63 protein-coding genes and 1 pseudogene are annotated in these 53,347 nt (G+C 29.2%); 45 read left to right on the plus strand and 19 right to left on the minus strand.

Annotated features, from left to right (window positions below):
- A partial coding sequence (locus L8X50_RS06485; RefSeq protein WP_259443331.1) for a flagellin occupies positions 1–310 on the plus strand: 310 nt, incomplete at its 5' end.
- 27 nt (positions 311–337) lie between these two features.
- Here L8X50_RS06485 and L8X50_RS06490 read toward each other — a convergent pair.
- The 3 genes from L8X50_RS06490 to pseI form a co-directional block, all read right to left on the minus strand.
- Positions 338–2,215: a motility associated factor glycosyltransferase family protein gene (locus tag L8X50_RS06490; RefSeq protein WP_263660713.1), complete on the minus strand. Its 1,878-nt coding sequence runs from the start codon at positions 2,213–2,215 to the stop codon at positions 338–340.
- A gap of 68 nt (positions 2,216–2,283) precedes the next feature.
- On the minus strand, positions 2,284–4,020 hold the full coding sequence (locus L8X50_RS06495; protein ID WP_263660714.1) for a motility associated factor glycosyltransferase family protein: 1,737 nt from the start codon (positions 4,018–4,020) through the stop codon (positions 2,284–2,286).
- 82 nt (positions 4,021–4,102) lie between these two features.
- Positions 4,103–5,137 carry a pseudaminic acid synthase gene (gene pseI / locus L8X50_RS06500; protein WP_263660715.1) on the minus strand — a complete coding sequence of 345 codons (1,035 nt, stop codon included), beginning with the start codon at positions 5,135–5,137 and terminating at the stop codon, positions 4,103–4,105.
- 119 nt (positions 5,138–5,256) lie between these two features.
- Here pseI and L8X50_RS06505 point away from each other — a divergent pair, with 119 nt between their 5' ends.
- From L8X50_RS06505 to L8X50_RS06515, 3 genes are read left to right on the plus strand one after another with little or no spacing between them, the layout of a single operon-like run.
- Positions 5,257–5,679: a chemotaxis protein CheX gene (locus L8X50_RS06505; protein ID WP_133319685.1), complete on the plus strand. Its 423-nt coding sequence runs from the start codon at positions 5,257–5,259 to the stop codon at positions 5,677–5,679.
- Complete coding sequence (fliN, locus tag L8X50_RS06510) at positions 5,676–5,972, plus strand: flagellar motor switch protein FliN (protein WP_133319684.1); 297 nt, start codon at positions 5,676–5,678, stop codon at positions 5,970–5,972. The genes L8X50_RS06505 and fliN overlap by 4 nt, the downstream gene beginning before the upstream one ends.
- Positions 5,969–6,727 carry a hypothetical protein gene (locus tag L8X50_RS06515; protein ID WP_263660716.1) on the plus strand — a complete coding sequence of 253 codons (759 nt, stop codon included), beginning with the start codon at positions 5,969–5,971 and terminating at the stop codon, positions 6,725–6,727. Before fliN ends, L8X50_RS06515 begins: the two co-directional genes overlap by 4 nt.
- Here the strand turns inward: L8X50_RS06515 and L8X50_RS06520 are convergent.
- The 5 genes from L8X50_RS06520 to plsY all read right to left on the minus strand — a co-directional run bounded on the left by L8X50_RS06520 (position 6,724) and on the right by plsY (position 10,250).
- Entirely contained in the window at positions 6,724–8,220 is a 1,497-nt protein-coding gene (locus L8X50_RS06520; RefSeq protein ID WP_263660717.1) for a Ppx/GppA phosphatase family protein, read from the minus strand. The genes L8X50_RS06515 and L8X50_RS06520 overlap by 4 nt on opposite strands.
- The gene (locus L8X50_RS06525; RefSeq protein WP_012660922.1) at positions 8,220–8,465 is read right to left on the minus strand and encodes a YfhL family 4Fe-4S dicluster ferredoxin; all 246 of its coding nucleotides are present in this window, start codon (positions 8,463–8,465) and stop codon (positions 8,220–8,222) included. The genes L8X50_RS06520 and L8X50_RS06525 overlap by 1 nt, the downstream gene beginning before the upstream one ends.
- 119 nt (positions 8,466–8,584) lie before the next feature.
- Positions 8,585–9,259 (minus strand): homeostatic response regulator transcription factor HsrA, encoded by a 675-nt coding sequence (hsrA, locus tag L8X50_RS06530; protein ID WP_133319681.1) that lies wholly within the window; start codon positions 9,257–9,259, stop codon positions 8,585–8,587.
- Positions 9,260–9,336: 77 nt separating this feature from the next.
- Positions 9,337–9,654, minus strand: coding sequence for a dihydroneopterin aldolase (locus L8X50_RS06535; RefSeq protein WP_133319680.1), 318 nt, complete (start codon positions 9,652–9,654; stop codon positions 9,337–9,339).
- Positions 9,639–10,250 carry a glycerol-3-phosphate 1-O-acyltransferase PlsY gene (plsY, locus tag L8X50_RS06540; protein ID WP_263659709.1) on the minus strand — a complete coding sequence of 204 codons (612 nt, stop codon included), beginning with the start codon at positions 10,248–10,250 and terminating at the stop codon, positions 9,639–9,641. Before plsY ends, L8X50_RS06535 begins: the two co-directional genes overlap by 16 nt.
- A 198-nt stretch (positions 10,251–10,448) precedes the next feature.
- Here plsY and L8X50_RS06545 point away from each other — a divergent pair, with 198 nt between their 5' ends.
- From L8X50_RS06545 to recO, 28 genes are all read left to right on the plus strand, one after another.
- Positions 10,449–11,483, plus strand: coding sequence for a cytochrome-c peroxidase (locus L8X50_RS06545; RefSeq protein WP_133319678.1), 1,035 nt, complete (start codon positions 10,449–10,451; stop codon positions 11,481–11,483).
- A 150-nt stretch (positions 11,484–11,633) separates the two neighbouring features.
- The gene (gene rplU, locus L8X50_RS06550) at positions 11,634–11,942 is read left to right on the plus strand and encodes a 50S ribosomal protein L21 (RefSeq protein WP_263659711.1); all 309 of its coding nucleotides are present in this window, start codon (positions 11,634–11,636) and stop codon (positions 11,940–11,942) included.
- A gap of 10 nt (positions 11,943–11,952) precedes the next feature.
- Entirely contained in the window at positions 11,953–12,207 is a 255-nt protein-coding gene (gene rpmA, locus L8X50_RS06555; RefSeq protein WP_039649045.1) for a 50S ribosomal protein L27, read from the plus strand.
- A gap of 95 nt (positions 12,208–12,302) precedes the next feature.
- Positions 12,303–13,346: a GTPase ObgE gene (gene obgE, locus L8X50_RS06560; RefSeq protein WP_263660718.1), complete on the plus strand. Its 1,044-nt coding sequence runs from the start codon at positions 12,303–12,305 to the stop codon at positions 13,344–13,346.
- Positions 13,346–13,813 carry a DUF6194 family protein gene (locus L8X50_RS06565; protein ID WP_133319675.1) on the plus strand — a complete coding sequence of 156 codons (468 nt, stop codon included), beginning with the start codon at positions 13,346–13,348 and terminating at the stop codon, positions 13,811–13,813. The genes obgE and L8X50_RS06565 overlap by 1 nt, the downstream gene beginning before the upstream one ends.
- Positions 13,810–14,721, plus strand: a complete 912-nt coding sequence (gene fmt / locus L8X50_RS06570) for a methionyl-tRNA formyltransferase (RefSeq protein ID WP_263660719.1) — start codon at positions 13,810–13,812, stop codon at positions 14,719–14,721. The genes L8X50_RS06565 and fmt overlap by 4 nt, the downstream gene beginning before the upstream one ends.
- Positions 14,702–15,337, plus strand: a complete 636-nt coding sequence (locus tag L8X50_RS06575) for a biotin--[acetyl-CoA-carboxylase] ligase (protein WP_263660720.1) — start codon at positions 14,702–14,704, stop codon at positions 15,335–15,337. The genes fmt and L8X50_RS06575 overlap by 20 nt, the downstream gene beginning before the upstream one ends.
- A complete protein-coding gene (locus tag L8X50_RS06580; protein WP_012660935.1) occupies positions 15,334–16,116 on the plus strand; it encodes a ParA family protein in 783 nt (260 codons plus the stop codon). Before L8X50_RS06575 ends, L8X50_RS06580 begins: the two co-directional genes overlap by 4 nt.
- Positions 16,117–16,119: 3 nt before the next feature.
- A complete protein-coding gene (locus L8X50_RS06585) occupies positions 16,120–16,971 on the plus strand; it encodes a ParB/RepB/Spo0J family partition protein (protein WP_263659714.1) in 852 nt (283 codons plus the stop codon).
- 63 nt (positions 16,972–17,034) lie between these two features.
- Complete coding sequence (locus L8X50_RS06590; RefSeq protein WP_133319671.1) at positions 17,035–17,460, plus strand: FoF1 ATP synthase subunit B'; 426 nt, start codon at positions 17,035–17,037, stop codon at positions 17,458–17,460.
- Positions 17,461–17,469: 9 nt separating this feature from the next.
- Positions 17,470–17,982, plus strand: coding sequence for a F0F1 ATP synthase subunit B (locus L8X50_RS06595; RefSeq protein ID WP_263659715.1), 513 nt, complete (start codon positions 17,470–17,472; stop codon positions 17,980–17,982).
- Positions 17,982–18,503 (plus strand): F0F1 ATP synthase subunit delta, encoded by a 522-nt coding sequence (locus L8X50_RS06600; RefSeq protein WP_133319669.1) that lies wholly within the window; start codon positions 17,982–17,984, stop codon positions 18,501–18,503. Before L8X50_RS06595 ends, L8X50_RS06600 begins: the two co-directional genes overlap by 1 nt.
- A 9-nt stretch (positions 18,504–18,512) precedes the next feature.
- Complete coding sequence (atpA, locus tag L8X50_RS06605) at positions 18,513–20,018, plus strand: F0F1 ATP synthase subunit alpha (RefSeq protein ID WP_263660721.1); 1,506 nt, start codon at positions 18,513–18,515, stop codon at positions 20,016–20,018.
- Between the two features lie 9 nt (positions 20,019–20,027).
- Complete coding sequence (atpG, locus tag L8X50_RS06610; protein ID WP_263660722.1) at positions 20,028–20,912, plus strand: ATP synthase F1 subunit gamma; 885 nt, start codon at positions 20,028–20,030, stop codon at positions 20,910–20,912.
- Between the two features lie 14 nt (positions 20,913–20,926).
- Positions 20,927–22,324: a F0F1 ATP synthase subunit beta gene (gene atpD / locus L8X50_RS06615; RefSeq protein ID WP_133319666.1), complete on the plus strand. Its 1,398-nt coding sequence runs from the start codon at positions 20,927–20,929 to the stop codon at positions 22,322–22,324.
- A 2-nt stretch (positions 22,325–22,326) separates the two neighbouring features.
- A complete protein-coding gene (atpC, locus tag L8X50_RS06620) occupies positions 22,327–22,719 on the plus strand; it encodes an ATP synthase F1 subunit epsilon (protein WP_133319665.1) in 393 nt (130 codons plus the stop codon).
- Complete coding sequence (locus L8X50_RS06625) at positions 22,719–23,279, plus strand: MotA/TolQ/ExbB proton channel family protein (RefSeq protein ID WP_263660723.1); 561 nt, start codon at positions 22,719–22,721, stop codon at positions 23,277–23,279. The genes atpC and L8X50_RS06625 overlap by 1 nt, the downstream gene beginning before the upstream one ends.
- Entirely contained in the window at positions 23,280–23,669 is a 390-nt protein-coding gene (locus L8X50_RS06630; protein ID WP_263660724.1) for an ExbD/TolR family protein, read from the plus strand. It begins immediately after the preceding gene.
- 3 nt (positions 23,670–23,672) lie between these two features.
- Positions 23,673–24,449 carry a TonB C-terminal domain-containing protein gene (locus tag L8X50_RS06635; protein WP_263660725.1) on the plus strand — a complete coding sequence of 259 codons (777 nt, stop codon included), beginning with the start codon at positions 23,673–23,675 and terminating at the stop codon, positions 24,447–24,449.
- Entirely contained in the window at positions 24,449–25,648 is a 1,200-nt protein-coding gene (tolB, locus tag L8X50_RS06640; RefSeq protein ID WP_220566503.1) for a Tol-Pal system protein TolB, read from the plus strand. Before L8X50_RS06635 ends, tolB begins: the two co-directional genes overlap by 1 nt.
- Positions 25,649–25,714: 66 nt before the next feature.
- Positions 25,715–26,200 carry a peptidoglycan-associated lipoprotein Pal gene (gene pal / locus L8X50_RS06645; protein WP_133319660.1) on the plus strand — a complete coding sequence of 162 codons (486 nt, stop codon included), beginning with the start codon at positions 25,715–25,717 and terminating at the stop codon, positions 26,198–26,200.
- Between the two features lie 11 nt (positions 26,201–26,211).
- Entirely contained in the window at positions 26,212–27,204 is a 993-nt protein-coding gene (locus L8X50_RS06650) for a tetratricopeptide repeat protein (protein ID WP_220566502.1), read from the plus strand.
- Between the two features lie 13 nt (positions 27,205–27,217).
- On the plus strand, positions 27,218–27,802 hold the full coding sequence (locus L8X50_RS06655; protein WP_263660726.1) for an FKBP-type peptidyl-prolyl cis-trans isomerase: 585 nt from the start codon (positions 27,218–27,220) through the stop codon (positions 27,800–27,802).
- On the plus strand, positions 27,802–28,722 hold the full coding sequence (gene fabD, locus L8X50_RS06660) for an ACP S-malonyltransferase (RefSeq protein WP_263660727.1): 921 nt from the start codon (positions 27,802–27,804) through the stop codon (positions 28,720–28,722). Before L8X50_RS06655 ends, fabD begins: the two co-directional genes overlap by 1 nt.
- On the plus strand, positions 28,719–29,405 hold the full coding sequence (locus tag L8X50_RS06665; RefSeq protein ID WP_133319656.1) for a 5'-methylthioadenosine/adenosylhomocysteine nucleosidase: 687 nt from the start codon (positions 28,719–28,721) through the stop codon (positions 29,403–29,405). Before fabD ends, L8X50_RS06665 begins: the two co-directional genes overlap by 4 nt.
- Positions 29,402–30,163: an ATP-binding protein gene (locus tag L8X50_RS06670; protein ID WP_263660728.1), complete on the plus strand. Its 762-nt coding sequence runs from the start codon at positions 29,402–29,404 to the stop codon at positions 30,161–30,163. Before L8X50_RS06665 ends, L8X50_RS06670 begins: the two co-directional genes overlap by 4 nt.
- The gene (locus tag L8X50_RS06675; protein WP_263660729.1) at positions 30,156–30,668 is read left to right on the plus strand and encodes a cysteine hydrolase family protein; all 513 of its coding nucleotides are present in this window, start codon (positions 30,156–30,158) and stop codon (positions 30,666–30,668) included. Before L8X50_RS06670 ends, L8X50_RS06675 begins: the two co-directional genes overlap by 8 nt.
- Positions 30,669–31,283, plus strand: a complete 615-nt coding sequence (gene recO / locus L8X50_RS06680) for a recombination protein RecO (protein ID WP_263660730.1) — start codon at positions 30,669–30,671, stop codon at positions 31,281–31,283.
- Here the strand turns inward: recO and L8X50_RS06685 are convergent.
- The 7 genes from L8X50_RS06685 to bamA form a co-directional block, all read right to left on the minus strand.
- A complete protein-coding gene (locus L8X50_RS06685; protein WP_133319652.1) occupies positions 31,267–31,587 on the minus strand; it encodes a hypothetical protein in 321 nt (106 codons plus the stop codon). The genes recO and L8X50_RS06685 overlap by 17 nt on opposite strands.
- A 61-nt stretch (positions 31,588–31,648) precedes the next feature.
- A complete protein-coding gene (locus L8X50_RS06690) occupies positions 31,649–32,575 on the minus strand; it encodes a tRNA dihydrouridine synthase (protein WP_263660731.1) in 927 nt (308 codons plus the stop codon).
- Positions 32,572–33,555, minus strand: a complete 984-nt coding sequence (locus L8X50_RS06695) for a hypothetical protein (protein WP_220566495.1) — start codon at positions 33,553–33,555, stop codon at positions 32,572–32,574. Before L8X50_RS06695 ends, L8X50_RS06690 begins: the two co-directional genes overlap by 4 nt.
- On the minus strand, positions 33,552–33,908 hold the full coding sequence (gene dksA / locus L8X50_RS06700) for an RNA polymerase-binding protein DksA (RefSeq protein ID WP_133319649.1): 357 nt from the start codon (positions 33,906–33,908) through the stop codon (positions 33,552–33,554). The genes L8X50_RS06695 and dksA overlap by 4 nt, the downstream gene beginning before the upstream one ends.
- A gap of 8 nt (positions 33,909–33,916) precedes the next feature.
- Positions 33,917–34,372, minus strand: a complete 456-nt coding sequence (locus L8X50_RS06705; RefSeq protein ID WP_263660732.1) for a 23S rRNA (pseudouridine(1915)-N(3))-methyltransferase RlmH — start codon at positions 34,370–34,372, stop codon at positions 33,917–33,919.
- Between the two features lie 2 nt (positions 34,373–34,374).
- Positions 34,375–35,217 (minus strand): acetyl-CoA carboxylase, carboxyltransferase subunit beta, encoded by an 843-nt coding sequence (gene accD / locus L8X50_RS06710; RefSeq protein WP_263660733.1) that lies wholly within the window; start codon positions 35,215–35,217, stop codon positions 34,375–34,377.
- Positions 35,218–35,267: 50 nt separating this feature from the next.
- Complete coding sequence (gene bamA / locus L8X50_RS06715) at positions 35,268–37,484, minus strand: outer membrane protein assembly factor BamA (RefSeq protein WP_263660734.1); 2,217 nt, start codon at positions 37,482–37,484, stop codon at positions 35,268–35,270.
- A gap of 77 nt (positions 37,485–37,561) precedes the next feature.
- Here bamA and L8X50_RS06720 point away from each other — a divergent pair, with 77 nt between their 5' ends.
- The 12 genes and pseudogenes from L8X50_RS06720 to L8X50_RS06775 all read left to right on the plus strand — a co-directional run.
- A complete protein-coding gene (locus tag L8X50_RS06720) occupies positions 37,562–38,389 on the plus strand; it encodes a prephenate dehydrogenase (RefSeq protein ID WP_133319645.1) in 828 nt (275 codons plus the stop codon).
- A 76-nt stretch (positions 38,390–38,465) separates the two neighbouring features.
- Positions 38,466–39,845, plus strand: a complete 1,380-nt coding sequence (locus L8X50_RS06725; protein ID WP_220566490.1) for a M23 family metallopeptidase — start codon at positions 38,466–38,468, stop codon at positions 39,843–39,845.
- 2 nt (positions 39,846–39,847) lie between these two features.
- Entirely contained in the window at positions 39,848–40,732 is an 885-nt protein-coding gene (lpxC, locus tag L8X50_RS06730) for a UDP-3-O-acyl-N-acetylglucosamine deacetylase (RefSeq protein WP_263660735.1), read from the plus strand.
- Positions 40,733–40,773: 41 nt separating this feature from the next.
- Entirely contained in the window at positions 40,774–41,181 is a 408-nt protein-coding gene (locus L8X50_RS06735; protein WP_263660747.1) for a tRNA threonylcarbamoyladenosine biosynthesis protein TsaB, read from the plus strand.
- A gap of 8 nt (positions 41,182–41,189) precedes the next feature.
- Complete coding sequence (gene thrB, locus L8X50_RS06740; protein WP_263659729.1) at positions 41,190–42,068, plus strand: homoserine kinase; 879 nt, start codon at positions 41,190–41,192, stop codon at positions 42,066–42,068.
- A 24-nt stretch (positions 42,069–42,092) separates the two neighbouring features.
- Positions 42,093–42,359, plus strand: a complete 267-nt coding sequence (locus tag L8X50_RS06745; protein WP_133319640.1) for a DUF448 domain-containing protein — start codon at positions 42,093–42,095, stop codon at positions 42,357–42,359.
- Positions 42,340–44,973, plus strand: a complete 2,634-nt coding sequence (gene infB, locus L8X50_RS06750) for a translation initiation factor IF-2 (protein WP_263660736.1) — start codon at positions 42,340–42,342, stop codon at positions 44,971–44,973. Before L8X50_RS06745 ends, infB begins: the two co-directional genes overlap by 20 nt.
- Positions 44,970–45,332 carry a 30S ribosome-binding factor RbfA gene (gene rbfA, locus L8X50_RS06755; protein ID WP_039617407.1) on the plus strand — a complete coding sequence of 121 codons (363 nt, stop codon included), beginning with the start codon at positions 44,970–44,972 and terminating at the stop codon, positions 45,330–45,332. Before infB ends, rbfA begins: the two co-directional genes overlap by 4 nt.
- The gene (gene rimP, locus L8X50_RS06760) at positions 45,322–45,744 is read left to right on the plus strand and encodes a ribosome maturation factor RimP (protein WP_263660737.1); all 423 of its coding nucleotides are present in this window, start codon (positions 45,322–45,324) and stop codon (positions 45,742–45,744) included. The genes rbfA and rimP overlap by 11 nt, the downstream gene beginning before the upstream one ends.
- Positions 45,745–45,816: 72 nt before the next feature.
- Entirely contained in the window at positions 45,817–46,104 is a 288-nt protein-coding gene (locus tag L8X50_RS06765; RefSeq protein WP_263660738.1) for a hypothetical protein, read from the plus strand.
- Positions 46,105–46,115: 11 nt separating this feature from the next.
- On the plus strand, positions 46,116–48,116 hold the full coding sequence (locus tag L8X50_RS06770; protein WP_263660739.1) for an McrB family protein: 2,001 nt from the start codon (positions 46,116–46,118) through the stop codon (positions 48,114–48,116).
- Positions 48,116–49,346, plus strand: a pseudogene (locus L8X50_RS06775) (McrC family protein); the annotation flags it as partial. The gene L8X50_RS06770 and the pseudogene L8X50_RS06775, both read left to right, overlap by 1 nt.
- Positions 49,347–49,440: 94 nt before the next feature.
- Here L8X50_RS06775 and L8X50_RS06780 read toward each other — a convergent pair.
- Together L8X50_RS06780 and L8X50_RS06785 are read right to left on the minus strand one after the other, a co-directional pair.
- The gene (locus L8X50_RS06780; protein ID WP_263660742.1) at positions 49,441–49,752 is read right to left on the minus strand and encodes a BspA family leucine-rich repeat surface protein; all 312 of its coding nucleotides are present in this window, start codon (positions 49,750–49,752) and stop codon (positions 49,441–49,443) included.
- Entirely contained in the window at positions 49,749–50,105 is a 357-nt protein-coding gene (locus L8X50_RS06785; protein WP_263660743.1) for a hypothetical protein, read from the minus strand. The genes L8X50_RS06780 and L8X50_RS06785 overlap by 4 nt, the downstream gene beginning before the upstream one ends.
- Before the next feature lie 103 nt (positions 50,106–50,208).
- Here L8X50_RS06785 and ribD point away from each other — a divergent pair, with 103 nt between their 5' ends.
- Positions 50,209–51,201 (plus strand): bifunctional diaminohydroxyphosphoribosylaminopyrimidine deaminase/5-amino-6-(5-phosphoribosylamino)uracil reductase RibD, encoded by a 993-nt coding sequence (gene ribD, locus L8X50_RS06790; RefSeq protein WP_263660744.1) that lies wholly within the window; start codon positions 50,209–50,211, stop codon positions 51,199–51,201.
- On the opposite strand, the gene sppA is transcribed toward ribD, so the two are convergent.
- Together sppA and L8X50_RS06800 are read right to left on the minus strand one after the other, a co-directional pair.
- Positions 51,198–52,091 carry a signal peptide peptidase SppA gene (sppA, locus tag L8X50_RS06795; RefSeq protein WP_263660745.1) on the minus strand — a complete coding sequence of 298 codons (894 nt, stop codon included), beginning with the start codon at positions 52,089–52,091 and terminating at the stop codon, positions 51,198–51,200. The two genes, ribD and sppA, sit on opposite strands and share 4 nt — an antisense overlap.
- A gap of 24 nt (positions 52,092–52,115) precedes the next feature.
- Positions 52,116–53,347: autotransporter outer membrane beta-barrel domain-containing protein (locus L8X50_RS06800; protein ID WP_263660746.1), on the minus strand; the 1,232-nt coding region annotated here is incomplete at its 5' end.

A 53,347-nucleotide genomic window follows, 5' to 3' on the forward strand; every position in this document is an offset into this window, starting at 1 on the left:
TGATCAAACTCCAGGTGTTACCACGCTTAAAGGTGCTATGGCTGTGATGGATATAGTAGAAACTGCTACAGCAAATCTAGATGCCATTAGAGCTGATATTGGTGCGGTGCAAAATCAAATCACAGCTACACTAAATAACATCAGTGTAACCCAAGTAAATATCAAATCAGCTGAATCAAACATCAGAGATGTAGACTTTGCAGCAGAAAGTGCAAATTTCTCTAAATACAACATCCTAGCTCAAAGTGGATCTTATGCTATGAGTCAGGCTAATGCTGTGCAACAAAATGTTTTAAAACTCTTACAATAAATCCAAATAATATAAGGCAGTTTCGCCTTATATTAAATTTCTTTTTTCTAAAATATCTTGCAAAGGTATGATGGCTATTTTTAAGGCTTTTTCTTGAACTAAAGCTAGTTCGCTGATTTCTTCTAGCCAAGATTTATGTGCTGTAATCCAAGCAACAAGTTTATTTTGTTTATCGCTATCATTGTGCATAGGATTAACATATATTTTTGAAAAAGAACTTTCTAAATGAAATAGTGATGGTCCTAAAATTTCTCTTAAAAAAATATATTTTTTACTTTCTAATTTTTCTTTTAATTTGTCTATTTTTAAATTTAATTCTTTGATAGTATAATGAGTTTTACTTTTTGAATTTAATTCTTTATGAAGTTTTTTGCATTCTTTTAAAAAATTTTGGCTAATTTTTATGTTTTGTTTGATTTGCTTATAAGCTTTTAGCATAAGTTCTTGGTTGTCTTTGCGTTTTGGTGGATTTAGTTTTGGAAAAGGTTTTTTTACTTCATCTTTTAAAAATTCTTCACAAATTTCTTTAAAAGGTTTTTCTATGGTTCCTTCTATACTTGCCCCACCTTCTGTGGCATTGTAAATTTTTGTATTTTTTTGTTCAGAAATTAAGTTTTCGAAGATATTTTTAAATAAAATCCATATTTCAGAACTATGGACATAACCTTTTCCACCATATGCTTTTATTTTATACTTATCTTTGTTTTTTTCAAATTCTCCTTCATGATAGGCACTATGGATAAATCCTTCACTATGAGTTTGTCCATCATCGCTATAAGCTAAATCTTGACCTATTAAGATGATATTTTCATGTCCTAGTAAAAGTGCTAGTTCATAATTTAAATGTGCCACGCTCATTCCACCGCTTACATAGCCAAAATCATGCAATCCTAAAGAATAAGCAAAAGGTAGTGATCTTGAAACTAAAATATATTTTCTTTTGTTTTTTTCTAAAAATTTTATACTATCTTTATATACCAATGAAGCTAAAATAAAAGTAATGTCTTTATCAAATTCTTTAAAATCATTGTCAAAGCATTTTGATACCACATCATCTCTTTCTAGCATACAAACATAATCAGGTTTTATACCTGCCTTTGCTAAGATAGGATAAGCACTATCAGCGCAAAATATAGTAGCTTTGTTAGCATATTTTTTAAGTAAAGGAAGTTGTTTTTTTAAAGAAGGTCCAGTAGCTACCAATATAGCATTTTTGCTTTTATTTGATCTTTTTTTCTTAAATTCACTAAAACTTGGATGTGTAAGCATTTTAGGTAAGTTTAGAACAAATTGCTCTATGCCTTGCATAGCATCAATTGGATCATTTCCTCTTCTTAAAGCAATATTTTTAATAGCTTGTATATTTAAAGTGCTAATTAGATTGATTTCTTTTTTTTGATCTTCATAAAATTTAGAATGAATGTGTAGATTGTAAGTTTTTAAAAATAAATTTAAAAAAGAGCACAATGTATCAGCTTTCGCATAGTTAAATTCCTTTGTATGGATTAAAATAAATCTACCTTCTAAAAGTTCTTTGGAAAAATCTATCATATTAAAAACTAAAAATATTAACTCAATATCTTTTTCGTATACAATAACTCTTTTATGTTCTTTATTTGCAAGCAAACTTTTGTAAAATATACCATTGCCTAATCCATAGAAAAAAAGTATAGGGTATCTTAAGTATTCTTTATTAAATAGCTCAATTTTTTCTTGTAGTTCTTTTAAAGGATTTATATATAAATTTTTTATATTTTTATAGCATATATTACAATTTAAAGGATCTTTATCAAAAACATAAATATAATCTTTAGCTTCTTTTATTCTACCTAATTTTCTTTTTAGTGTTTGATATTCACTTCCTTTTAAGGCTTTTAAATTTTTTTTAAAAATCTCTGTTTTCATTTTTATCCTTTTTGATTAAAAAAATAATATCGTCATTTTTTTTGTTTTTTATCAAAAAATTTGATGTGTTATTGTTTTAAATTTTCTTTTATAGTTTTATTATAATTTTCAAGATATAAAATAATCTCATCAAAAAAATCGATTTGTTGTTCTAAGAAAGATTTTGTATTTTTTTCTTTTTCAACTTTGTATTTTAAAACCTCACATTCATTTTGAAAGCATCTAGCTTGTAAAATATCTGAAAAAAATTCACTTTTTGGGAGCTTAAGCCTTAGTTTTTCTAATCTTTCTAAGTTTTTATCTTTAATAGCTTTTTTACATTCATTGATAAAAATTTCACTTTGTTTTATTTGTTTGTTGAGTTTTTCTTTGCATTGCTTTAGTTTTTTTTGTGGATTTTTTGCTTTTGTTAAAATAATATTTTTTTCAATTTTTTCTTTTAAAAACTCTTCACAAATTTCTTTAAAAGGTTTTTCTATGGTTCCTTCTATCCTTGCCCCGCCTTCTGTGGCATTATAAGTTTTGATTTTTAATATATCTCTAGCTAGAGCTATATCTTTTTCAAAACTTTTTAAAAACAAATACCATGTGAGTTGTGTTTTTACTTCTTTATTACCTCCATATGCACAGATTGTTTTATAAACAACTTCTTCATCTCCTTGATCACCATATAAATGTTCTTTTGGGTGAGACTTTCCATCATCACTATAAGCTAGATCTTGCCCTATTAAAATAATATTTTCAAATCTTAAAGCTCCAGCTAACTCATAAGCCATATTAGCAACACTCATGCCATTTCCCAAAAAACCATATTCATTTAAGCCAAGTTTGCTTTCAAAAAACAAAGGTCTTAAAACAAGCATATAATTTCTATTGTTTTTTTCTAAATATTCTATAGTTTTAGGATGAGTTAAAGAAGCTATGATAAATAAAATATTTTTATCAAATTCTCCAAAATCATTATTGAAAAATTCGCTAGTCATATCTTCTCTTTCTAGTGAAAAGACATAATCAGGCTTAATTCCCTCTTTAGCTAAGATAATATAAGAGCTATCAGCACTAAAAATCACAACATTTTCTTGGTATTTTTTTAAAAGCGGAAGTTGTTTCATCAAAGAAGGACCTGTTGAAACTATAATGGCATTTTTTGCTTTGGCTTTTCTATCTTTTATTAGATTTTTAAAAGGAGTATGAGTGATGATTTTTTCTAAATTTATAATATTATGTTTTATTCCTAGCAAAGCATCTTTTGGGTCATTTCCACGAGCAAGCATTAGTGTTTTTATGAGATTTAATAAAATTTGCATCACATTTTGAGCATTGAGTGTATAAAAATTAATATAAAAATCATTATAAAAATGAAAATTGAAAATTTTCAGCGTATGTTTGATTTGCGGATAATTAAATAAAACTTTAAGTTGAGCGGTGTTGATATTTGGTGTAAAAAACAAAATAAGTTTTTCTTTTCTAAGAAGTGTGGTAAAATCAATCATATGAAAAGCTAGATATAAAATTTCTAATTCTTCTTCAAAAATAACAATATGTTTTAAATTCTGATTTTTTAAAAGTTCTATAAAAAATTTTCCATCGCCAAAACCATAAAAAAATAATACTGGATATAATTGAAATTTATCATAATCAAAAGAATGATTTTCATCTAAAAAAACTTGATTTTGCAAATCAAAAATTTTATTTTCTATGATTTTAAATTTATGATTTTGAGTGATTTTTCTCAACTCATAAGCTAGTATTTGATCTACTTCAAAAAGAGCTTGGGTGTTTTTTAAAAATAATTCTTTATTCATTTAAAGTCCAAATTTTTATTTTATTATATCAAAACATATTTTTTACTATCATGATTTTTAAACAAAATATGTTTTTCCATGATTATTCCTTGAAATGTTTTTCTTCTAAAGCTTTAGCAAATTCTATATCACAACTTGCTTTTTTACCAAGCATGATAGGTAAAAATTTAGGATGCAAACCTAGGCTTGGTCTTACGCTTTTTATATTTTCTCGTGTGAAAATATCACCTTTTTTGATGTCTTTACTTGCGTATAAACTTCTTGCAAAATGGCGGTTTTTTAAAGTTTTTTCATCCATGCTAAATTCTTTGTTTCCTAAAGCTTGCTCGCTTAAACGCACCATAGAACACATTTGCTTAAACTCCTCAAAATCAAGACTAAATTTAGCATCAGCGCTATTTAAAGTTTTGTCTAATATAAAATGTTTTTCTATGATTCTTGCGCCAAGAGCTACGGCTAAAGTTGGTGCTAAAAATCCCTCGCTATGATCACTTAAACCAACAATAGTGTTAAATTTTTCTTGTAAAGTTTTTATGACATTTAAATTTAAATCACAAATTTGTGAAGGATAAGCCGAGGTGCATTTAAGCAAAATTAAATTCGGATTGTTTTCTTCTTTAAAAATTTTAACAATCATTTCAAGTTCTTCTTCATAGGCTATGCCTGTAGAAACTAAAGTAGGTTTGTTTTCTTTTGCTACATAACGCACAAAATCATAATCATTTGCTTCAAAGGAAGCGATTTTATAAGCTGGGGGATTAAATTGCCTTAAAAAATTTACATCTTCTTTAGAAAAAGGACTAGAAAAGCAAATTAAACCTTCATTTTTAGCACATTCAAAAAGTTTTTCATGCCACTCATAAGGAGTTTTAGCTTCTTCGTAGAGCTCATATAGTTTGCGTCCATGCCATAAACCACCTTCAATAATAAAATCTTTTTTGTCAGAATTTAGTGTTAAGCTATCTGGGGTATAGGTTTGAATTTTTATAGCATTAGCTCCTGCTTGTTTGGCTGCTTGTATAGTTTTTAAAGCTATTTCAAGACTATTTGCATGATTGGCTGAAAGTTCAGCGATGATGAAAACTTTTTCATTTATGTTAAAATTTTCTATAAACATCAAAAAACCTTTTTTAATTTAAATAAAAATTTACTATATTTTATATTTTAATTATTAATTGTGATTAAAGGTTTATTTAGTAAAATAAATTTATTATAAAGTTATCTAAGGAAAAAACTATGACTAAAACACTAGAATATTCGATTTATCACTTTTGTGAACACATTTTAAAACTTAAAATTACACCAACAAGCGTGATTAGAGGCGAGCTTTATGGGGCTTCTATACCTTTGTATTTTAAAGATGAAGAATATAGTTTTTATCTGTTTTTTCAAAAAAAGGCTCTTAATGAGATTGCGCAATTTTTATTGCATGAAGAGTTAAAAGAAGATGATCTAGCAGATTTAGTAAAAGAAGTAGCTAATCAAATTATAGGTTATGCCAAAAAATTACTTAACGACACTAATGGCAAAGATGAGTATCGTTTGGGTGTTCCTGAATATTTAGGACGTATTGATGGATTTTCAAAAATCAAACTCAAAGAAAAATTTACTTATGAAATGAAAAATGCTCGTTTTAGAATAGGTTATAAAAAATTATGATAGAAGATCATTTAGGATTGTTGCAATCTTATGAAGATATTTTAGATATTAGCGTTGATTTTGTTAGTGAGCTTGGTACTACTAATATGAGTGTAAGAGAGCTTTTAAAGCTAGAAGTTGGTTCTGTGATAGACCTTGAAAAGCCAGCGGGTGAAAGCGTGGAACTTTATTTAAATAGAAGAATTTTTGGCAAAGGTGAGGTAATGGTGTATGAGAAAAACCTTGCTATAAGGATTAATGAAATTTTAGATTCTAAATCAGTATTGCAGTATTTCAAAAAAGAATTGCAATGAAAATTATTTGGATTTTATTACTCGCTTTACCTCTTTTTGGGGCAAAAATTCTTGATTACAATATTTATCCAAGAGAAGATAGGGTGGATATTACTTTTTCATTTGATGTTCCTTATAAAGAAGGTATTAGTCAAAAGAAAAAAGATGGTATTATTATTTTTACTTTAAATGCTAAAAGTGCAAAAGAGGAAGATAGAGCATTAAATTCTGATATTATAAAAAAAATTAAAATTTTTTCAGAAGATAAAAAAACTTTTATAGCTTTAAGTGTAGGTAATAAAATACAAATTACCGCTGATGCGATTGGTGAATATGGTTTAAGATTGCGTGCTCAAAAAGAAGGTGTAAATTTAAGTACTAAAAAAAGCTTAGAGGAAAAAAACGAGGAAATAAAAATGCAAGAATATGATTTTACAAATTATATTTTAGTTGTAAGCGTTTTGATACTTTTGCTTGTTGGACTTTGGTTTTTAAAAATATATCTAAGACAAAAACACCCTTTAGATAGGAATTTTAATTTAATCTTTCAAAGACCACTTGATAGACACAATCAACTTGTAGTTTTTGAGTATGGTTTGAAGCGTTATACTATGATTATAGGAAATTCTAATGTGGTATTAGAAACGAATGAAGCTTTGATAAAAAATGAAGAACAAAACAAAGCGCCTCAAAAGCCAAAAGAAAAAGATTTTAACTCTTATTTTGAAGAAAATAAACAAAGATTGCAAAATTTACTTTTAAAACAAAATAATTAATTTTGCTGATTAAAAGCTAAAATGATAAGTTTTGGCTTTGAAATTTTTTTGATTTCTTCTTTTGAAAAATAAATTTGTTTTTTAGTCGAGTATATATACAAAGTATGATTTTCTAGCGTGAAATCAAGATTCTCATCAGTGTCTTTTGCAAGTTTTTTTGATAAAGCTAAAATAAAATTAAGCCAAGCTAATATGTGATTATTTGGTAGTAAATCTTTTATATTTTCTATCGCAAATGGATTGATTTTTTTTCCATTGGCTTTTAAAATAGTAGAAATTAATAAAATTTCTTTATGTGAAAAACCAAAATGCAGGCTATTTAGAGCTATATAAGCACTATGTTCATTGGCAAAATAAAAATTAATTCTCTCGCCTATATGCGATAATTTTGCAGCATTTATAAGATCTTTTTTAAAAGCAAGATTAATTTTATGGATGGGCAAAAGAGTATCAAATAATTTATTTGCAAAATAAGCACTTTTATCATTATAATCTATACTAAAACGATCTTGTATAGATTTTAAGCTTGGATTGAAATTCGGAGGAAATTTAGCATTAAATTTTGAAAAATCCGTTGTTTCGTTTTTTATTTTAGTATATTTTTGAAAAAGATTAGATAAAAATACACCTTCTCTAACACCCACTGCAGAGGTGATGATATTTTTAGCTTTTAAATTTTTTGCTAGTGCTAAAAATATCACACATCCTTCTTTTATAGTATCAAAACGATCTTTTTTTATGTTAAAATCATTTAAATTTTTAGCATTTTGAATTTTTTCTATGTGATTTTTTTCTTTTTCAAAACTATAACTAAAATTATGAATCATTTTTAACGGGTAAGAGTTTTTTTTCATTATAGAATTTGACAATGCCCTTAAACTTCCACCTATGGCAATGATATTTTCATTTTGAAAATGCTTTGGAACTTGTTTTAGTGCTTCTTGTATAAATTGGTCTAGTGCATTAAATTTTTTTGTATCGTAAAAAATTTCTTTTAATCTTACTGTGCCAAGATCAAGTGAAATACAATCTACAATCTTACCTTCTTTGATTAAACAAAGCTCAGTCGATCCTCCACCTATATCTATAGTGGTGGCATTTTGAATATCTGATAGTAAATTTAGCGCAGCAAGCCCACCTAAAAATGACTCTGTTTTTCCATTAATACATTTTATATTTAAACCTACATTTTTTGCTATTCTAGCTATGAAATCTTTAGCATTGGGCGCATCTCTTAATGCAGAAGTTCCAACAGCAATAATTTTTCTACATTTTTCTTTTAAAGCTTTTTCCTTAAAATAAGTCAAAGCTTTTTCGGCTTTAAGCATGGCTTCTTCTTGAAGAATTTTATTATTATTGTAAGCATTTTCTCCAAGTCTTACTTTCTTTTTGTGCTCACTACAAATGAAAAAACCATATCTTGAGGTTTTTTCAAAAACTACCATACGAACGGAATTAGAGCCAAGGTCAATTACTGCTGTTTTTTTAGCCATTAAATATCTTTATTTTTATGTTTTAAACGAAGCTCATCAATGCTTTCTACATTATCAGGATCAGGTATGATACAATCTACTGGACAAGCTACTATACAAGCTGGTTCTGAAAATTCATTCACACATTCAGTACAAAGATCAGGATCTATGACATAAATTGGATCATTATCATAGATTGCTTCATCGGGACATTCTTCCCTACATGCATCACAGGATATGCATTCTCTAGTGATTAAAAGTGACATATTTTTTTCCTTTTTATAAGTAATAAAGCAAACTTATACTATATAAAAACTTATAGGTAATTTAAAATGAAAGAAAAAACAAAATCTACTTTTTAGAATGATTAAATCATTCTAAAATTTTAGTTAGTTTTTTTAGGAAAACAAAAACGATACCCTCTACGACGCACGGTTTCTATGGTAGAGATGTTAAGCGGTTTATCCATTTTTTGTCTTATTTGATTGATTGCAACCTCTATAACATTTGGAGTTACAAGTTCAGGTTCTTCCCAAATAGCATCTAAAAGTTGTTCTTTTGACACAATCTGATCTGAATGTCTAGCTAAATGAGTTAAAACTTCAAAAGGTTTTCCTTTTAATTCTATATCTTTTCCTTGATAAGTGATTTTTTCTTCATCAGGATCAATCACTAAATCATCGATTTTGATCACATTTGTTCCGCCAAATCTAAGTCTAGCTTCAATTCTCGCCATTAAAATTTCAAAATCTAAAGGTTTTTTTATATAATCATCTGCTCCAGCTTTCAAAGCTTTGATTTCATTTTCTTTATCTGCTTTTGCGCATATTGTAACTATAGCAGTTCTTGGAGATTTTTGCTTAATGGCATTAATTAAATCACTTGCATCATTATTGCCAATAGTCCAATTTGATAATACTAAATCATAGTGTCTAATACCTATAAAATACTCAGCGTCTTTAAAATTTTCTGAAGTATCACTTTGATAGCCAAACTCATTTAAGGTATTTGATAGAGTTTTATTAAGTGATGCTTCATCTTCTACAACTAAAATACGCATTTTATTCCTTTGAAGATAGTTTTAGTGCAAAAGTATAACACAAATTAAGCAAATGTTCAAAATTCTTTAAAAAAATTTTAATATTTTTTACTCAGACTAGCTCCAACGCATGCATTTTTGATAATATCAGGTTTGTAACAAGTGATATTTATAAATTTAAGCTTTTTATTATGTTTTTTAATATCCTTGCATATGTATTTTAAAGATTTTTCTATAGTTTTAAATTTTTTCTTTTTATAAATTTTTTCTATTCTAATACAAAGTTTTGCATAATCTAAAAATTTTTTACTTTTAGCTTCTAGTTCTATAATAACTTTTTGTTCTTGAATTCTTTCAAAATCCAAAAGCCCTATAATACATTTAAATTCTAAACTGACTTTTATATGACTTTGCATTCTTGTTTTCCAATAAGCCTTAAAATATTTGGTATATGTTTATAAATTACTATAAATGCAATAACAAAAATTGGTGCATGGGTGTTGATCACAGGCATGTCATAATGAAAAATAAATGAAGTAGCTATTAAAACAATTAAAGCTCCTAATGAAGCTAAGCTTGAAATTTTAAATACCTTTCCTATGATAAACCAAGCTAAAACCGCAGATATTATTTCAAAAGGTAAAAATACTGCTAAAACCCCAGCCCCTGTAGCCACTCCTTTACCACCTTCAAATTTTAAATAAGGAGAAAAGCAGTGCCCAAATACTGCTAAAACAGCCATAGTCCATAAGATATTTTCATCATAGCCCATAAATTTTGCCACTAATATAGGTATGATTCCTTTTAATGCGTCTAAAATAGCGGTTGCAATAGCAAGTATTTTAGCTAGTTTAGGATCGCTTTCTTTTACTACCCTTAAAACATTTGTAGCGCCTATACTTTTACTACCCATATTTTTAATGTTTGTTTTAGCAAAGATTTGAGCTAGTAAAAGCCCAAATGGTATAGCGCCTATGAGATAAGCTAAAAGATAGATTATTAAATTTTCCATTTACTTTTCCCTAAGATTTTTGTAAAACTCTGTAATAATAGCAAAAAACCCTGAAATAAATATTTAAGAGATATTTTATCCTATAATAATTTTTATTGTTAAATATAAATTTTTTATATTATTTAAAGAAAATTATAGATATATTTTCAATAAGTTTATTTTAAATAGGCTTTATTTTATCTTATTTAGGAGTAGATAATGAAAAAAATTTCATTATTAGTTGCATCATCATTATTAGTTGCATCAACTGCTTTTGCTAACGATAAAGCTTTGCTTGATGAAGCAAAAGCTGCAGGTTTGGCACCTTTACCAAAAGATCAGACAGGTGTTGAAAAACTATTAAAAGAAATGGGTATTAAAGCTAGTAAATTCTCTAAAGAGAAAGCTAACCTTGGTAAAAAGCTGTATTTTGAGCCAAGACTTTCTAAAAGTGGTTTGATTTCTTGTAATACCTGTCATAATTTAGGTATGGGTGGTACTGATGGTATAGCGGCTGCTGTAGGACATAAATGGACAGCTAATCCTCATCATTTAAATTCGCCAACAGTTTATAACTCAGTTTTAAATTCAACTCAATTTTGGGATGGTAGAGCAGGAACTTTAGCAGATCAAGCAAAAGGACCAATTGAAGCAGAACCTGAAATGGCAACTCCTGCTAAATTAGCAGTAGAAAAAATAGCTTCTATGCCAGAATATGTAAAAGAATTTAAAAAAGTTTATGGTAGCAGTGGAGTAACTTTTGATAATATTGCAGATGCTATTGCTACATTTGAAAGAACACTTTTAACTCCATCTAAATTTGATAAATTCTTAGAAGGTGATACAAAAGCATTAAATAAAAAAGAAAAAGAAGGTTTGAAAACTTTCATCGATAAAGGCTGTACAGCTTGTCATACAGGAGTAAATTTAGGTGGTAGTATGCAGGCTTTCCAAGTAGCAGCTAAATATAAATTTGCAAATGTAGGAGATTTTAAAGGTGATGCAAATGGCTTAGTTAAAACTCCAACCTTAAGAAATATTGCTGAAACTGCTCCGTATTTTCACAATGGTGCTATTTGGTCTTTACAAGAAGCAATCAAAGAAATGGGCAGTGTGCAACTTGGCATAGAAATTTCTGATAAAGAAGCAGCTTCTATAGAAACTTTCTTACATGCCTTAACAGGTAAAAAACCAAGCATTACTTACCCTCAACTTCCAAAAGCAACTGAAAAAACTCCAAAACCAGAGCTTTAATTTAAATCTTAAGACGCTTTTTGCGTCTTAAGCTTACTTTATATAAAATCAAGATATAATTACTGCTTTTAGCCATTAAAGCTTTCTAAATTTATGTTTATGCATAATGCTTTATGGTGCTACCAAAATATTTTAAGAAAGGATAGCTGTATGTATGCTATTATAAAACACAGTGGAAAACAATACAGAGTAAGCCAAGGTGATGAGCTTAAACTAGATCGTTTTGAAGCTGAAGCAAAATCAAGCATAGAGGTAAGTGAAGTTCTTGCTATATGCGATAAAGAATTAAAGGTAGGTGCGCCGTTTGTTGCGGGTGCAAAAGTTGTTTTAGAAGTGATTGCTCATGGAAAAGACAAAAAAGTTGTAATTTATAAAAAAAGACGCAGAAAAGACTCAAAATTAAAACGCGGTTTTAGAAGACAATTTACTCGCGTTAGAGTAGTAGATATTAAAGCTTAAGGAGTAAAGAATGGCACACAAGAAAGGTCAAGGTTCAACTCAGAATAATCGTGATTCTATAGGTCGTCGTCTAGGTGTTAAAAAATTTGGTGGAGAATTTGTTCGCGCTGGCAACATCATCATCCGCCAAAGAGGAACAGCAACTCATGCGGGTAATAATGTAGGCATAGGAAAAGATCATACAATTTTTGCTTTAATTGATGGTTTTGTAAAATTCGAAAGAAAAGATAAAAATAGAAAAAAAGTTTCTGTTTATCCTGCATAATTTTAAGGCTACTTTGTAGCCTTTTTCTTCTTTTTAATCTTAATATATTAAAAAAAATATAATATTATTTTAAAAATTTATATTTTGGTGATTGTATGTTTATAGATAATGTGAAATTAGTTTTAAGTTCAGGTAATGGTGGCAAAGGTGCTGTGAGTTTTCGCCGTGAAAAACATGTTCCACTCGGTGGGCCTGATGGTGGCGATGGTGGAAATGGCGGCGATGTATATTTTATATGTGACAATAATACCCATACGCTAGCACACTTTAAGGGTAAGAAAGAACTTAAAGCACAAAATGGCCAGCCAGGCCTAGGTCGTAATAAAAACGGCAAAAGAGGGGAGAGCTTAGAATTAATCGTCCCTCAAGGCACTCAAGTAATTGACGCACAAAGTGGGGAAGTTTTACTTGATATGCTAGTAGAAGGCCAAAAAGAATTATTTTTAAAAGGCGGTAAAGGTGGTCTTGGTAATACTCATTTTAAAAACTCTACTAATCAACGCCCAGATTATGCCCAACCGGGTGTGGCAGGAAAAACCTTAAGTGTGCGCTTAGAATTAAAACTCATAGCAGATGTTGGACTTGTGGGCTTTCCAAATGTAGGAAAATCCACTCTTATAAGCGTAGTATCTAATGCAAGACCTGAAATAGCTAATTATGAATTTACTACTTTAACTCCAAAACTTGGTATGGTTGAAGTAGATGATTATAATTCTTTTGTGATGGCAGATATCCCAGGTATTATAGAAGGTGCAAGCGATGGTAGGGGTTTGGGACTTGAGTTTTTAAGACACATAGAAAGAACTTCTTTTTTGCTTTTTGTGCTTGATCCATTAAGAGATATGAGCTTAAAAGAGCAATTTTGTATTTTAAGAAAAGAATTGGAAAAATTTTCAAGCAAACTTTATGCAAGAAATTTTGGCTTAATGCTTTCAAAAAGTGATAGCGTAAATTTAGGCGAAGAATTTGCACAAAAAATGGAAGAAGATTATAATGAGCTAAAAGCTTATTTGCAAAGTCAAAATAATCCACAAAGCTTTTTTGTTAAAGTATCAAGCCTTGAAAAAACCGGACTTAAAGAGCTTAAATTTATGCTTTTAGAAGAAGTTAAAAAAATTAGAAGTCAAAATAATCTTTGATGAGTGAAAATTTAACTATAGATTTTATTCAAGAATATATCAAGTCTAATTTTAAAGGCTTGGTATATAAATTTACTTATAAAGAACATAGCTTTTTTTATAATCCCGATAAGGTTTTAAAAAACGGAGTTTATTTTTGCACTATTAAAGAAAATGATGGCATAAATGATAAAGCTTCGAATTTAAATAGAGAAGGTGTATTTCGTCTAAGTTGCTCTCTTTGTGATCAAGATTACCAAAATCTTTTTGGTAAAAAACCTAAAAAAGCTTTAAAGGGTGAGGTTGTTAGTTTAAATTATGATTTTTCTATGCTTGATTTTATCATGCCTCATCCAATTTATGCTTATATGGGATATATTTGCATCAACAACCCTTCTAGAAAAAATTTTGAAATTTTTAAAGATTATCTTGAGCTTTCATATCAAAAAGCTATAAAAACTTATAAAAAAAGGATAGTGGTATTATGAAAAATATCATTTTTATGGGAACTCCATCTTATGCAACTTGTATTTTAAAAGAGCTTGTTGACAAAGGGTTTAATATCCAAGCTTTATTTACTCAACCTGACAAACCTGTGGGTAGAAAGCAAATTCTAACTCCAAGTGATACTAAAAAATTTATTTTAGAAAATAATTTAAATATAGAAATTTTCACTCCAAAAAGCTTAAAAGATGAAAACATAACTAATAGAATAAAAAGCCTAAAACCTGATTTTATAGTTGTTGCTGCTTATGGGAAGATTTTACCAAAAGAAATTTTAGATATTGCTCCTTGTATCAATTTGCACGCTTCCTTACTTCCTAAATATCGCGGGGCTTCGCCTATACAAAGTGCTATTTTAAATGGGGATAAAATAAGCGGGGTTTGTACTATGCTTATGGAAGAAGGGCTTGATAGTGGTGCAATCTTAGAAAGTATAGAATGTGATATCGCAGGTAAAAATTCAGCTGAAGTGTTTATTATGCTTTCAAATTTAGCTGCTAAACTTACTGTTTCTACGCTTTTGAATTTTGAAAAAATTATCCCAAAAAAACAAGATGAAAATTTAGTTACACATTGTAAAAAAATCAAAAAAGAAGATGGCTTGATTGCTTTAAATAATGCAAATGAAATTTATCAAAAATTTTTAGCTTTTACACCTTGGCCTGGAATTTTTTTAGAAAATGGTTTGAAATTTTTAGATATAGAATTAGTCGATAGTGAAAAAACTCAAAAATCAGGCGTGATTTTACAAATAGAAAAGGAAGGCTTTTTGCTTTCATGTAAAAAAGGTGTTTTAAGGATTAAAAATTTACAAGAAAGTGGAAAAAAGGCTTTAGACGCTAAGACTTATTTAAATGGAAAAAGGTTAAAACTTGGAGATAGTTTATTTTGATGAGCTTGAATCAACTCAAATTTATTTAAGTGATAAAATTCGTAGTGGAGAAATTACTAACAATACAGCCATTTGTACTTTTATCCAAAGTGCTGGTATAGGTAGTAGGGACAATACTTGGCAAAGTAAGCAAGGAAATTTACATGTATCTTTTTGCATAAAAACTCAAGAATTAGCACAAGATCTTCCTTTGGCTTCTGCTAGTATATATTTTGCATTTTTAATGAAAGAAGTATTGCAAAGAAAAAATTCTAAAGTATGGATTAAATGGCCTAATGATTTTTATATAGAAGATAAAAAAATAGGCGGATTGATGAGTTCTAAAATCAATGATTTTTTGGTTGTAGGAATAGGGATTAATCTTAAATATGCTCCATTTAATGCTGAAATTTTAGATATAGAAGTAGATATAGCAAAACTTTTAAATGAGTATTTTTCTTATGTAGATGAGAAAATTTTATGGAAGAATATTTTTAGCAAGTATATGCTAGAATTTGAAAAATCAAGAAATTTTTTTATACATAATGAAGGTAAGATTTTATCTTTAAAAGATGCTTTGTTGTATAAAGATGGTTCTATATTGTTAGATAATAAAAGGATATATAGTTTAAGATGAGTGAGATAATAACTATTGCAAATCAAAAAGGCGGGGTAGGTAAAACTACTACCGCTATTAATCTAGCGGCTTCTTTAGCAGTAGCTGAAAAAAAGGTTCTTTTGATAGATATTGATCCACAAGCTAATGCTACAACAGGACTTGGTTTTAATAGAAGTAATTATGAGTATAATATTTACCATGTTTTTATAGGCAGGAAAAAACTTTCTGAAATCATTTTAAAAACTGAACTTCCACAATTATACTTAGCTCCATCAAATATTTCTTTGGTTGGAATTGAACAAGAAGTAGTAAAAGAAAGCGGAGAATATAGAACGATTTTAAGAGAAAAAATCAAAGAAATTGCTAAAGATTATGATTTTATTATCATTGACTCACCTCCTGCACTTGGAAGCATTACGGTAAATGCTTTTGCAGCAAGCGATAGTGTTATTATCCCTATACAATGTGAATTTTATGCGCTTGAGGGTGTTGCGATGGTTTTAAACACCATAAAATTTGTGAAAAAAACTATCAACCCAAAGTTAAAAATAAAAGGTTTTTTACCAACTATGTATAGCTCACAAAATAATCTTTCAAAAGATACCGTGGAAGATTTAAAGCAAAATTTCAAGCAAAAGCTATTTAGAACAGGTGATAATGAAGATGATTTTATCATCATACCAAGAAATGTAAAACTTGCTGAAAGTCCAAGTTATGGAAAACCTATTATACTTTATGATATAAAATCCCCAGGTTCAGTAGCATATCAAAATTTAGCACATTCTATATTAGGATAAAAAATGGCAAAAAAAAGTGCATTAGGAAGAGGTTTAAGTAGTATTTTGGCTGATATTGATGAGGTTTATGAAAAAGAATTAGGATCAAAAGAAGGCAAAATAGAAGAAATTGATATAGATTTAATTAGTCCAAATCCTTATCAGCCAAGGAAAAATTTTGATACACAAGCTTTAGAAGAGCTTGCGGGGTCTATTAAAGAATATGGTTTAATTCAGCCTATTGTAGTTTTTAAAAAAGATGAATTTGATTATATTATAATAGCTGGCGAGAGAAGATTTAGAGCATGTAAGCTTTTAGAAAAAGAACAGATTAAAGCCGTAGTTTTAAATGTGGATGATATAAAATTACGCGAGCTTGCTTTGATTGAAAATATCCAAAGGGAAAATTTAAATCCTATAGAATTGGCACATTCTTATAAAGAATTATTGGAAATTCATGACATAACTCAAGAAAAATTAGCAGATCTTATTCACAAGTCAAGACCACAAATTGCTAATACCTTAAGACTTTTAAATTTAAATGAGCAAACACAAAATTTCATTATAGAAGGTAAAATTTCACAAGGTCATGCAAAAGTTTTAGTAGGACTTGAAAAAGAAGAAGAAAAAATGATAGTTGATACTATCATAGGTCAAAAACTTAATGTAAGAGATACAGAAAAACTGATTAAAAATTTTAAAAATTCAAATAATTTAGAAAAAAATACAAATTTAAATAAGCAAAATCAATCTATATTAAATTTAAAAGAAAAAATAGAATCTTTTGGATTTAAGACAGTGGTGAAAGATTTAAAAATTATTGTTAATTTTTCTGACGAAAATGAGATTTTAAAATTTTTAAAAATACTAGATTAAATATGCTTTTAGGTATATTTTGGTATAATTGCGCGTTTTATTTAGATTTATTTAGGAGTATTAATGTTTAATGATGTACATTTTTCCATCATGATAGCTACTGGTGTCATTTTTTTGCTCATGATAGCAATTTTAAATTCTATACTCTATAAACCTTTGATTAAATTTATGGATTCTAGAGATTTGACCATTAAAAATGACGAAGAAAAAATGAAAAAAAATTCTGATGATGTTTCAAATGTAGAAAATGAGTTGGAAAAAATTCATATACAAACAAGAGATGAGATTAATCAAATCAAAGCAAAAGCAGTAGAAGAAGCTAAAATAAAACAAGAAAAAGAATTATCAATAAAGAAAAAAGAATTAGAAGAACAAATGCATGTTTTTCTAAAAAGTCTAAGAGAAAAAGAAAAAGAATTAAAAGAAGAGATGCGGTTAAAAATGCCAGAATTTAAGCAAAGCTTTAAAGATAGCTTGAGTAAAATTTAAGGAAGATAAATGTTGAAAAAAATTACATTATTATTGGTGCTTCCTTTTTATGCTTTTGCAGCAGGTAATGGAAGTGGCGAGTATGATATTATCCCAAGAGCAGTTAATTTTGTTTTGTTTGCTGCTATTTTATATTATTTTATAGCAACACCTTTAAAAAATTTTTATCACGGAAGAATTGCAAAAATTGCCTCTAGGATGAATGAAATACAAGAAAAACTTATTGCAAGCAAAAATCATAAATTAGAAATGATGAAAAAACTAGATTTAGCTAAACAAGAAGCAATTAATGCAGTTGCTCTTGCAAAAAAAGAAGCAGAAATCATTACAGATAAAATAGAAGCTGAAACAAAAATGGAGATTAAGGCTTTAGAAAAAACTTATGAAGAGCATAAAGAATATGAAATAAGAAGAATGGAAAAAGAAGTTGTGCAAGCGGTTTTAGAAGAAATTTTTGAAGATCAAAGTTTACAGCTTCAGCAAAAAGAAATTTTAAATATCATGATGAAAAAGGTGTCTTGATGGAAAGTGTAATTGCAAAAACCTATGCAAAAGCTATATTAGAAAGAAAAGATTTTGAAAATTTTTATTCAAATTTATTACAACTTAGTTCAGCTTTTGCTTCTGATAAATTTGTAAGTATTTTAAATGCTTATGAGCTTAAACAAGAAAAAAAATTAGATTTTATACTTTCTTTATTAGATAATCCAAGTGATGCTTTTAAAAATTTTATGAGCTTAGTTGTTGGCAACAATAGAGAGATGTTAATTCCAAGCATTACTAAAGAATTGAGTGAACAAAAAGCATTAAAAGAAAATGAATTTTTAGGGCAAGTTTATTCAAAAGAAAAATTAAGTGAAGAAGAAATTAAAAATTTAGAAGAAAAACTTAGTCTTAAATTCAACGCAAAGATTAGATTAGATAGTAAAATAAGTGATAATGACAGTGTAAAAATTAGCTTAGATGGACTTGGTTATGAAATTTCATTTTCAATGCAAAGCTTAAAAGCTAAAATGAATGAATATATATTAAAAGCAATTTAAGGAGACTTGATGAAATTTAAAGCAGATGAAATTAGTTCTATTATAAAAGAAAGAATTGAAAAATTTGATTTTAATCTTGAAATAGAAGAAACCGGTAAGATTATTTCAGTTGCTGATGGTGTTGCTAAGGTTTATGGTCTTAAAAATGCTATGGCCGGTGAGATGGTTGAATTTGAAAATGGCGAAAAGGGAATGGTGCTTAACCTTGAAGAATCAAGTGTTGGTATTGTTATTTTAGGAAAGGGACTTGGCTTAAAAGAAGGAAGTTCTGTAAAAAGATTAAAAAAACTTCTAAAGGTTCCAGTTGGTGATGCGTTGATAGGCCGTGTTGTAAATGCTTTAGGTGAGCCAATTGATGCTAAGGGAGCGATTGAAACAAGTGAATATCGCTTTGTAGAAGAAAAAGCAAAAGGTATTATGGCTAGAAAAAGTGTTCATGAACCATTACATACGGGTATTAAAGCTATTGATGCTTTAGTTCCAATTGGTAGAGGACAAAGAGAGTTAATTATTGGTGATAGACAAACGGGTAAAACTACTGTTGCAATAGATACAATTATTAGTCAAAAAGGTAAAGATGTTATTTGTATTTATGTGGCAATTGGTCAAAAACAAAGCACAGTGGCTCAAGTAGTTAAAAAGCTTGAAGAATACGGCGCAATGGATTATAGTATAGTGGTAAATGCAGGTGCTTCAGATCCTGCTGCATTGCAATATCTTGCTCCATATACAGGTGTAACTATGGGTGAGTATTTTAGAGATAACTCAAGACATGCGTTGATTGTTTATGATGATTTGAGTAAGCATGCTGTTGCCTATCGTGAAATGTCTTTGATTTTGCGTCGTCCTCCGGGTCGTGAAGCTTATCCAGGGGATGTATTTTATTTACATTCAAGATTGCTTGAAAGAGCAAGTAAATTAAGTGATGAACTTGGCGCAGGAAGCTTAACAGCATTACCTATTATTGAAACTCAAGCAGGGGATGTTTCAGCTTACATCCCAACCAATGTTATTTCAATTACCGATGGTCAAATTTTCTTAGAGACAGATTTGTTTAACTCAGGTATTCGTCCTGCGATCAATGTTGGTTTATCTGTATCTCGTGTTGGTGGTGCTGCACAAATTAAAGCAACAAAACAAGTTTCAGGTACCTTAAGACTTGACTTAGCTCAATATAGAGAATTGCAAGCTTTTGCACAATTTGCAAGTGATTTAGATGAAGCAAGTAGAAAACAACTTGAGCGTGGACAAAGAATGGTTGAAGTTTTAAAGCAACCTCCATATTCTCCGCTTTCAGCAGAGAATCAAGTTGTGATGATTTATGCAGGAACTAAAGGATATTTAGATGATATTGCAGTTTCAAAAATAGGAGAATTTGAAGCAGCCTTATATCCATTTATTGAAGCTAAATATCCAGAAATTTTTGAGCAAATTAGAACTAAAAGAGCTTTAGATAAAGATTTGGAAGAAAAATTAGCTAAAGCGTTGAGTGAGTTTAAAGCAAACCATATATAAGGTTTTTAAATGTCTAATTTAAAAGAAATAAAAAGAAAAATAAAAAGTGTCCATAATACACAAAAAACAACTAATGCAATGAAGCTTGTTTCTACTGCCAAATTAAGAAAGGCAGAAGAGGCAGCTAAAAAGTCAAAGATTTTTGCTCAAAAAATTGATGAAGTTTTATCTGAAATTGCTTTCAAGATTAATCAATACGAAGGTCTTGATGATAAACTTCCATTTTTTAGAAAAAAAGACAATATTGAAAAAATGGATATTATTTTCATTACTGCTGATAAAGGCTTATGTGGCGGTTTTAACATTAAAACTATTAAAACAGTAAATGAAATGCTCGAAGATTGTAAAGCAAAAAAAATCAAGGTAAGATTAAGAGCTATTGGTAAAACAGGTATTGAGTATTTTAATTTTCAAAATATTGAAATTTTAGAAAAATATTTAGACACAAGCTCTAGCCCTGATTATGAAAAAGCTTGTGCTATTATTGAAAATGCAGTAGATGATTTTATAAATGAAGTTACAGATAAGGTTGTAATTGTACACAATGGCTATAAAAATATGATTTCACAAGAAATTCGTGTTAATGAATTATTACCAGTGCAAGCTATTGCGAGCAAAGAAGAACAAGAGTCTCAATCTTTAATGGATTTAGAACCTGAAGATGAAGAAATTTTAAATGATTTATTAAAAACTTATTTTGAATATAATATGTATTTTTCTTTAGTTGATTCTTTGGCGGCTGAGCATAGTGCAAGAATGCAAGCTATGGATAATGCAACCAATAATGCAAAAGCTAGAGTTAAACAACTCAATTTAGCTTATAATAAAGCAAGACAAGAATCTATTACCACCGAATTGATAGAAATTATCAGTGGTGTTGAGTCAATGAAATAAATTTAGGAGTGATGATGCAAGGTTTTATTTCTCAAGTTTTAGGACCAGTGGTTGATGTTGAATTTAAAGAATATCTTCCACAAATTAACGAAGCTATAATCGTAAATTATGAATTAGAAGGAAAAGAATGCAAGCTAGTGCTTGAAGTAGCTGCGCATTTGGGTGATAATAAAGTAAGAACTATCGCTATGGATATGACTGATGGTCTTGTTAGGGGTTTAACGGCTGTTGCGACTGGAAACCCAATTAGCGTTCCAGTGGGCGAAAAAGTACTTGGAAGAATTTTTAATGTAACAGGTGATTTGATTGATGAGGGCGAAGAGATCAATTTTGATAAACATTGGTCAATCCATAGAGATCCACCTCCATTTGAAGAGCAAAGTACAAAAAGTGAAATTTTTGAAACAGGTATTAAGGTAGTTGATTTGTTAGCTCCTTATGCAAAAGGTGGTAAAGTAGGACTTTTTGGTGGTGCAGGTGTTGGTAAAACCGTTATTATTATGGAGTTAATCCATAATGTTGCATTTAAACATAGCGGTTATTCTGTTTTTGCAGGTGTTGGTGAAAGAACTCGTGAGGGTAATGATCTTTACAATGAAATGAAAGAAAGTAATGTTTTAGATAAAGTTGCATTATGTTATGGTCAAATGAATGAACCACCAGGAGCAAGAAATCGTATTGCTTTAACAGGTCTTACTATGGCTGAGTATTTTAGAGATGAAATGGGACTTGATGTGTTGATGTTTATTGATAATATCTTTAGATTTTCACAATCAGGTTCTGAAATGTCGGCACTTTTAGGAAGAATTCCTTCAGCCGTTGGCTATCAACCAACTTTAGCTAGCGAAATGGGTAAATTCCAAGAAAGAATTACTTCAACTAAAAAAGGTTCTATTACTTCAGTTCAAGCAGTTTATGTGCCAGCAGATGATTTAACAGACCCTGCTCCTGCAACTGTTTTTGCGCATTTAGATGCAACTACGGTTTTAAATAGATCAATTGCTGAAAAAGGTATTTATCCAGCTGTTGATCCGCTTGATTCTACTTCAAGAATGCTTGATCCACAAATTATTGGTGAAGAGCATTATAAAGTAGCTCGTGGAGTACAATCAGTACTTCAAAAATACAAAGATTTGCAAGATATTATTGCTATTTTAGGTATGGATGAATTGAGTGAAGAAGATAAATTGATCGTTGAAAGAGCAAGAAAAATTGAAAAATTCCTATCTCAACCATTCTTCGTTGCTGAAGTATTTACAGGAAGTCCTGGTAAATATATTAGTTTAGAAGATACAATAGCAGGTTTTAAAGGTATTTTAGAAGGAAAATATGACCATTTACCTGAAAATGCTTTCTATATGGTAGGTGGAATTGATGAAGTTATTGAAAAAGCAGAAAAACTTAAGGCTTAATAATGGATAATTTAATACATATAGAGGTGGTAACGCCTCTTGGTATGATTTACAATGATAATGTAAAGTCTATTGTTCTTCCTGGAAGTGAAGGTGAATTTGGTGTTTTAAAAGGACATGCATCTTTAATTTCTTCTTTAAGGGCAGGGATTATAGATATAGAAAAATCAGATTCTACCCATGAGTTAGTTGCTATTGATTCAGGTCATGCAAAAGTTTCTGAAACGAAAGTAAGCGTTTTAGCAAAAGGTGCTGTGTGGGTTGGAGGAAATAGTGATAGTGAAATAGCAAAAAGATTAGCAGATGCAAAAGATTTAATCAAATCTATGAGTAGTGATAGTGTTGCTTTAGCTTCTACTTTTGCTAAGATGGATAATAATGTAAGGCAAAAATAGTGGATTTTCAATCAATTTTTCATTTTTTTGAAAATACAAGCTTAATTACTTATATTGTATTGGCTTGGCTTTCGGTGTATTTTATACTTAGTTTTAGTATTTTATTTTCAAGATTAATGCTTATTAATAAATGGATGCAAGATGAAAGTCAGGCTTTAGAAGCTTTGATGAGAGGAGAGAGGGATTTAAGCCAAAGTGCATCAATTTTAAAAAAATGTATTGAGATTGATGAAACTAAGATGAATATTTATAAAAATTCTGTTGAGAAAAAAGCCACAATTGGATTAACTTGGCTTAGTATTATTGCTTCAACCTCTCCTTTTATAGGTCTTTTTGGTACAGTTATTTCTATACTTGAAACTTTTGGTGGTGTAGAAATGCAAAATTCTTTGAGTATTATTGCGCCAAAAATTAGTGAAGCTTTGGTAGCTACAGGTTGTGGAATTTTAGTGGCAATTCCTGCATATAGTTTTCATTTGATTATCAAACGCAAAGCTTATGAACTAATTAATATTTTAGATAGTGAGATAAAAGTATTAGTAAGTTCAGCAAAGGTTTAATTGATGTTTTTAGAAGAAAAACCCGAACTAAATATTACACCTTTAGTGGATATTATGCTTGTATTGCTTGCTATTTTAATGGTAACAGCACCAAGTATTACATATGAAGAAAAAGTTCAACTTCCTCAAGGTTCACAAAAAACTTCAAGTGCTCCAAATATCAAAAGTTTAATTATAACAATTAATGCAAAAAAAGAAATTTTTATAGGAAAAGATAAATTTAATTTTTTAAGTTTTGCGGATAATATGAATGCATTAAAAGTGCAATATAATACTCAAGAAACAGTTTTCATTAGAGCGGATAAGAATTTAAAATATGATGATGTAATGAGTATTTTAAGAACAATAAAGCATTTGGGTTTTCAAAAAGTTGCTTTGCAAACTGAGTAAAAAATGGAAGAAAATTCTACATATAATTTTAAAGCTTTTACTTATGCGATTTTAGTTTATTTTTTTGTTGTTTTTTTAGTATTTTTTAAGTTAGTCGAATATAAGTCAAAAGCTATTGAATATACTAATGATCCCAATAGTTTTATTAATATAGAACTTGGAGATAGTATAAATCAAAATCAAGTAAATATGATACAAGAATTGCAAAAAGAAAATTTGCAAAGTTTATTTGAAGAGAATCTTTTGCAAAAATACACTACAAATAAAAATGTTAATACTCAAAATGTAGAACAACAAGCTAGTGTTTTCAATGAGTTATTTGGCAAAATAGAAGACTATCAAGAAGAAAAAACTACAAAAGTACAATCTTCAATGCCATCGAAAAAACCTACTTTTACTCAAAGAGAAAAAATCAATGATTTTTCTAAGCAATTAAATGAAAATCTACAAATTAATCAAGAACTAGGACAATCTGTTATAGAACAAAAAATAGGAGTTTATGATCAATTTTTAGGTGCTGTTAGAAAACATCTTGAAGATAGATGGAGAATATACAATCCTAGTGGTAATTTAAGTATAGAAGTAGAATTTGTAATTGATAATAACGGATATTTTTATTTGTTAAGTACCACTAGCGCACATAGTGATAATTTTGATAAAAAGGCAAAAGAATTTTTACAAAATTTAGAAGGAAAATACATAACTTTACCTCCAAATGGTAAAATAAGAAAAATTAAAATGAAACTTAGTGATATAATTGAGTTTAAAACGGAGAAGTGATGAAAAAAATATTAGCGTTTTTATTTTTTTGTTCAGTATTATTTGGGCAAGATGCGACAATATCTGTTGTAAATAAAGGTATGCAATTACCTAAAATTTATATTAAAGATCAATCAAGATTGAATGATTTAGATCTTAAAAAAAGCTTTTATAATATGCTTGTTAATGATATAAAAGTGAGTTCAAATTTTGAATTAACTCAAGATGAAAAACAAGGTGATTATATTTTTTCTTATGTTTTAAATAAAAATGGTAAACTTTTGGATATTGATGTTGAAATTTTAGCTGCAAATGAAACAAAAACGAGATTTTATGAGCAAATTCTTTCCATTGAAGAATATCCATTTTTAGCACATAGAAGTGTCGCTCAAATGAATAGAAAATTAGGTTTTGCACCAGTTGATTGGATGGATCATAAAATTTTAATAGCTAGAACTCAAGGTAATAAGCAAAGTGATATTTTGTTAGCAGATTATACTTTAACTTATCAAAAGATATTAATATCAAAAGGTTTAAATTTATTTCCCAAATGGGCAAATAAAGAACAAGATGCATTTTATTTCACTGCTTATGAAGATGAAATTCCAACACTTTATAAATATAATATGAAAAATAAAAACATCACAAAAATCATTGCTAGTAAGGGTATGATGGTTGCTTCTGATGTTAGCGATGATGGTAAAAAAATTTTACTTACTATGGCGCCAAAAGATCAGCCAGATGTGTATTTGTATGATACAGATACAAAAGATTTAAAACAGATTACAAATTATACGGGTATTGATGTAAATGGCAACTTTGTAGATGATGATAAAAAAATCGTATTTGTATCAGATCGTTTAGGTTATCCAAATATTTTTATGCAAAATTTAGATTCTAATTTAACAGAACAAGTAGTTTTTCATGGTAAAAATAATTCTTCAGTTTCTACCTATAAACATTATATGGTTTATTCTAGCAGGGAGGTAAATCAAAGTGGGGTTTTTAATCTTTATTTAATGTCAACCCAAAGTGATTATATAAGACAACTCACTGCAAATGGTAAAAATCTTTTTCCAAGATTTTCAAGTGATGGAGAAAGTGTAGTATTTATTAAATATTTAGGTTCACAAAGTGCCTTAGGAGTCATTAGAATTAATGCAAATAGGGCTTTTCATTATGGTTTAAAGGTGGGTAAAATTCAATCAATTGATTGGTAAAATATCAAAATTGTATTTTTTTTGTTATAATTAAACATGATTTTTAAATAAAAAAGGGGAAAAGCAATGAAAAAAATCATTTTTGCTTCAATTACTGCGTTTGCTGTTATTGTAAGTGGTTGTGCTACAAAAAATACTAGTGTAAGCAGTTCAAGTAGTGTAGATGGATCAAAAGGTAGTGGTGGTTCTGATAGATTTGAAAATCTTGAATCTTTAAATTCTATTGCAAATGTGTATTTTGATTTTGATAAATTTAATGTTAGAAAAGATATGCAAAAAGTTGTTGCAGATAATGCTGAAATTTTCAACAAAGAAGCCGCGAATGCTGCAATTGTAGTTGAGGGAAACTGCGATGAATGGGGAACTGATGAATATAATCAAGCTCTAGGTTTAAAAAGAGCTAAAGCTGTTAAAGAATCTTTAGTAGCTCAAGGTGTTAGCGCAGATAGAATAAGCGTAAAAAGTTATGGAGAAACTAATCCTGTATGTACTGAAAGAACAAAAGCTTGTGATGCGCAAAATCGTCGTGCAGAATTTAAATTATCAAAATAAGTTTTAAATAAATGAAAATCAAATTATTATCAGTAGCTCTTTTAGGAGCTACTTTTTTATACGCTGAAATTTCAGCATTTGATGCAGGAAAAGTAGATACAAAAACACCTTATGGCTTAACTCAAAATGAAAAATTACAATACGAAAATCAAGAACGCTTAAAAGCTTTAAATGAATATTATACTAATTTGACTAGTAAGATAAATACTGCTGTAGAAAATATAGAAGGTTTACAAAGTGTAACCGAGGGTTTAAATGCTCAATATTCTAAAGCAAATACAAAATTACTTTCACTAGAAGAAAACTATCAAAATTTTGATGCAAATATCACAAAAGAAATTCAAAATTTAAGAGCTTATGTAGAAGAAAATAGGCAAATTCAAGAAAAAAATCACCAAGAAATTCAAAAAGTATTGAGCGAAATAACAACTTTGATCAATAAAATTAATGATGATTATGTTTCTAAAGAAGATATGAACCAAACCATAACTTTTTTTCAATCGGAAATAGCTAGAGTGCAAAATCAAACAAATAATATCCAAGTTGTTCCTATTGCTAGTGAAAGCAATAAAACCCAAGAAGTCATTAAAGAAGTAAATACGACTTTGGAAAAAGAAATTGTTCAAGTGAAAGATGATAGTTGGAAAAAACTGCAATCTAGCGAAATTTTAAAAAAAGCTATTGATGAAACCAATAAAAATCAATTTGATGATGCAAAAGAAAAATTTGAGCATTTAATTAGTATCCATTATAAACCTGCTAGATCTACTTTTTGGCTTGGAGAGATAAGATATAAACAAAAAGATTATGCAGGCGCTTTGGGATTTTACAAAAAAAGTTCTGCTATAAGCACCAAGGGTGATTATGTGCCAAAATTACTTTATCATACGGCTATTAGCTTAGATAAAGTTGGGGATCCAAAAAGTGCTAATAAATTTTACAAAGCTTTAAAGACAGCTTATCCTGATAGTCCTGAAGCAAAAGTTTCGCCAGATAGAAAATAAAAAAGGAGATAAAATGGCTATAGAAAAAAATAGTGTAGTTTCAATGTTTTATGAGTTAAAAGATGCAAACACAAATGAAGTTTTAGAATCAAATATTTATGCTGAACCTATTTCTTTTATTTTAGGTAAGGGTCAAATTTTAGAAGGACTAGAAGAAGAAATTCAAAAACTTGATGCCCCGTGTAATGCCGATATTGTGATAAAAAAAGAAAATGCTTTGGGTGAATATGATGCAAATGCATTGCAAACTTTACCAAAAGAACAATTTGCAGGGATTGATTTGCAAGTTGGTATGGAGCTTTTTGGCGAAGGCGAAGATGGTAATACAGTAAGAGTAATTGTTAGAGAAATTACTGAGAATGAAGTTACTATTGATTATAATCATGCTTATGCAGGAAAAGACTTGTTATTTTCAATTAATATTGTAGATGTCAGAGCTGCAAGTGAAGATGAAATTTTAACAGGAATTATTGCAGGTAGCAGAAGTTGTGGATGTGGTGGTGGAGGACATCATCATGATCATCATCACGGACATGGTGGTGGTGGATGTTGTGGTGGCCACGGACATGGTGGTGGCGGTTGCTGCGGTGGACACTAATGAATAGTGCATTTATTTTCCCAGGCCAAGGCTCTCAAAGTGTTGGTATGGGGCTTAGTTTTTATGAGAATTCACTTAAAGCAAGAGAATTATTAGATTGTGCAAGTGATTATTGTAAAATTGATTTTAAAAATTTGCTTTTTAAGGAAAATGAAAATTTAAATAAAAGTGAATTTACACAAATGGCCATAGTGTTAAACTCACTAATGGCTTATGAAGCTTTAAAAGAGCAAGCTAGTATAGAAGCTAAGTATAGTTTAGGCCATTCACTAGGAGAATTTAGTGCTTTAGCGACTCAAGGTGCATTTGACTTTTTAGATGTTATAGCACTTGTTAACAAGCGTGGCCAATTTATGCAGGAGGATTGCTCTAAAATCGAAGCTGGTATGATGGTGGTTTTAGGACTTGAAGATAAAGTAGTAGAAGAACTTTGTCAAAAGGCATTAAGTGAGCAAAAAAGTATTTTTGCAGCTAATTATAATTGTGAAGGACAGATTGTAGTAGCGGGCTTAAAGCCTGATTTAGCTTCTTATGAGAGTGAGTTTAAGAATGCAGGAGCCAAAAGAGCTATGCTTTTGAATATGAGTGTTGCAAGCCATTGTCCATTATTAAAAAATGCGTCTTTAAAACTTACAAAAGAACTAGAGCTTGTGTTAAAAGATGATTTTAAAAGTGTAGTTTCAAATGTAAATGCAAAAATATATAGTGATAAAACTCAAGCTTTAACACTTTTAAGCGAGCAACTTATAAAGCCTGTTCTTTATAAACAAAGCATTAAAACAATAGACAATGAAGTGGATTTTTATATAGAATTTGGTGCGAGCGTGCTAAAGGGCTTAAATAAAAAAATCACTCAAAAAGAAACTTATGCTTTAAGTAAAATAGAAGATATTGATGAAATTCTAAAGGTGATTAAATGAAAATAGCTATTTTAGGAGCTATGCCCGAAGAGGTTACTCCTTTACTCGAAACATTAAAAGAATATCAAACAATTGAATATGCAAATAATACTTATTATATTGCAAAATACAAAAATCATGAATTAATCATCGCTTATTCTAAGATAGGGAAAGTAAATTCCACTCTTAGCGCGACTATTATGATAGAAAAATTTAAAGCTGAACTTATGCTTTTTACAGGAGTGGCTGGTGCTTTTAATCCTAGTTTGGAAATAGGGGATTTAATCTATGCTACAAAATTAGCTCAATATGATTTAGATATTACAGCTTTTGGACATCCGCTTGGTTATGTTCCTGGTAATGAAATTTTTATAAAAACAGACGATAAGCTTAATAATCTTGCCATAGAGGTTGCTAAAGAACTTGGTGTTAAATTACAATCAGGTATTATCGCTACGGGTGATGAATTTATTTGTGATGAGAATAAAAAAGCAAAAATTAGAGAAATTTTTAATGCAGATGCTTGTGAAATGGAAGGAGCTAGTGTGGCTTTGGTATGTGATGCTTTAAAAATTCCATGTTTGGTTTTAAGATCAATGAGTGATAAGGCAGGTGAAAAAGCTGAATTTGACTTTGATGAGTTTGTAGAAAAATCCGCTAAAATTTCAGCTAATTTTGTTTTAAAAATTTGTGAGAAATTATGATAAATCTTAGCAAAAGACTAATCAGAGAAGTTGCAAAAGCAAATGCTAAGTTTTCCTTAATAGGAGATAATGATAAAGTTTTATTAGGACTTAGTGGCGGGAAAGACTCTCTAGCTCTAGCTCATCTTTTAAAGCGTATGCAAGCACATGCACCTTTTAAATTTGAACTTAAAGCAGTAACTTTAAGTTATGGCATGGGTGAAGATTACACCAAACTTCATAATCACTGCAAAGAACATGGTATTGACCATGAGGTTATTGATTCTAATATTTATGAAATTTCAGGTGATACCATTAGAAAAAATTCAAGCTTTTGTAGCTATTTTTCAAGAATGAGGCGTGGTGCTTTATATACTTACGCCTTAGAAAATGGTTTTAATAAATTAGCCATAGCTCATCATTTAGATGATGCAGTAGAGAGTTTTTTTATGAATTTCATTTATAATGGTGCTCTTAGAAGTTTAGCGCCAAAATATAAAAGTAAAAGAGATATAGAAGTCATCCGTCCTTTGATTTTTGTAAGAGAAAGACAATTAAGGGAAAATGCTATTAATAATGAATTAGAAGTAATTGGTAATGAATTTTGTCCTGGTATGAAATTAAGTGAAAAAAATGTAAAATTTCCTCATGCTAGAGAAGAAGCTAAACAGCTTTTAGCAAATTTAGAAAAAGAAAATCCAAAATTATTTACGAGCTTAAAAACTGCATTTGAAAATATCCACACGGATAGTTTTTTCATGGTTAAGAATAATGACTAAACTTTTAATTATAGTTGATTATCAAAATGATTTTATCGATGGTAGCTTAGGTTTTGAAAAAGCTACCAAGATAAAAGATAATATTCTTACTCTTTTAAAAAATCATCAAGGTGATGTTGTTTTTACTTTTGATACGCATGATGAGAATTATTTAAAAACCCAAGAAGGAAAAAAACTGCCTATTTATCATTGTATTAAAGATACTTTTGGTTGGCAAATGCCAAGCGATTTTGATGTGTATTTAAAAAATGCAAAAAAAATCTTTTATAAGAATGCTTTTGGTAGTTTAGAATTGGCTAATTTTTTAAAACAAAATCATTATGAAAGTATAGAATTTTGTGGCTTAGTTTTGCATATTTGTGTATTTAGTAATATTATTTTAGCTCAAAGCGCCACGCCTAATTCTAAAATTATTTTACATAAAAATGCTACTGCAAGTTTTAATGAATCTTTAGAAAATAGTGCTTATGAAATTTTACAAGCTTATGGCATAGAGCTTTTATAGATGCAAGGCTTTATTTTGCACACTCAGAGTGTAAAAGATGAGGATTTGATTGTTTATCTTTTAAGTGCCAAAAAAGTTATTAAAAGTTATAGATTTTACGGAATGAGACATTCTAATATTCTAAATGGATATAAGATTGATTTTGAACTTGAAGAAAGTTCTAGATTTTTACCGCGCTTAAAAGATGTTTTACATATTGGATTTTCTTGGGTTTTAGATAGAGAAAAAATGTTTTTTTGGCAAGAATTTATCAGGCTTTTTTATTGGCATTTAAAAGATGTTGAGGAGATTGATAGTTTTTATTTTGAGCTTTTAGAAGATTGTGCTAAGCGTTTTGAAAAACAAGATTGCAAGCGTGTGATTGTGGATGCTTATTTAAAGATTCTAAGCTTTGAAGGACGCTTGCATAAGGATTTTATTTGCTTTTTGTGTGATGAGTGTATAAAAGAAGATGTTGTATTAGTAAGGGCTTTTTTGCCTGCGCATAAAAAATGTGCTTTTGGCTATGAGTTTAAAGCTAAAGATCTTGTGAGGTTTTATGAAAATTTTAATTCATCGCATTTTAGCGATGAATATATTGATAATTTATATAAAATCATTAAAGAGGGTTTTTAAGAGTAATATCATACATCATAATAGCCTCTTGTCTTAATTTTGCGATGATATTTGCACTATCAATATGTGTATTTTTTATAATAGCTTCCTTGCTATTTTTAATATCTTCAAGCAAATTTCCAAGTTGTTTTTGGGAGCTTTGTAAGCAAGTGCTTATACATTTTGGTTGTGTTTGTTGTAAAACTTGCTCGAAATTTAAACTATGATTGTTAAGCTTTGAAGCATGTGCTGCTAGATTATTTGCACTTGTTCTAATGCCACCTAATGCTTTGTAAATCCCTTTTGAATTGATATGAGCTGCCATGAACCTTCCTTGTTTTATGGTATCTCTTCATTCATATTGCTTAGAATTTTACAAGCAAAAATCATTCCTTATTGAAAAATTCTTGCATATATTTTCGCATAATTTCTGCATCATTAATGCGATTAACACAATCTCTAAAATTTGAAGCATCTTCATAGCCTTTAGAATATTCATGTAAGTGCTTTCTAAATATGCTTATACCTTGTTCTTTATAATGTTTTAGCATTTCTTCAAAATGCGTAAAGATGATTTTGTTTTTTAAAGTTTTATCGATTTTTTTACCAGTTTTTACCTCGTGAAATATCCAAGGTTTTCCTATGCTTGCACGCCCTATCATCAATGCATCACAATTTGTTATTTTAAAAACTTCTTTAGCATTTTCTGTGCTAATATCGCCATTTGCAACTAAAGGAATTTTGATATTTTCTTTAGCTAAAGCTATAGCTTCATAATCAGAATTTCCGCTATACATTTGTTTTCTAGTGCGACCATGCATACTGATAAAATCTACCCCAGTATTTTCACATGCTTTAGCAATAGCAATAGGATCTTTTTTTTCAAACCCTAATCTTACTTTGACACTAGTTAGCTTTTTATTGCTTGTTTTTTTGATAAGTTCTAAAATTCTTTGCAATTTATCAAGATCTTGCAAAAGAGCACTGCCTGCACATTGTTTTATAACTTTATTTACAGGACAGCCACAATTAAAATCAATCCCATCTATAAAATCAAAACGATTTAATATTTCTACAGCTCTTTGAATCACACTTTCATCCGAGCCTGCAATTTGAACTATATAAGGATTCTCAAGTTCAGCTTTTTCTAACATTTTAAGAGTTTTTGAGCTTTCATACACTAAAGCATTAGAACTTATCATCTCACTAATTGTTACATCAGCTCCAAATTGTTTAACTAAATTTCTCAAAGGTAAGTCCGAAAAACCTGCCATAGGAGCTAAAAACAAAGGCTTTTTACTAAAATCTATCATTGTATAAATTTTTCAAGTTCTATTTTTTTATTATGTTCTCTTAAAAAGAGCAAGAGTCTAAAATCCTTATGTTCGTTTTGATCATTTCCTAATTCATTAAGCAATTCATCATACATACCAAATTCTGCTAAAGTATAAAGATAAGCTCTTAAAGCTTGAGAATGACTATCTTTTAACTTTTTAAATAAAGCAATTAATATTTGAGGCTCTATTTTTTTACAAAGTATTTTTGTGCATTGTAAATATGACTTATCATCTAAGGTATTCATGCTAAGCAAAACTTCGATTTCAGCATGATTTAATTCCAAATTTTCTTTTTCAAATCTATCCAAAAGTAATAAAATATCATCTTGATTTTTTTGTATTTTTAGTGTTTTAATTTGGCTATAAGGTGCATTATCTAATACCATTTTATAAGCAAAATTTTCTAATTCATTTGTCAGAGTTTCTTTATTTTTAATAAAAGAAAAAGCATAGTCGCTATCTTTTTGGAAATGATTTTTTTCATTTAAAATGAAAATTTCATTATGTGGATCGAGTTTGTATTTTTTTAATTCCACAAATTCCTTTTTGTCTAACTGCTCTAAAATATTTATAATATCATCTATTTTTGTATTTTGATTTTTTTCTTTAAAATAAAGAGCTTGAGTGTTTTTGGCTATATCTTGAAATTCTTGAGTTTTAAATTTAATTTTGCTTATTTTTTTCAAAAATACATCAATTAAAAAATTTTCATAATTTTTGCTATCTTTAATAAGATTTTTGTATTGTAAATGTTTTAAAAAGCCATAAAAACTCATATGCAATAAAGCTAAAACCATCAAAATAAATGCAGGTAAAATTACCCACAAGCTGATAGGTAAATTTAGCTCAAAAGTAGAAATTGTGAAAGTGTAATTTCCCAAATTTAGATTATAAACTAAGGCTGCTACGATTAAAAGATAAACTAAACTTGCAAAGAAAAATAATTTTACTTTCATAATTCTTTCCTTTTTTCTAAGTTTTCACGACAATTTATACAATATTTTGCGTGAGGTTTTACTTTGAGTCTTTCAGGATGTATATCTTCATCGCAATACTCACAAATTCCATAAGTATTGTTATCTATTTTGCTTAATGAATGTTTAATTTCTTCTAATTCTGTTTTTAAATTTTCATTGATTTTTAAGTCAATATGTGAGCTGTTGTCAATTTGCTGTAAATCAACTTCATCTCTTGGTTCACTATCTTGCAGATCATGGATATTGTCTATATTACCTTGAAGTTCTTGTAAAATTTCTTTTTGTCTTTGAAGTAATATATTTTTAAATTCTTCAAGATTTAACTCTTGCATAAATGCTCCTATTTGTGGTATGGATGATTTGTATTAATGCAAAATGCACGATAAATTTGTTCTAAAAGCATAGTTTTAGCAAATTTATGCACTAAAGTCATTTTGCTAAGAGCTATGCTTGTATGCATTTGTGCGATGAATTCTTTTTCAAGGCCATAAGCACCGCCTATAAAAAAAGAAATTTCATTTTTATCTTGTAATAATTTAGCAAATTCTATACTTGTAAGCTCTTTACCCTTTTCATCTAAAGCTATGCAAAAACCTTTTTTATAAGGATTTAGCGCGTTTGTATAAGATTTTTTTGCTTCTATGGTATTGGTATTTTGTGCTAAATTAATTTTATTGTTAAAAATACAAATATCATTAAAATTGCAAAATTTTTTGATGAGCTTGGTGTAGCGCTCATCTATTTTACTAAATTCATTATTATTATTTTTTTGAATGCTTAAAAGATTAATATGCATTTTTAATTTTTAGAAAAAAATCTTAAAAAATCTGCTATAAATTTTTTATGTTCACTTCTTTCTACAATAGCATCAATTAATCCATGTTCAAGTAAAAATTCGGCCTTTTGAAAGCCTTCTGGTAAATCAGCACCTATAGTTTGTTTGATAACTCTAGCTCCTGCAAAGCCTACTAGGGCACCAGGTTCAGCCATAATGATATCTCCAAGCCAAGCAAACGATGCACTCACTCCACCCATAGTTGGATCAGTTAAGACAGAAATATAGGGAAGCTTTTCTTCTGCTAATAGCTTTAATGCTGCACTTGTTTTGCTCATTTGCATTAAAGAATAAGTGCTTTCTTGCATTCTAGCTCCACCACTTGCGCTCACTATAACAACAGGAGTTTTTTTCTCAATTGCCCTTTCAATAGCTCTAAGAATTTTTTCACCTTCTACTGAGCCCAAACTTCCACCCATGAAAGAAAAATCAAAAACAACTAATTGAGTTTTAATGCCATCTATATTGCACTCGCCACTTATTATAGCGCTTTTTCTTCCTGTTTTTTCTTCATTTTCTGCCAATCTTTTTTTATATGATTTACTATCAACAAATTTAAGCGGATCAATCGCATGTAAATCTTTATCCATTTCTACAAAAGTATCTTCATCACTAAGTAGCTCGATGCGTTTTAAAGGATTTAATCTCATATGAAAATTACATTTAGGACAAACATTATAACAAGTTTCTATTTCTTTATAATACATTAACGCATGACAAGAATTACATTTTACCCAGTGATTTGGAGCTTCGCTTGGAGCGGCTTGTTTGCGTCTTATGCTAGAAAAAATATCTAAAAAATTCATTATCTCTACCTAAAATAAAATTTCAAAATTATAGCAAGATTTTAGTATTTTTAAAATCTTGCACCCAACATAAACTCGAATTTGCTTAAGTCGTCTTTTGAATTAGTGTTAAATGGTTTAGCAAAAACTAAATTTAAAGCACCTAGTGGGGTTAGCCACTCAAAGCCAATACCTGTGCTCCATCTTTGAATTTGACTTAAAGAACTCTCACCTATGGCACCATAGTCAAAAAACACACTTCCTCTTAGTTTGATTCTATCAAAGATTGGAAAGCTAAGCTCTACAGAATTTGCAAAAGCCACTGTACCACCTGTTTCATCACCCCATTCGTTTTTAGGACTCACGCTTCTTCTATCAAAACCTCTAATAGTTCCTATGCCTCCAAGGTATAATTTCTCATTGATAGGTAAATAACCTTGATCCCATACCTTATAAAAACTTGCTTTATAACGATAAATCAAATCCCAGCCTATAAATTCTTCTAAGCCTTGATAATAATTAAATTTAGTAGTAGAGCTTATAAATTCTTGATCTCCACCTAAGCCTGCATATTCAAGTGAGGTTGAAGCGATAAAACCTGATCTTGGTAGATAATAATCATCTGTATTGTTAAATACTATTGAAGGAGTGATAGAACTTTTGTAAGTTTTTCCAAGTTTATATCCTTGGGCGATTAAGCGATCACTCAAATGATAAATATCACTTTGCTCAAGATTGTAAGTTAAATCTATGCTTGTATATCTTCCCAAAGTTTTACCAACACTTATATCAAAACCATAGTTTCTCTCATCATAACTATCCCATTCTAAACGATCTGAATATAATGATCCTCCAAGAGAATAATCACTATCATTCACTCTAGGATTTCTTAAAGATATTCTACCTGAAAGTGTATCATCGCCTTTGTCTATACTTACACTTCCTTTCATGCCAGAGCCTAAGATATTTGCATCAGATAATGAAGCACTAAGTAAAATTCCATCACTAGTTCCATAACCAATACCACCTGAAATAGCTCCAGTTGAAGCTTCTTTGACTTCTACTATCAAATCAATATGTGTATCATCTACTCTTTGTTCTTTAATATCTACATTTTCAAAATATGCAGTTCTTCTTAGAGCATTTCTTGAGTCTATTAAATCAGTTCTATTGTAAAGATTACCTTCGGTTAGATAAAGCTCTCTACGAATAACCCTATCAACTGTTTTAGTATTACCTGAAATTTCAACATTTCTAACATATACTTTTTCATTAGGTATGACTTTAAAAATAATCATAGCTTCATGGTTTTCTTTATCTTTTTGTATATCAGGTATAACCTGTACAAAAGCATAACCCAAATCAGCTGTCTTTGTTTCTATAGTTTTTATATCTTCTCTTAGTTTTTCTATATTAACTATTTTTCCAACACTTAATTTTAAATCATTTGCTAAAGCTTCATTTTCTTCATCACTAAAAATAGGATTAAAAATTTTAATTCCTTTAACTTTATAAACCTCACCCTCGTTGATAAAATAAGTTAAATCAGCTTGATAAGTATCTGTGTAAGTATTTAAAAAAGCAGGAGATACGCTCACATCAAGATAACCTTCTTTTAAATATACATCTGAAATTCTTGAGCTATCATTTGCAAGATCAAAGATTTTAAGCTTACCATCATTAAAGCCCCACATCCAGCCTAGGGCTTCTCTTTGTTTATTTGCTACTGCAGGTTCAATATCTGAATAACTTAAATTTTTTGCACCACTTAAATGTACTTTTTCTATGATGATATTTTCCCCACGATTTACAACAAAAGTAAGTTTTAATGAGCTTGAATTACTTAATTTTTCATCTTTGATTTCTACAACAGTATCATAAAAACCTTTGGCTTGATAAAAAAGTTTGATTTTTTCAGCTGCGTCTTTAGCTGAATTTTCATCATATAAAATTCCAGGTTTTAAACCAACAAGACTTTCTATTTGTTTTCTATCATTACTTGCTATACCTTGAATGTCTATTTTTCCAATGGAAGGTTTTTCTATTACTTTAAAAATTAGCACCCCATTTTTTTCTTCTACTACTATATCTTTAAAATAATTTCTATCAAAAAGGTTTTTAATTGCTGTATCTATACTAGCAGGATCGATTTTTTGTCCTATTTTTAATTTAGAAATCGCAATAGCACTTTCTTTAGAAAGTTGCGATAAGCCTTCAAATTTTATATCTTTAATCGTAGCTGCACATAAAGAACTTGAGAGTGCAAAGAAAACAAACCATTTTTTCATCATTTTACCTAAATTTTTATATACAAAATCGTTATAATACCAAAATATTTTTAACTAATGCTTTTTAAGGAAAATTTATGAAAGTAGGTATAATCGGACTTGGCTTAATAGGTGGATCTTTGGGCCTTAGCTTAAGAGAGAATAAATTAATAGATTTAGTTTGCGGATATGATATAAACAAAGAATTTGAACAAATCGCGCTAGAGCGAAAATTAATAGATAAAATTGTTTCATTTGAAGAGTTAAAAAAATGTGATGTGATTTTTTTAGCTATCCCTGTAAGAGCTATTGTAAAAATTTTAAAAGAATTTCAAGATATTTCTAAAGATTGCACTATCATTGAGCTTGGAAGTACAAAAGAAGAAATTATTAAAAATTTACCATCTGATTTACAAAGTCAATTTATCGCAGCTCATCCTATGGCAGGAACAGAAAATAGCGGTCCAAATGCAGCTATAAAAGACTTATATAAAAATGCAGTTTGTGTTTTATGTGATGTGCAAAATGCTGATCATATCCATCAAAAAAGGGCTATAGAAATTTTTTCAGATTTAGGAATGAAGCTTGTATTTATGGATAGTATTTCACATGATCATCATGCTTCTATCATTTCACACTTACCGCATGTGATTAGTTTTTCCTTGGCAAATTTTGTAATGAAAGAAGAAAATAAAAAAAATATAGCCCACCTAGGAGGTCCTTCTTTTAAAGATATGTGTAGAATTGCAAAATCAAACCCTCAAATGTGGAGTGGTATTTTTGAACAAAACAAACAAAATTTATTAAATTCTATTGATTTATTTCAAAAAGAATTACAAGAGTGTAAAAAAATGATAGAAAAATGTGATATAAATGAACTTGAAGCTTGGATTAAAAGTGCAAATAAGTTAAGAGAAATTTTGTAAAATTTTTTATAATTTACTCTTAATTTGCTAAAGCATAATATATTTTTACAAAAATTATACAATGAAAGTGGAGAATATGGTTTTTACGCGTAAAAGATCAAATAAAAAATGGATTTTTCTAGTTTTTTTAATACTTTTAGCCTTTGGGGTTTTTGTGTTAAATACAAAGCTGTTTGAAAAAAATCCTCCATTAATCCAAACAAAATCAGATATTATTTATAGCAATTTAACAGATCCTATATCTATAGAAATAAGCGATGAAAGCGTTTTAAAAGATGTTAAAGTCACACTATTTAAAGCAAATGAATTAAATGGTGAAATGCTTGTTAATGAACATGTTAAAGGTAATAAAAAAAGTGTCCATTTTGATTTAAAACTACCAAAACCAGCTTATAAAGAAAATGTTGATTCTTATAAGCTTGTAATAGAAGCAAGTGATAGTAGTTTTTGGAATTTCTTTTTAGGAAATCAAGCGCTTAAAGAAGTGAAAGTTATCATTGATACCAAAAAACCATTTGTAGAAATTTTAGACAATTCTTATCAAATCGAACAAGGTGGAGTAGGTAGTGTGGTATTTAAAGCAAGTGATGAGAATTTACAAGAAGTTTATATCACAACTGATAAAGACAAAATTTTTAAAGCAACTCCTTATGTGAAAGAAGGATATTATGCTGCGTTGATTCCTTGGGAGGCAACCGATGAGCATTTTAGAGCTTATGTAGTAGCAGTAGATAAAGCAGGTAATGTAAACAAACAAAGAATTAGATATTATTTTACCAATAAAAAATACCGAGTATCTAATATAAAAGTAAGTGATAGATTTTTAGATGGAAAGATTGAATTTTTAGCACAAAAATATGCTCCAAAAGATAGAGAGTTAAGCAGGCTTGAAAAATTTAAATTTGTTAATGAGGACTTAAGAGCTTCTAATGAAGTTATCATTCATGATATTACGAGTAAAGTTCCTGATACTATGATTAATAATTTTAAAGTCAATCTTTTCAAGCCTTTAAAAAATGGCCAAAAAGTAGCTGATTATGCCGATCATAGGTTTTATTCTTATAATAATCAAGCATTTAGTAGTTCTTATCATATGGGACTTGATTTAGCAAGTGTAAAAGAAGCGCCTATCATTAGCAATAACGATGGTGAAGTGGTATTTGTACAAGAAAATGGAATTTATGGACTAAATATTATTATTTATCATGGTTTTGGGATTTATACTCTTTATGGACATTGCACTAATGTGGATGTAAATGTGGGCGATAGAGTTAGAGCAGGTGATGTTATAGGTACTACAGGCACTACAGGTTTAGCGCTTGGAGATCATGTGCATTTTGGTGTTTTGGTGCAAGGTGTTGAAGTACGTCCTGAGCAATGGCAAGATGCAAAATGGATAAAAGAAAATATCTATAATGTATTAGAATCAAGCAAAAAAAGAATTTTGAGTGAATAAAAATGAATCAAACAACAATAGCAAAAGAAGTTAAAGGTGTTGGTATAGGTTTGCACAAGGGTGAGCCTATTAGTATAAAATTAGAGCCATTAGAAGCTGGTAGTGGTATAGTGTTTTATAGAAGTGATTTGGGAATTTCTTATGAAGCAAAGCCTGAAAATGTCATCGATACACAAATGGCTACTGTAATAGGCGATCATAGGGGTTATGTTTCTACTATAGAACATTTAATGAGTGCGATTAATGCTTATGGTATTGATAATGTGCGTATAGTTTTAGACGCAAACGAAGCTCCTGTAATGGATGGTAGCAGTATAGGTTTTTGTATGATGCTTGAAGAAGCAGGTATAAAAGAGCTTGATGCGGCAAAAAAAATTTTAGTGATTAAAAAAAGTGTAGAAGTAAAAGAAGGCAATAAATTTGTGCGTTTAAGTCCTACGGATATGCCTATTATAAACTATACAATCGAATTTGATAATCCTATTATAGGCAAACAAAATTATTGTTTTGAATTTAGCAAACAAAACTACATAGAGCAAATAGCAAGAGCAAGAACTTTCGGATTTTTAAAAGATGTTCAAGCTTTAAGAGCTATGAATTTAGGTCTTGGCGGAAGCCTAGAAAATGCTGTTGTGATTGATGATAATCGTATTTTAAATCCTGAAGGTTTGCGCTTTAAGGATGAATTTGTGCGTCATAAAATTTTAGACGCTATTGGGGATTTAACCTTGCTTGGATGTAGAGTTTTTGGAGATTATACTTCTTATGCAGGTTCACACAAGCTTAATCATCTTTTAACTAAAGAACTTTTAAAAGATCCTAGTACCTATGAAGTGGTAAGCTTAGAAAAAAGCACACATAAGGTTTACGAAAAGGTTTTTGCATAAAAAAGGTTACTTTGCTTTTAAATGCCATAGCAAAACCTTTAATGCTTGGTATTTATGAAAATGATTTATTGCTAAATACCATTGAAAGTGATTTAAAAGTTAGCGAGGTTTTACCAAAAATATTGCAAGAATTACTTTCACAATATGAGTTTGAAAAGCTTATTTATGTACATGGGCCAGGTTCTTACATGGGTATAAAAATTTCTTATGTTTCTTTTGAGACATTAGCCATAGTCAAAAACATTCCTTTAAAAGCAATCAGTGCTTTTGAGTTAAATAACAACACTCCTATACCTGCAAACAAACATTTATGTTTTGTAAAAAAAGACAATGGTGAAATTATTTTAGAGAAGACACAAGCAGGAAGTTTTTTTATGCCTCAAAGTTTAAAAGGTTTAAATTTAAGCAAAGAAAATACACCTTTTTATGTTTTAGATGCAATTAATTAAGGTAAAAAATGAAAATTTTAGTTCCTGCGACAAGTGCAAATTTAGGTCCTGGTTTTGATTGTTTGGGCTTGAGTTTAAAACATTTTAATCAAACTATAGTTGAAAAATCTAAATTTTTTAGTATTAACATACATGGAGAAGGTGAAAATAATATCTATCTTAAAAAAAATAATACTTTTGTTAATATTTTTTATGAAATTTATCAAAGACTTAGCGGTAAAAAAGATAATTTTCGTTTTGTTTTTCAAAATAATATCCCTTTAGCAAGAGGTATGGGAAGTTCTTCTGCTGTAATAATTGGAGCTATTGCTTGTGCTTATGAATTAAGCGGATTTAAAGCAGATAAAAATATCATTTTAAATGAAGCTTTAAAATATGAAAATCATCCAGATAACATAGCTCCGGCAGCTCTTGGAGGTTTTGTGTGTGCATTAAATCACAATCAAAAAGTCTTAGCTATAAAAAAAGAAGTAGATAAAGACTTACAAGCTGTTATAACTATACCAAATGTAGCGATGAATACTCAAAAATCAAGAACAGTTTTAGCTAAAAAAATTAATCTAGAAGATGCTGTTTTTAATCTTTGTCATGCTTCATTTTTAACAGCTTGTTTTTTAGAAAAAAAATATGACATGTTAAAATATGCAAGTTTAGACAAACTTCATCAAAATCAAAGAATGAAACTTTTACCTGAGCTTTTTGAAGTACAAAAATTAGCTTTAGATAATAATGCTCTCATGAGCACGCTTTCAGGTTCAGGTTCGAGTTTTTTCACTCTAGCTTATAAAGATGATGCTAAACAAATCAAAGAAAAAATCAAAAATAAATTTGCTAAATTTAGAGTTGAGCTTTTAGAATTTGATGATGAGGGCTTTAAAATTTGCTAAAAATTCCAAAAAAAAGATATAATTTTGAAAAACCATATACCCATTAGAATGTGCATTGTTTGCAAAGGTCGTTATGAAAAGCAAAGTTTGCATCAATTTCAAATAAAAAATTCTCAAATTATCACTAAAGTGGAATTTGGTAGGAGTTTATATATTTGTAATCCATGTTTTGAAAAAGATGAAAAAACATTGCAAAAAGCTTTTATGAGAGCTTGCAAAGGCAATTTTTATGGCAGTATAAATCAGCAGGATTTAAAGGAGATATTTTTTAATGACAGATGTAAAGATTAGCGAAATCGCTCAAGAGTTAGGATATACTAGTAAAGAAATTATAGAAAAAGCCAATGAAATAGGCTTAGAGGATATAAAATCCCCTAACAAAAAAGTATCTTCTGAAATCGCAGAAGCGATTTATCAATATGTACAATCAGGTGAAATACTAGATGTGGTAAAAAAAGTGGCCAAACCTAAAAAAGAAAGTGCGACTAAAAAAACTACTACTAAAAAAGAAGAAAGCAAAAAAGAAGAGAAAAAAACTACTAAAAAAGAAACAAAAACTCCTGTTAAAACAACAAATGAAAAGAAAGAAGAAAGTAAAAAAGAAGAAAAGCAACCTGAAAATCCTATTAAAAATGAAGCATTAGAAGAAAAAAAAGAAGAAATTAAATTCGATGAAAAACTAGGCTCTAATTTAAATTTAGCTAAAAGAAGAGGTTTAGTTATCGTTAAAAAGAAAAAAGAAGAAAGCAAAGAAAACCAAACAAACAATGAAGAAAAATCTAATATACAAAATACTCAAGGCTTGAGCCTTAGTATGATTTTTTCAAATTCAGATGAGAATTTAAAAAGAAAGAAAAAAGAAAAGAAAAATCATCCTGCGACAAGTAAAAAAGAAAACACTACTAAAATGGATCTTTTAGGAGATAAAGACTTTGCTGATATTTCTTTAGAAGATGATGATATGGTAGTTTTACCTGATTTTAGTGTAAAAGAAAACAAACCAGCACAACCAGCAAACAAAAAACAACCAAATATTTTAAAGCAATCTTTAAATAACTCTATCAACCCATTTGGCGAGGGTGGTATACAAAGAAGAAGTCGTAAAAAACCACCTAAAAAGGTAGAGAAAAAAGAAAGTGAAGCTATAACAAGTGTAAGCATACCTAAAGAAATTCGTGTGTATGAATTTGCTGAAAAACTTGGTAAAAACACCGGAGAAGTTATCTCTAAACTTTTCATGCTTGGTATGATGACAACTAAAAATGACTTTTTAGATGAGGATGCTATAGAAATTCTTGCTGCTGAATTTGGAGTGGAGATTAATATCATTGATGAGGCTGATGAGTTTGATTATGTAAAAGATTATGATGAAAATCAAACAGAAGAAAATTTAAGCCAAAGAGCTCCGGTTATTACTATTATGGGGCATGTTGATCATGGTAAGACTTCTTTGCTTGATTATATAAGAAAATCACGCATTGCAAGTGGCGAAGCAGGTGGGATTACTCAGCATGTTGGTGCTTATATGGTGGAAAAAAATGGTAGAAAAATCACTTTTATCGATACTCCAGGCCATGAGGCATTTACTGCTATGCGTGCAAGGGGAGCTAGTATAACGGATATTGTTATTATCGTAGTAGCTGCAGATGATGGGGTAAAACCACAAACTAAAGAGGCGATTAATCATGCAAAAGCAGCTAATGTGCCTATCATCATTGCTATTAATAAAATGGATAAAGAAAACGCAAATCCTGACATGGTAAAAACCCAACTAGCAGAAATGGACATCATGCCAGTAGAATGGGGTGGAAGCCATGAATTTGTGCCAGTTTCAGCTAAAAAGGGTGATGGTGTAGAGGATTTACTTGAAATTGTATTATTACAAGCTGATATTTTAGAGCTTAAAGCAAATCCAAAAGCCCATGCTAAAGCAAGTATTATAGAATCTTCAGTGCAAAAAGGTAGAGGTCCTGTGGCTACTATCATCGTGCAAAATGGTACTTTAAGAGTAGGAAATACAGTCGTAGCAGGGGAAGCTTATGGTAAAGTGCGTGCTATGAGTGATGATCAAGGCAAAGCTTTAAAAGAAATAGGCCCAGGTGAGTGCGGAGTGATCATAGGTCTTAGTGAAGTAGCTGATGCAGGAGAAACTCTAATAGCCGTAGATAGTGATAAGCAAGCAAGAGAATATGCTAATAAACGCCATGAATACAACCGCCAAAAAGAACTAAGTAAATCTACTAAAGTAAGCATAGATGAGCTTGGTGCAAAAATCAAAGAAGGCAATTTAAAAGCCCTTCCTATGATCTTAAAAGCAGATGTGCAAGGTTCACTTGAAGCGATTAAGGCTAGTTTAGAAAAACTCAAAAACGATGAGATTAAGGTTAATATCATCCATAGTGGGGTAGGTGGGATTACTCAAAGTGATATAGAGCTTGCAAGTGCGAGTGAAAATTCTATTGTTTTAGGTTTTAATATACGCCCAACTGGTGAGATCAAAGAACGCGCTAAAGATAAAGGCGTAGAGATAAAAACTTATAATGTTATTTATAACTTGCTTGATGATGTAAAAGCCTTACTAGGTGGTATGATGAGTCCTATCATCTCTGAAGAACAACTTGGTCAAGCTGAAATTCGCCAAGTGATCAATGTACCAAAATTAGGCCAAATCGCAGGTTGTATGGTGACAGAAGGCACGATCAATCGTGGTGCGAAAATCAGGCTTATTAGAGATGGGGTTGTGGTATTTGAAGGTAATGTAAGCTCGCTCAAACGCTTTAAAGATGATGTAAGAGAAGTTGCAAAAGGCTATGAATGCGGTGTAGGCATAGAAGGTTGTAATGATATGAGAGTGGGGGATTATATAGAAAGTTATAAAGAAGTTGAGGAACAAGTAAGCCTATGAACCCAGCCGAAATCAAAAAGCTACGCACAGAAAGCATTTTAAAAGAACTTATACCAGAAGCTTTAGCAAATTTAGACAACGAAGCTTTAAAAAATTTGTGCGTAGTAGATGTGGAGTGTAAAAAAGGCAGATATGATGCTTTTGTGTATCTAGATAAAATGTTTTTTAATACCCAAGAGCAAGAAATCATACTCAATCAACTCAAAAAAGCCGCCCGTGCTTTGCAAAATTATTGCATGAGTGAGCAAGGGTGGTATAGATGTCCGAATTTTCACTTTAAATTTGATGATAGATTAGAGTATCAAAACCATATGGATGCTTTATTTGAAAAAATCAAAAAGGAACAAAATGAATCTTGAAGCACTTTGTAAAGAAGCAGGGCTTAGCTTTTATGATGATGAGCTAGTAAGTGAAAATGGTAGAAAAATTTATAGAATTTATGTGCAAAAAGAAGGTGGAGTAAATCTTGATGATTGTGCTAAGCTTAGTGAGATTTTATCACCTATTTTTGATGTAGAGCCACCTGTGGGTGGAGAGTATTTTTTAGAAGTATCAAGCTGTGGGCTTGAAAGAAAACTTAGTAAAATCGAGCATTTTGCAAAAAGCATTAACGAACTTGTAAAAATCACAACTAGTGAAAAAGAAAAAATCGAAGCAAAAATCATCGCCGTAGATGATGAAAATATCATTTTAGAAAATTTAGAAACTCAAGAAAAAACTACTATAAATTTTAGCGACATAAGAAAAGCTAAAACCTTCATACAATGGTAAAAATTTAGAATTCTAAATTTTTACTTATTTTTTATATAATTAAATTTAAATACAAAAACAAAAAGGCGTATAATGCTTGAAAATAAATATGATTATAATATAAGCAAAAAAGATAAAAATGGTAATGTGTATTATCATTTTCCAAAAGATGAAGATGAATTTAAAGAAGCAGTTGTAAAAAATGGCGGCATGAGTGTATATGTTTATCAAGATGATAAATTAATAGATGAATTTCATACAAAAAGTCAAGGTTATAAATGGACTTCGCCTGTTTTTAATTATTTAAAAACTATGCATAAAGATAGTGAATATTTTTATAGATATTATAAAAATTGTAAATTTTTTGCAATTGTGGATTAAAGGAAAATAGTATGAATGTTGTTGAATTTCACTTTTCAAATGGAAATAAAATACAAGCACAAATAGAAAACTCAAACGAAAAAATTTTTAGAATATTTTTGGAAAAAAGATTAAAGACTGTTAATCAATATATCAATACAGCAAAATATGCAATTAAAGAATGCAAAAGATTAAATATTGTTAATAGAGATGATTTTGATACATTTCAAATAAACTCTATGGAAGTTTTAATAAATTTGTCATTTGAACTGAAAGATGGATTATTACAAGAATATAATTTTAAGAGCGGAAAAGGTTGTCCGCATGCTTGCATTAATTCTCACTATTTGGAATTTGTAAAATATGTCAATGCTTATAAAAATTATGTTTCAAAAGATATGGTTAAGTATTTGAAAACAAGAGGCGGCGAGAAAGAATTTAAAGTAGAAATAAAAAATCAAAAGATAAAAGTTATAACGAGTGCTGATGCTGTTGGGCTATATTCTTTAAATAGGTTTTTAGAATATAGTGTTTTAAGTAAAAATGAAGATGATTTATATGCTAAACCATTATTTGAAGATATATTAAGTAGCTCAAATCTTAGTGTAGTTAAGCAAAGTGAAAATGAAAAATTTTACAAAGAGCATTTTTTGAAAATGAAAAAAACACCAAATGAAAATCAAAATCCACCTTTAAATCAAATTCTTTATGGACCTCCAGGGACAGGAAAAACTTATCATACTATAGATAAAGCTTTGGAGATATTGGGTGAAAATTTAGCAAATAAAGATAGAGATGAGAAAAAAGCAAAATTTGATGAATATGTAAAAAATAGGCAAATAGTTTTTACTACTTTTCATCAAAGCTATGGATATGAAGAATTTGTAGAAGGTATAAAGCCTCATATAGATAGCAAAGAAAATTCTAAGGAAGTAGAATACGAAATAAAAGACGGAATTTTTAAAGAACTTTGTAAAAAAGCTTTGGATAATTATGAGAATAGTATCTTAAATATAGATGAGTTAAATAAAAAAATAGAATTAAAGGAAAAAGTTGAAAATTTTTTAAATTGGCTTTTGGAAACAAATGAGCCTATTGGTAAAACAAAGGGTGGAAATTTCTTTGTTGTTGATATCAATGATAAAACGGTTATGATTTATAGTGAAGGAGTAGAGAGATTTGATGGAAATTTTAATTTAAGTATATCTATATTTATGGAATTATTAAAACACAAAGATGAATTTAATAATGCCGCTGAAATGTTTAAAAAAGTATTTGATAGAGATTATGCCGATAGAACTCATACTTATTATTTTAATTTAGTGAAAAAATTTAAAGCATATGAAAAACAATCAACTGCAAAGAATGAAAATAAGAAAAACAACGATAATTCTTTAAAACCTTATATAATAATCATAGATGAGATTAATCGTGGTAATGTAAGTAAGATTTTTGGTGAGCTTATCACTTTAATAGAACCTAGCAAAAGAATAGGTAAAGAAGAAGAGTTAAAGGTAACTTTGCCTTATAGTAAAGATGAATTTGGAGTGCCTAAAAATGTTTATATCATAGGCACTATGAATACAGCTGATAGAAGTATAACTTCACTTGATACAGCTTTGCGAAGACGCTTTGAATTTATCGAGATGATACCTAAACCTAATGTTTTGTCAGATAATTGCGAAGGTGTTAATTTGCAAGAATTATTAAAAGCTATTAATACTCGCATAGAATACTTGCTAGATAGAGAAAAGACTATAGGACATGCATTTTTTATAGGCATTGAGAATTTAGAGAAATTAAAAAATGTTTTTCAAAATAAAATCATCCCATTATTGCAAGAGTATTTTTATAATGATTATGCTTTGATTGACGCGGTTTTAAATAAAAATGGTATGTTGGAAAATGTTATTGTTGAAAATAAAGATTATTTAAAAAATATGACAGAATTTATAGAAAGTGATAAGGTTATTTATAAGTTTAGTGATAGTCAAAAATGGGATGAAGCTACTTTTAAAAAAATATATGAATAATGAAAACAATTAACACCTTTTCTATCATCGAATACCAAGATTTTTCTAAAGAAGATTTAAAAGAAATTTTCAAAGAAAAAGCTGAAATATTTTATAAAGAGCTAGAAGACTTTGCAAAAAATAATGAAAGTCTTCTAGGCTTTAAAAACAAAAATACCTTAAAAGCTAAAAATTATATCGGCATTATACAGACTAAAAGCGGTGTTTTAGAGATCTTACCAAAATGTACAAATTTGGATAGCTATAAAAAAGAAGATAAATCCTCAAATTATGATAAAGAAAAATTAAAAAAATACTACGAATTAGAAAATATCTCTAAAAATGATGATTTTTATAAAAAAGATTGTGAGATTAATCCTAGTATTCTTTTAATCAACATGCTAAAAACCTTAAAAAATTCTCTCTTTAAAAAGTCTCAAATTTCATCTTTGCAAATTGCTAAAATGCCTTTGTTTGAAGTATTTATCACGATGTTTTTAGATGAATTTGATAGTGTGTATAAAAAAGGTTTGATGAGATCTTATGTAAGTAGCGAAGAAAACAGAGCTTTCTTAAAAGGAAAATTACTATTCAATGAGCATATAAAATCAAATTTAATACACAAAGAAAGATTTTTCACAAGTAGCGATGAATTTGTTTTAGACATAGCACCAAATCGTTTGATAAAATCAACATTAAATTTTTTAAAATCCAAAACAAGCTTGAATAAATTTAAAATCATCAAAGCTATGCAAATGCTTGATGAGGTAGAATTTTCTACAAATTATGAAAAAGATTTTAGTTTTAAAATTTCAAGACATTTTGATTATTATGAAAATATACTTTCTTGGTGTAAGATATTTTTACAAAATCAAAGCTTTGCTCCATATAAAGGTAAAAACGAAGCCTTTGCTTTACTTTTTCCTATGGAAAAACTTTTTGAAAACTACGTGGCTTATATGTTTAAACTTGCTAATCCTAGTAAAAATATAAAAGCCCAAAGTCATGGAAAGTATCTAATTTCAAAAAATGATGAAAAATGTTTTATGTTAAAGCCTGATTTATATATAGAAAATAAAATGATCCTAGATACCAAATGGAAAATTCCAGATGATAACGAAGATGAGAAAAAGCATGGCATATCGCAAAGCGATTTATATCAAATGTTTGCTTATGCAAATAAATACGAGATAAAGGAAATTTATCTTATTTACCCTCTATGTGAGAGAACTTTTGACTTAAGAGAGAAATTAAAAACTAAAGATATTAAGTTTTTAGCACAAGGTTTTTTAAAAGCTTACGATGAACATGTAAAGCTTAAGGTATTTTTTGCACCTTTACCTTTTTAAAACAAGTAATCTTGATCTAGTTTCCATTTTTGCGCAATGCTTTTGTCAAGTTTATGGCAGTTTCTAAACATTTTATGCATATAATCAACTTTACTTGTATCCCAATTAGATAAGTCTTGATTAAAATTAACGCAATTTTCAAACATAAAATCCATATTTTTTACTTTAGAAATATCCCAACTCGATAAATCCTGATTAAAATTTTCACAACCTTCAAACATTGAAGCCATGTTTTTTACATTTGAAACATCCCAATATTTTAATCCTTTAAAATCACTTCTTGTAGAATTTTTAAATAATTCGCTCATATCTGTGAAAAGCGGGTGTCTATATCTTTTAAATTAATTTCATCTTCAATCAACTCTTTTAACTCATCTTTTGTTTTTGGGTGATAATTTTTTAAAGATAAAATTTTCGTGTAAATATAATATAAAAATACTATACCTATAAGAATTGCTCCGATTATTAATATAGCACCAATTATGAAAGAGAAGACAAGCGTAACAACATCGATATTATAGTATATTAAAAGCCCTATTCCTACGATTGCTCCAATTATGAGTGTTGGGATTAATATAAATAAAGCTAAACCTAGCCATAATTTCCAAAAAGCTAAGAGTAAAAGTATAAATATCATTATTCCTACGATAGTCCAAATCATATTATTCCTAATTAATTATATTAATTTTATTATATTGATTATTTATTGATAAGTGATTAATATATTTTGCTATATTTTTAAAAATAAAATTATAGAAGGCAATATGAATCACGAATTTTATATGAATTTAGCCATAGATGAAGCTTGGAAATATCAGCTTTTAACCTACCCCAATCCAGCCGTAGGTTGTGTGATCTTAGACAAAAATGGCAAAATTTTAAGCATAGAAGCACACAAAGAAGCAGGCAAGGCTCATGCAGAGCTTGAAGCAGTGAGTAAAGCCTTAAAAGTGCTTAATCCAAATTTAGATTTACCACAAAATGCAAACGATTTGCATGAGTTTATTTGCAAAAATCATCAGGGGTTGTTAAAAGGCGCTAGTGCTTATGTGAGTTTAGAACCTTGCAATCATCAGGGCAAAACCCCACCTTGTGCAAAGCTTTTTAGCACACTTGGTTTTAGTGAAGTTTTTATTGCTACTAAGGATGAGCATAAGCTCGCAAGTGGTGGAGCAGAGTTTTTAAAAGATCAAGGCATAAAAGTTCACATGGGAATTTGCGAGCAAAGAGTCAAAGAGCTTTTAAAGCCTTTTTTAAAATGGCAAAAATCAAGTTTTAAATTTTTTAAACTAGCCCTTTCTTTAAATGGTTCTGCTTATGGCAAAATCGTAAGTTCTAAAGCAAGTAGAACTTATGCTCACACATTACGCTCAAAGCTTGATTTGCTAGTAGTAGGTGGAGAAACTATAAGGCATGATAGGCCTATTTTAGATGCAAGGTTAGTTCAGGCTAAAGCACCAAATTTATGTATACTAAGCCGTCAAAATTTAGAAAGTTTTGATCCAAACATTCCTTTATTTAGCGTAGCTGAAAGAGAAATTTTTACAAGTATTCCCAGTGAAGCCAAGTTTATCATGTATGAGGGTGGGGAGAACTTTTTAAAAGCCTTTAAAGATGAGTTAGATATGCTTTTGATTTTTTCAAGCTCGAATTTAAATACCTTTGAAAATGTTAAGTTAGATTTAAAGCTAAAGCCTTTATACAAAGGCTTTTTAGAAAATGATACTTATGGATTTTATGAGATTATTAAATCTTAGTAGATTTTTTGTGAGCTTACTTGTGTGAAAAATTGCGCTAAAGTGTTAGCAAAAAAGCTAGCACTTTGCTCTTCTAATCGTTTTAAAAACTTATTTATAGCATCTTCTTTTTGCCAGATAGGGTTTTGCACTTTGGCTAGTTTTTCTAACTCTTTTTTGGCTTGCTCGTAATTGCCTATTTTATCAATGAGTTTTAATTTTAAAGCCTCATTTGCTAAAAACACTTTCGCATCAGCCCATGAGCTTGTTTGATTTAAATCTAGCTTGCGATTTTTAGCGACAAATTGCGTGAAAAGTTCATAGCTTTGATTAGCTAAATTTTGCAAAAAGTCTTTTTCATCTTTGCTCCATTTGCGCATGAAAGTTCCTGCTTCTTTATAGCTTCCTGCTTTGATGGTTTGCTCATTTATACCAAGTTTTTGTGCAAGCTCACTTACTTCAAAGCCTTGCATAATTACCCCAATAGATCCTACAAAGCTAGCAGGATTAGCTATGATCATATCAGCTCCCACCGCGCTTAGGTAGCTTCCGCTTGCTATAGTTCCACCTGCATAGACTACCACAGGTTTTTTAGCTTTAAGATCTTGTATAGCTAAAGCTATTTCCATGCTTGGTGCAAAAGCTCCACCAGGGCTATCTATAAAAAGCAAAACCCCTTTTATAGCTTTATCATCTTTGACTTTGTAAATTTGTTCTAAAAGATTGCTCGCATCGCTAATTTCACCTTTAAGATTAATTTGAGCTAGGTTTGCATTAGAAAGTTTGGCATTATCCCCGCTTGGAGCAAGGATTAAAAACACGATAAATAAAAACACAAAGGTTTTAAAATAAGTGTTGATATAAGAAATGGTTTTTCCAATTCCTTTAAAAAATGATTTTATAATCTGCATTCTTTTCCTTTTTAAGTTGTTTAATCAAAAATTAAATCCAAAATTTGACACCAAATTAACATTATATTGATTTTTATAAATTTCATTTAATAATTTTATATCAAAAAAGAATGTTTTATTTGGTTTGAAATTTAGCCCAAGGTTAATGTTGAGTAAGTTATTATCTAAATCATAGTATTGTTTAAATTTTTGATTTTTAAAATCAATAAAATTTGCATTATTGCTTATCCTTTTTCCTGTTAATCTTTTTTCATACAATATAGAACCTGTTATAGTATTTTTATTTTCATCTAAATTTGGTAATACATAAGAAGAAGTAATCCCTAAAACTAAAGATGTGCTGTTGTGTTTTATGCTATCGTAAGATTTTGAAAAAATTCCACCGCTTTCACTAAATGCATTTTGTTGAAAATAATTGTAATTAAAATATACCAAAGGAGTTAAATTTAAATTTTTATTATAACTAAATTCTTTTGCTACACCTAATTGGGTAGAAGTTATCAATCCATTATATGTTCCTTTTAAAGTATCTGAATTTAGTATATATCTTTGCATGTTGCTTGAGTATAATCCTATGCCAATACCGCTTAAAATTTTAAAATTTTCTAAATTCAAAATATAATTGCTTGATAAATTTGCGTTTTTTGTTTTGATATTAGATGTTGAAAAATCAACATTAGAATATGAAGTACTTAAATGCGTTGCGAACATTGAAGAATTAATTTCTTTTCCTACGCTAAGATTGAGTCCATAGGAGCTTCCATGAAAATCATTACCATATATTTTTTTAAAACTAGGTCCCATTTGGAAGATATATGTTTGATTATCATAAAAATTAAAATTAGCTACATCACTTTGATATAATAAATTTGTCGGATAAGTATTACTAGCTAATCTAATATCCTCCATAGGTGTATTTATGAAAGTTGGATTAAGAGTTGAGAGCATGTTATTTTGTCCGAAATTACTGTAGGTGTTTAATAATTGGATTGAATTGGATAAATAATCATTTGATTCCAAGCTTTTTAGACTACTTTGAACGATTTTTTTATCTGCATTATCTAGTAAAATAAAATAATTTTTATAGTTTTCATTTAAGTTATCCATCATTCTAATGCTTCTTAATGCTTGTCCTATAGTGCTATTTTGAGTATTATACGCATTGTTTTTTATAATAGGCTTGACTATTATTTGAGAGTTATCATGTTCAGGTTTTGGTTCAGGTTTTGGTTCAGGTTTTGGTTCAGGTTTTGGTT

The organism is Campylobacter sp. CNRCH_2013_0898h, assembly GCF_025772965.1.
Taxonomy (GTDB): domain Bacteria; phylum Campylobacterota; class Campylobacteria; order Campylobacterales; family Campylobacteraceae; genus Campylobacter_D; species Campylobacter_D lari_D.

Coding starts and splice junctions, on each gene's coding strand:
- L8X50_RS06490 (WP_263660713.1), bottom strand. CDS start 2,215: ATGAAAACAGAGATTTTTAAAAAAAATTTAAAAGCCTTAAAAGGAAGT.
- L8X50_RS06495 (WP_263660714.1), bottom strand. CDS start 4,020: ATGAATAAAGAATTATTTTTAAAAAACACCCAAGCTCTTTTTGAAGTA.
- pseI (WP_263660715.1), bottom strand. CDS start 5,137: ATGTTTATAGAAAATTTTAACATAAATGAAAAAGTTTTCATCATCGCT.
- L8X50_RS06505 (WP_133319685.1), top strand. CDS start 5,257: ATGACTAAAACACTAGAATATTCGATTTATCACTTTTGTGAACACATT.
- fliN (WP_133319684.1), top strand. CDS start 5,676: ATGATAGAAGATCATTTAGGATTGTTGCAATCTTATGAAGATATTTTA.
- L8X50_RS06515 (WP_263660716.1), top strand. CDS start 5,969: ATGAAAATTATTTGGATTTTATTACTCGCTTTACCTCTTTTTGGGGCA.
- L8X50_RS06520 (WP_263660717.1), bottom strand. CDS start 8,220: ATGGCTAAAAAAACAGCAGTAATTGACCTTGGCTCTAATTCCGTTCGT.
- L8X50_RS06525 (WP_012660922.1), bottom strand. CDS start 8,465: ATGTCACTTTTAATCACTAGAGAATGCATATCCTGTGATGCATGTAGG.
- hsrA (WP_133319681.1), bottom strand. CDS start 9,259: ATGCGTATTTTAGTTGTAGAAGATGAAGCATCACTTAATAAAACTCTA.
- L8X50_RS06535 (WP_133319680.1), bottom strand. CDS start 9,654: ATGCAAAGTCATATAAAAGTCAGTTTAGAATTTAAATGTATTATAGGG.
- plsY (WP_263659709.1), bottom strand. CDS start 10,250: ATGGAAAATTTAATAATCTATCTTTTAGCTTATCTCATAGGCGCTATA.
- L8X50_RS06545 (WP_133319678.1), top strand. CDS start 10,449: ATGAAAAAAATTTCATTATTAGTTGCATCATCATTATTAGTTGCATCA.
- rplU (WP_263659711.1), top strand. CDS start 11,634: ATGTATGCTATTATAAAACACAGTGGAAAACAATACAGAGTAAGCCAA.
- rpmA (WP_039649045.1), top strand. CDS start 11,953: ATGGCACACAAGAAAGGTCAAGGTTCAACTCAGAATAATCGTGATTCT.
- obgE (WP_263660718.1), top strand. CDS start 12,303: ATGTTTATAGATAATGTGAAATTAGTTTTAAGTTCAGGTAATGGTGGC.
- L8X50_RS06565 (WP_133319675.1), top strand. CDS start 13,346: ATGAGTGAAAATTTAACTATAGATTTTATTCAAGAATATATCAAGTCT.
- fmt (WP_263660719.1), top strand. CDS start 13,810: ATGAAAAATATCATTTTTATGGGAACTCCATCTTATGCAACTTGTATT.
- L8X50_RS06580 (WP_012660935.1), top strand. CDS start 15,334: ATGAGTGAGATAATAACTATTGCAAATCAAAAAGGCGGGGTAGGTAAA.
- L8X50_RS06585 (WP_263659714.1), top strand. CDS start 16,120: ATGGCAAAAAAAAGTGCATTAGGAAGAGGTTTAAGTAGTATTTTGGCT.
- L8X50_RS06590 (WP_133319671.1), top strand. CDS start 17,035: ATGTTTAATGATGTACATTTTTCCATCATGATAGCTACTGGTGTCATT.
- L8X50_RS06595 (WP_263659715.1), top strand. CDS start 17,470: ATGTTGAAAAAAATTACATTATTATTGGTGCTTCCTTTTTATGCTTTT.
- L8X50_RS06600 (WP_133319669.1), top strand. CDS start 17,982: ATGGAAAGTGTAATTGCAAAAACCTATGCAAAAGCTATATTAGAAAGA.
- atpA (WP_263660721.1), top strand. CDS start 18,513: ATGAAATTTAAAGCAGATGAAATTAGTTCTATTATAAAAGAAAGAATT.
- atpG (WP_263660722.1), top strand. CDS start 20,028: ATGTCTAATTTAAAAGAAATAAAAAGAAAAATAAAAAGTGTCCATAAT.
- atpD (WP_133319666.1), top strand. CDS start 20,927: ATGCAAGGTTTTATTTCTCAAGTTTTAGGACCAGTGGTTGATGTTGAA.
- atpC (WP_133319665.1), top strand. CDS start 22,327: ATGGATAATTTAATACATATAGAGGTGGTAACGCCTCTTGGTATGATT.
- L8X50_RS06635 (WP_263660725.1), top strand. CDS start 23,673: ATGGAAGAAAATTCTACATATAATTTTAAAGCTTTTACTTATGCGATT.
- tolB (WP_220566503.1), top strand. CDS start 24,449: ATGAAAAAAATATTAGCGTTTTTATTTTTTTGTTCAGTATTATTTGGG.
- pal (WP_133319660.1), top strand. CDS start 25,715: ATGAAAAAAATCATTTTTGCTTCAATTACTGCGTTTGCTGTTATTGTA.
- L8X50_RS06650 (WP_220566502.1), top strand. CDS start 26,212: ATGAAAATCAAATTATTATCAGTAGCTCTTTTAGGAGCTACTTTTTTA.
- L8X50_RS06655 (WP_263660726.1), top strand. CDS start 27,218: ATGGCTATAGAAAAAAATAGTGTAGTTTCAATGTTTTATGAGTTAAAA.
- fabD (WP_263660727.1), top strand. CDS start 27,802: ATGAATAGTGCATTTATTTTCCCAGGCCAAGGCTCTCAAAGTGTTGGT.
- L8X50_RS06665 (WP_133319656.1), top strand. CDS start 28,719: ATGAAAATAGCTATTTTAGGAGCTATGCCCGAAGAGGTTACTCCTTTA.
- L8X50_RS06670 (WP_263660728.1), top strand. CDS start 29,402: ATGATAAATCTTAGCAAAAGACTAATCAGAGAAGTTGCAAAAGCAAAT.
- L8X50_RS06675 (WP_263660729.1), top strand. CDS start 30,156: ATGACTAAACTTTTAATTATAGTTGATTATCAAAATGATTTTATCGAT.
- recO (WP_263660730.1), top strand. CDS start 30,669: ATGCAAGGCTTTATTTTGCACACTCAGAGTGTAAAAGATGAGGATTTG.
- L8X50_RS06685 (WP_133319652.1), bottom strand. CDS start 31,587: ATGGCAGCTCATATCAATTCAAAAGGGATTTACAAAGCATTAGGTGGC.
- L8X50_RS06690 (WP_263660731.1), bottom strand. CDS start 32,575: ATGATAGATTTTAGTAAAAAGCCTTTGTTTTTAGCTCCTATGGCAGGT.
- L8X50_RS06695 (WP_220566495.1), bottom strand. CDS start 33,555: ATGAAAGTAAAATTATTTTTCTTTGCAAGTTTAGTTTATCTTTTAATC.
- dksA (WP_133319649.1), bottom strand. CDS start 33,908: ATGCAAGAGTTAAATCTTGAAGAATTTAAAAATATATTACTTCAAAGA.
- L8X50_RS06705 (WP_263660732.1), bottom strand. CDS start 34,372: ATGCATATTAATCTTTTAAGCATTCAAAAAAATAATAATAATGAATTT.
- accD (WP_263660733.1), bottom strand. CDS start 35,217: ATGAATTTTTTAGATATTTTTTCTAGCATAAGACGCAAACAAGCCGCT.
- bamA (WP_263660734.1), bottom strand. CDS start 37,484: ATGAAAAAATGGTTTGTTTTCTTTGCACTCTCAAGTTCTTTATGTGCA.
- L8X50_RS06720 (WP_133319645.1), top strand. CDS start 37,562: ATGAAAGTAGGTATAATCGGACTTGGCTTAATAGGTGGATCTTTGGGC.
- L8X50_RS06725 (WP_220566490.1), top strand. CDS start 38,466: ATGGTTTTTACGCGTAAAAGATCAAATAAAAAATGGATTTTTCTAGTT.
- lpxC (WP_263660735.1), top strand. CDS start 39,848: ATGAATCAAACAACAATAGCAAAAGAAGTTAAAGGTGTTGGTATAGGT.
- L8X50_RS06735 (WP_263660747.1), top strand. CDS start 40,774: ATGCTTGGTATTTATGAAAATGATTTATTGCTAAATACCATTGAAAGT.
- thrB (WP_263659729.1), top strand. CDS start 41,190: ATGAAAATTTTAGTTCCTGCGACAAGTGCAAATTTAGGTCCTGGTTTT.
- infB (WP_263660736.1), top strand. CDS start 42,340: ATGACAGATGTAAAGATTAGCGAAATCGCTCAAGAGTTAGGATATACT.
- rbfA (WP_039617407.1), top strand. CDS start 44,970: ATGAACCCAGCCGAAATCAAAAAGCTACGCACAGAAAGCATTTTAAAA.
- rimP (WP_263660737.1), top strand. CDS start 45,322: ATGAATCTTGAAGCACTTTGTAAAGAAGCAGGGCTTAGCTTTTATGAT.
- L8X50_RS06765 (WP_263660738.1), top strand. CDS start 45,817: ATGCTTGAAAATAAATATGATTATAATATAAGCAAAAAAGATAAAAAT.
- L8X50_RS06770 (WP_263660739.1), top strand. CDS start 46,116: ATGAATGTTGTTGAATTTCACTTTTCAAATGGAAATAAAATACAAGCA.
- L8X50_RS06780 (WP_263660742.1), bottom strand. CDS start 49,752: ATGAGCGAATTATTTAAAAATTCTACAAGAAGTGATTTTAAAGGATTA.
- L8X50_RS06785 (WP_263660743.1), bottom strand. CDS start 50,105: ATGATTTGGACTATCGTAGGAATAATGATATTTATACTTTTACTCTTA.
- ribD (WP_263660744.1), top strand. CDS start 50,209: ATGAATCACGAATTTTATATGAATTTAGCCATAGATGAAGCTTGGAAA.
- sppA (WP_263660745.1), bottom strand. CDS start 52,091: ATGCAGATTATAAAATCATTTTTTAAAGGAATTGGAAAAACCATTTCT.